Genomic DNA, 56,996 nt, shown 5'->3' with positions numbered 1-56,996 from the left:
TCCCGCCACACGTTCGCCCGTGCGGAGGCCACGGCGGCCGCACGCGTGAGGGCCGCTCCGGACAGCGAGGGGTCGGACCACACCGCGGCCTCGGCCGCCAGCCGCTCCTCGCGCTCCCGCCAGCCGTCGAAGGCGTCCGGCGGCACCGGCAGGACGCTGCTCGACGCGATCACCAGGCGTCGTACACGCCCGGGCGCGGCCAGGGCGAGGCGCTGCGCGATCAGCCCTCCGTACGAGAAGCCGAGGACGTCCGTCCGCCCGATCCCCAGGGCGTCCAGCAGCCGCACGAGGTCGGCGGTGGCCGCGTCCGGCGTGTAGTGGCCGTCGGCGAGCCCGCGCGTGGAGCGCCCGCAGCCGCGCAGGTCCGGGAGGACGATCCGGCGGTGCCCGGCGAGCCGGTCCAGGGGCCGACGCAGGTACGTGTGGTCCCAGTCGGGTCCGCCGTGCACCACCAGCAGCGGCGGGCCGGACGGACGGCCGGCCCGGGCGACGAACAACTCCACCGCCGGGTCGTGTGAGACCGGCACCAGCATCTCCTCGAACACGGGGGCCAGTATGACGATCCGACAACGTCCCTAGGATGGCCGGGTGACGACGGACACCGCTACGCCGGACCGCACCGAAGACGCCGCCGGCGACCCCCGGGCGGCGACCGCCGCCGACTGGCCGCTGCGACTGCGCCGGTTCGGCCACAGCCCACGCCCCCGGACCGACACGCGCGAGCGGCTGGTCCCGCCCTTCCCCGAACCGGGCACCCGGATATGGCAGGCCCTGGGCCTGGGTCCGGCGCTGGCGCACCGCGCCGCACGGGCCATGGGCTGGCTCGGCCCCGTCCTGGTCGCCGTCCTCGCCGGCGTGCTGCGCTTCGTGAACCTCGGCAGCCCGCGCGCCATCGTCTTCGACGAGACGTTCTACGCCAAGGACGCCTGGTCCCTGCTCCGGCTCGGCTACGAGGGCACCTGGCCCGACCGCAAGGTCTCCGACCCGCAGATCCTGGGGGACCCCCAGGTCATCCCGCTCTCCGAGACCGGCCACTTCATGGCGCACCCGCCGATGGGCAAGTGGGTGATCGCCCTCGGCGAGTGGATGTTCGGCCTGAACCCGCTCGGCTGGCGCTTCATGGCGGCCGTGCTCGGCACGCTGTCGGTGCTGATGCTGTGCCGCATCGGCCGCCGGCTGTTCCGCTCCACGGCACTGGGCTGCCTCGCGGGCGGCCTGATGGCGGTGGACGGGCTGCACTTCGTGATGAGCCGGGTCGCCCTCCTCGACGTGGTCGTCATGTTCTTCGTGCTGGCGGCGTTCGGCTGCCTGCTGATCGACCGCGACCGCGCGCGGGCCCGGCTCGCGGCGGCCCTCCCGGTGGGCCCCGACGGCTTCGCCGGGCCCGACGCGGTCACCGGCGCCCGCGCGGGAACCGGCCCGCGTCCCTGGCGGCTCGCGGCCGGCGCGCTCCTGGGCCTGGCCTCCGCCGTCAAGTGGAACGGCCTGTACTACCTGGCGTTCTTCCTGCTGATGACCGTGCTCTGGGACGTCGGCGCCCGCCGTCTGGCCGGGGCCCGCCGCCCCCGCCGCGCGGTGCTCCGCCGCGACCTCGGCTGGTCCTTCCTGTCCCTCGTCCCGGTCGCCCTGGTCACGTACCTGGTGACCTGGAGCGGCTGGTTCCTCAGCGACGACGGCTACGGCCGGGACTGGGCCGACGGGCGCGGCGGCACGTGGTCGTGGATCCCGGCGCCGCTGCGCAGCCTGTGGCACTACGAGTACGGGGTCTACCAGTTCAACGTCGGCCTGGAGGACCCGCACCCGTACCAGTCCAACCCGTGGAGCTGGCTGGTGCTGGGCCGTCCGGTGTCCTTCTTCTACGAGTCCCCCAAGCCGGGGCAGGACGGCTGCGGCGCCGCCAGCTGCTCGCGGGAGATCCTCGCCCTCGGCACGCCGCTGCTGTGGTGGGCGGCCTGCTTCGCCCTCGTCTACCTGCTCTACCGCTGGGCGCTGCGCCGTGACTGGCGCGCCGGCGCCGTCCTGTGCGCGGTCGCCGCGGGCTACCTCCCGTGGTTCCACTACCAGAACCGCACCATCTTCTCCTTCTACGCCGTCGTCTTCCTCCCCTACCTCTGCCTGGCCCTCGCCATGGCGCTCGGCGCGCTCCTCGGCCGGCCCGGCGCCGACGAACGCCGACGCACCTACGGGGCGGTGGCCGGGGGCGTCCTCGTCCTGCTGATCGTCTGGAACTTCATCTACTTCTTCCCGATCTACACCGGGCGGACGATCCCGTACGACGACTGGCACGCCCGGATGTGGCTGAACACCTGGATCTGACCCGGCCGCCCGGGGCCGGGATACCATGCCCGCCCGTCCAGGCAGCCCCGTCCGGAGGTGTGCGATGGCACGTCCCGTCTTCCCCGAGGCCCCCGTCCCGCCCGGTGAACTGGACCGCGCGCTGCGGCCGTTCGGAACCTCGACGATGCTGCCCGGCGAGGCGTACACCTCGGCCGCCGTCCTCGACTGGGAGCGGCGGCACCTGTTCGCCGGCACCTGGTGCTGCCTCGGTCGCGCCGACGACCTGTTCACGGGGCCGGACGGGGCCGCCGTCACGCAGCGCGCCCTGGTCGTGGGCGACGTCCCGGTCCTGCTCACGCGCCCCGGGGACGACGGCGCCGTCCGCGCGTTCGCCAACACCTGCCGGCACCGCGCCCACGAACTCCTACCCGAGGGCGGCACGGGCACCCGGGAGATCGTCCCGTGCCCCTACCACGCCTGGGCGTACGGCCTGGACGGCGCGTTGCGCAGGGCGCCCGGCTTCCAGGACGTGCCCTCCTTCGAGCGCCGGGACCACGGGCTGGCCGAACTGCCCGCCGTCGAGTGGCACGGCTGGGTCATGGCCAACGCGACCGGCGACGCGGCCCCGTTCGCCGAGCACCTCGGCGGGATGGGCCCGCTGGTCGACCCGTACGCCCCCGGGGAGCTGAAGGCCGCCGAGCGGCACGCGTACACGGTCCGCGCGAACTGGAAGGTGATCGCCGAGAACTACCACGAGTGCTACCACTGCCCGCTGATCCACCCCGAGCTGTGCGCCGTGTCCCCGCCGACCAGCGGCGACAACTACGACCTCCCCGGCGCATGGGTGGGCGGCGCGATGGACCTGCGGGACGGCGCGGAGACGATGTCCCTGACCGGCCGTTCCCGGGGGACCTTCATCGACGGCACGGACCGGCGCCGCGTGCTGTACCTCGGCCTCTTCCCGAACCTGCTGCTCTCCCTGCACCCCGACTACGTGATGACCCATCTGCTCGTCCCGGAAGCCCCGGACCGCACCCGGGTCACCTGCACCTGGTACGTACCCGAGGGCGTGGCCGACGCCTCGTACGCCGTGGAGTTCTGGGACCGCACGAACCGCCAGGACTGGGCCGCCTGCGAGTCGGTGCAGCGCGGCCTGGCCTCCCCGCACTTCCGCCCCGGCCCCTTCGCCCCCAACGAGGACGCGGTCCACCGCTGGGTCACGATGGTCGGCCGCGCCTACCGCGGCACGCCCCCGTGGGAACCGCTCGACCCCGCCTAGTCGGCCGCCCGGGCGGGTCACTCCACGAAGCTGCCGCTCCGCGACCCCATGCGCGCGTCCCCGACCTCCAGCAGTACGTCGGAGATCGTGAAGTGCTTTTCGAGGGCCGTCCGCAGCGACTCCAGGGCGGCGCGGATCTCGGACAGCTGCTCGCGCGGCTCGCGCTCCCGCAGGTACCGGACGACGGATTCGTACGTCGACGGTCCCCATGGGGACGACGTGGCGAGCGCGGTGTCACGCCACCGGGGCGCGAACTCCTCCAGGTTGGCCATCATCCGGCGCTGCCCCTCCCTGCTGCCGGGATGACCGACGTCCATCGCCCTCGCGAGGTCCTCCTGCGTCGGGGCGAGCGGCAGGGCTCCGGAGCCCATGATGGCGAGGAGCACCTGCAGGGCGTTGAACTTGCCGCTGAGCAGCGGCTGGAGCCGGTTGTAGGCCTCGGGGTCGATGATCTGCAGCGCCACACCGTGGTCACCCATCAGGCCGGAGATCCGCGCGAGGTTCACGATCTGCCTCTGCACACCCCGGGCGACCCAGTCCCCCGCGCCGAGCGCGTACGCGTCGTCACCGTGCTCGAGGTGCCGGCCCATTCGCTCCGCGTAGCCCTCAAGGTTCCTGACGATGCCTTCCGCCTCCAGCATCGCCTCGTTGAGCCGCACGTAGAGGATGAACAGCTCCGCGCCGAGTTTGCGGCGCCGCTTCTCCTCGCGGATCGCCCTCAGTCCCGGCAGCCCTTGCACGAGTGCCTCGACCAGGGTTCGTACCAATTCGACCATGGCTTTCCTTCGCGATCCGATCGAACGGTGTCGGGAACCGGCAGGGCCCGGACTCTAACAGCCGCCACTCGCGTGCGGGGGCCCCGCGCCCGGCGCGCCAGTCCCGCTCCGGACGCCCCGGGCCGCATACGCTGCGAGGACGTGCGACCCGGCGTCCCCGGCTACGCGTACGCACGGGGAAAGGGTGTGGCATGACGTCCCCAGGCGTGCACCTCCGGGAGATCACCGACGACAACCGCGAGGCCGTCCGCGCCCTCCGCGTCCGGCACAAGCAGAAGCAGTTCGTGGCGTCCGTGTCCCTGTCGCTGAAGCAGGCGGCGAAGATGCCGGACGCCAACCCCTGGTACCGCGCCGTGTACCGCGGCGACGAGCCGGTCGGCTTTGTGATGCTGTCGTGGAAACCGCCGGCCGGCCCCTACCAGGGACGCCACTTCATCTGGCGCCTCCTCATCGACAAGCGCCACCAAGGGCACGGCATCGGCCGGGAGGTGCTCACCCAGATCGCCGACCTGGTCCGCGCGGACGGCGCCACCGAGCTGCTGACCAGCTACGAGCCCGGCGACGGCGAACCGTGGCCCTTCTACCGCAAGTTCGGCTTCGAGCCGACCGGTGAGATCGACGACGGCGAGATCGTCCTGCGGCTCGCCCTCCCTCCCGGCTGAGCGCCGCGCGGGCGCGTGAACGCATCGGTCACCCGTCGAAACGCCGCCACGGGATGTCGAGCAGTCCGAGCGGGTGCAGTGCGCCGCGGTGCTGGGCGCCGACCCAGACGTCGAGCTTTCCTTCGTCCCCGCTGGGGCTGACCGGGGCGACGAGACCAGGGCCGACCAGGAAGTCCGTCGGCGCGTCGGCGGGCGACAGGAACGGCCGCAGTGGCACGCGCACCAGCCGGCTTTCGAGCACGGGAAGCAGATGCCGGGGAAGGTCGTCACACCAAGCCTGATAAACGGCGCCGAGCGCGGCCTCCGCAAGGGAGAACTGCAGGAGGAATCCGCTCAGCCGTTCCTGCTCGGGCACAGGGTGGCTGTCCTCGAACCACACAATGGGATCGGTGTCGGTGGCGCCCGGCTCCCAGGGGATCGACCAGTCCCAGCAGCCCTGGCACTCGACACCGAAGACGAGGCGATCCGCGGTGCTGTCCGTCCGTAGTTCGTCGAGCGGCCTGATCCGGCTGTGCCTGCCGAGGACGGCAGGGCGCTGCGCGGCCAGACGGTAGAAGTCGGCCAGTGCCCCCGGGATCGAACCGGGCACGTCGGTGACCGCCCCCCGCGGGGCGGTCACCGGGTACCAGCCGGTCAGAAAGGACTCAAGGGCCCGGCCGGGCGCCGTCCGCACGTCGCCGAGCCAGTCCACGCCGGGGAGAGGGGGCGGTGCGACCGGCGGCCGGACCCGGTCGAGGACGTCCCGGCTCAGGGGCGGACTGATCTGGAACCGGCAGTGGACGAGCACGTCGTCACCGTCCGCCTCACACATCGATGCCCTCAGGAGGCCGAGGTGGAGACAGCCGCCGTCGAGCCGGACGAAGAGGTGCACGAGCGGCTCCGGTGGCCTCCCGGCAGTGGTGAACGGCAGCGGCCCCATGAGCCGTGACGCGACGGGGGCCGGTGCGGGGCCGACCAGCCGGAACTCCCGGTCGTTCCACACCCCGCTGACGTCCGGGTCGTCCCCGGGGTCCGCGACGATCACCACCGACAGGGGTCCGACCACGACGGTCCCCCCGGGCACGCGGAACACGTCACCACCCGGCCCTGCAAGACCGAGGGCCGCGTCCTCGTCGACATGTGTCAGGGGGGTCGGCGTCACCCCGGAAGGATATTCGGGCGACGACCGCCACCAGGCTCACGGCGCTGGTCCGCTGCCGGCGGTTCCCGCACCTCAATGCTGGTGACCACACCGTCTGTTGGTGACGTGTGCCGAGGCAGTGGGCGCCGGTTCAGCCTGGCCGTTACGGTCCTGGCCGTGCCTGATACGCTCCCGGACTTCGCTTGAGCCCGTCTCCCCACTCGGTGCCGGTCCCCCACGAGCGCGCGGTACAGCACCGGCGAGATCCCTCAGTCCCGGAACCATCACTGACCGGCGGCGGCGCAGGTTGACCCCGTCATGCCCTGAATGACCGTCGTTGACAGACCCGGCCCGGCCTTGGCCGGGCACTGCAGGCACCCTGGAGGCCAGCACGTGATGCGCTCTACCGCCGCTGTCAAGCGGGCGGCCTTCCTCACGATACTCGTGTCCGAATTCCTGAATCTGCTGGGTGCGGGAATGGCGTCGATCGCCGTCACACTCACCGTCACGACGAAGACCGGCGAGGCCGCCACGCTCGCGGTCCTTCTGGCAGTGCGCACGTTCACGAGCGTCTTCTTCGCCCCGTTCGCGGGTGTCATCGTCGATCGCTTCCATCAACGGCACGTTCTGCTCGGGTCCAACGCAGTGCTGGCCGCGACGGTGGCCGCGCTGTTCTTCATCGTGCGCGACGACCAGATCGACTTCGTCCTGATCGGCGTCGTCTTCGTCGTGCAGGCCCTCGCCGACAGCGTGGCGCAGTCGCTCATCGTCAGTGTGGTGAGGCACCTGGCGAGCGATGTCGACCTGGTTCGGTCCAACTCGCTCGTCTACCTGGTGCAGAGCGTTCCGCAGATCCTGGCACCGGCGATCGGCGCATGGACCTACGCGGTCTCCGGGCCGGACATCGTGCTGGGAACCAGTCTCACCGGGCTGCTGCTGTCCTTCTCCCTGATGGCGGTGCCGGCCCGGAGGTTGCCTGTGGTCGAACGGGGGCCGCGGCAGTCTCCGTTCGCGCATGTCGCGGCCGGTTTCCGGTTCATCTGGGCGCATCGCGGCCTGCGCCGGCTGCAGCTGTCCTACAGCGCCCTGAACTTCTTCAACGGCCTTTCGGCGGCCGGGCTGGTGGCCTATGTGACCCGACACGCCGGGAGTGTCGGCTGGGGGTCGTACTCCGCGTTCGGCGGAGCGGGGTTGGTCTCCGGCGCCCTGTACATGACGCTGCGCAAACGGCCGCATCGCGCCGATGTCCTCCTGCCCGTCGCACAGGCCACCGCCGCCGTGGCCGGCCGCATCCTGCTCGTCGTACCGGGTGCCCACTGGCTCTGGTACCTGGGGAGTTTCGGCCGCAACGCGGGGCTGCAGCTCACCGGCGGCCCGATGACCGCGATCTGGCAGCGCCAGTCACCCGGCGACGCGCTCGGCGTCGTCAGCGGCTGCCGTCGCCTGATATCCCAGGGCGCCTACCCGGTCGCGGTGATCATCGGTGGACTTTCCTACGACTGGTGGACCACAGCGGTCGATTCCGACGGCATGTTCTTCACCGTCCTGGGGGTCGCGGAACTCGCGGCGATCTCGCTGTGGCTCTTCGGCCCCGTACGGGCGGTGTTCGTCGCCGAGAACACGCACGTCGGCGAGCAGCCGATGGGGAAGACCGGCGCCAAGGTCGCCTAGGGCGAGGCGATCTGACGCATACGAGGCACAGGTCCCTCAACGCGCGAGCGCCCTCCCGTGGGAGGGCGCTCATCACGTCGGCCAAGGCCGCCGCCGGTTCACGGCCCGGAGGACGCGGTCGACCGCGGGCGGGTGCGCGCCTCGCTGCTCCGCATCAGGTGGGTGTGCGTGCGGAGGGTGAAGCTCGGATCATGGTGACCGAGTTGCTCGTTCAGCGCCTTGCTGCTCTCCCCCGCATCCAGGAGCACGGAGGCATGGAAGTGCCGAAGGGCGTGCACGCCGTTCTCGCGTCCGAGGGCGATGCAGGCCGAGACGATCACTGGGGTCTACAAGAACACCACCCGCGGCATCGTCGCCTTGGTCTTCCGCTGCAAGCCCTCCGGCGGCACCGAAGGCTCCTCCGACGAGCCCACAGCCGTCGACTGGCTCACGCCCGAGGAGGTCTCGGCGCGCATGTCCGAGGTCTTCGCGGTTCGGCTCCTGGACGCCCTGGACAGTGCCGGCCCGCATGTCCGTAGTCACGACGGCAAGCGCCTTACCGCGGTCCAATGAATATCGATCGCAGCCGGAGGATGAGCCGAGAGCCCCGGCGACCTGAAGGACCTCTGAAAAGGTCGCCCGAACTGCGATGAGTTCCAGCACGCTCTCGGGTCTTCAGGTACATCCACCTTCTGCACGCGAATTTGGAGGCACCTTGAAGCTCTTGCTTACGTCAGGCGGCGTCACGAACCCAAGCATCCACACGGCGCTCGTAAAACTTCTCGGCAAGCCGATCGCCGAGTGCCACGCCCTCTGCATCCCGACAGCACAATGGGGTCACCCGATGTGCGGGCCGACATCGGTGCGGGGCCTCCTAGCCGCCCAGCCCACGTGGCAATACCTGACCGGCCTCGGCTGGGCGTCACTCGGCGTCCTCGAACTCACCGCACTGCCCAGCATCGGCGCAGAACGATGGGTCCCCTGGATCCGGGAGGCCGACGTGCTCCTGGTCGACGGCGGCGACGCGACGTACCTGTGCCACTGGATGCGGGAGTCCGGGCTGACCGATCTGCTGCCTTCGCTGCCCGACACGGTCTGGGTGGGAGTGAGTGCCGGAAGCATGGTGATGACGCCCCGGATCGGAGCGTACTTCGTCGAGTGGCCGTCCGCGCCGGACGACCGCACTCTGGGAGTCGTCGACTTCTCAATCTTCCCGCACCTGGACGCTTTCCCAACGAACACCCTGGCTGACGCGGAGCGGTGGGCCGCCGACATCGGCGTCCCGGCCTACGCCATCGACGAACAGACGGCCATCAAGGTCGTCGACGGCTCCGTCGAGGTGGTCTCCGAAGGGCAATGGACGAAATTCGGGTCATAGACGCCCGACAGTCGTGACGTCGCGTCGTTCCGCGAGACCCCATAACGTGCCGCGACCTCGACCACCGGGGCGCCCGCGGTCACCTCCATGACCGCGTGATACCGCTGCTCGACCACGCTCAACTCCACCAGCACGGCCCCGGGATGATCACGCATCACACACCGACCCACCAAGGGCCGACTCACCGGACCGAGCTTGATTCCCCACCCAGGACCCACACCGCCAGGCCCGACCTAGGGATGCAGCACTGCCCGCGGGGCCGTACGCAGGTTCCGCCACGGACCCAAACGACGCTTTGATCCAAAGGCAGGTGCGCGACGGCTGGGAGCTCCGCCGGACCCTGCGGGCCGTGGATGGTGGGAGCGTGGATGGCTGGGGTGATCGACTCCGCAACTTTAGCCAGCCACTTTGGGGCGAGCCCCCAAAAGCGGCTCCCGGCCAAAGTCGCTCCGTCAATCACGTGACCATGATCACGTGTCGTGCCTCAAGGGTGCCAGAACGAGCGGGGAACGGCGGGGAACCACAGTGACAGGCAGTAGGGCCTAACGAGAACGGCCCCCAACCAGACTTGCCGGTCAGGGGCGGATCCCACTTACGTGGCGGCGCCAGGTCCAGTCGTGTGGCCTGCGGTGATCCCGTCGGGTCATCCGCCGCTCGTCCCACCGGTACCAACCGTGCGGGGCTACATGGCGCGGGCGGTAGCCCGGGCCCAGGCCGCCACATCGCAGGCAGCCCGGACTTCTCCCCGTGAGTCCTCAACTGAACTTGTTCAGTTCATCCATGTGCGGCCCGTGGACCGGCGATATCCCAAGAACGGGACCGCGAGGTGGCCACACGCAGCACCGCCCACAAGGGCCTGTATGACGGGTCGCGTCACCGGCCCCGCACCCGACAGCGCTGTCACCCGAATGGCGCAACATGACGTGCCACCCACTTGGGTGAAGATCAAGCTGACTAGTGTCCGAACCGAGGCAATGCGTGAAAGGGGAACCACATGCGCATTCGACGAATCCTCGCCGCCGTCATCGCCACGGCAGCCCTCACCGGACTCGGCCTCACCGGCGCCGCCACCGCCACCGCTGCAACCGCCGCCACCACCGCCAGCCCCACCCCAGGTGAGTGCGAGCAGGGCGGCGGAACGGTCGATTGGGCGACCAACACCTGCAAGGGCGGTACGTACGACGGGCAGATGGTCGACTAGACCCCACTATGCGCCCCGCAGCCACGCGCTGCGGGGCGCTCCCGCGCGAGCGTGGCCGGGAGAGTCGCAGGGACCGTGCCGACCCGTCGGGCATGGCGGCCCGGATCGAACTCCTGAAGCGGGGCTCATGCACGAGCGCCCTCCCGGGCCGTCCTCGGGCCGTGGAAGGGCGCTCAGCGATGACCAACGATGGCCAACGTCGACAACTGCCGACAGCTCAGCAGCAGATCAGGACGTTGATCGACAGGACGGCCGCGGGTCACGGCCGCCGGCGGTCAGTTGTGGCTGTGCAGGATCTCGTTCAGCCCGCCCCACGAGCCCGTGCGCTGGAGGACCTCGACCGCGCCGGTGATGGAGTTGCGGCGGAAGAGGAGGTTGTTGGCGCCGGAGAGCTCCTTGGCCTTGACGATGGTCTCGTCGGGGAGGGAGACCCGGGTGCCCGCCGTGACGTAGAGGCCGGCCTCGACGACGCAGTCGTCGCCCAGGGAGATGCCGATGCCGGCCTCGGCGCCGAGGAGGCAGCGCTCGCCGATGGAGACGACGGTCTTGCCGCCGCCGGAGAGGGTGCCCATGATCGAGGCGCCGCCGCCGATGTCGGAGCCGTCGCCGACGATGACGCCCTGGCTGATGCGGCCCTCGACCATGGAGGTGCCCAGCGTGCCGGCGTTGAAGTTGCAGAAGCCCTCGTGCATCACGGTGGTGCCGGACGCGAGGTGCGCGCCGAGGCGGACGCGGTCGGCGTCGGCGATGCGGACGCCGGCGGGGACGACGTAGTCCGTCATGCGCGGGAACTTGTCCACGCCGTAGACCGCCAGGTGCAGCCCCTCGGCGCGGGCGGCGAGGCGGGCGCGCTCGATGTCGCCGACGGGGACGGGCCCGATGGAGGTCCAGACGACGTTGGCCAGGAGGCCGAAGATGCCGTCCAGGTTCTGGCCGTTGGGCTTCACCAGGCGGTGGCTCAGCAGGTGCAGCCGCAGGTAGGCGTCGTGCGCGTCGAGCGGCTTGTCGTCGGTCGAGGCGATGACGGTGCGTACGGCGACGACCTCGACGCCGCGGCGCGGGTCCGGCCCCAGGGCCTTGGGCGCGGCGTCTCCCAGCAGCTCGGCGGCCTGCTCGGCGGAGAGCCGTTCGGTCCCGGCGGGGCCGGGCGCCGCCACGAGCTCGGGCGCGGGGAACCAGGTGTCGAGGACGGTGCCGTCGGCGGCGATCGTGGCGAGGCCTGCGGCAACGGCACCGGTGGCGCGAGAGGTGGCGGTCGTTTCAGTCATGTGTCGAACGCTAGTCGTTGCGTCCCGCACTTGCCCAACCGGCCCGAAATCCGGAACGCCGGCGCCCGCCCGCCTCGGCCCCGGCGGATCCGGCGTCCCGCGCACCCGCGTCGACGCTCCCGGAGCCGCGCCACCACCGTGCGGCGGCCGCCAGCAGCACCGCCCCGCTGAGCGCGGCCAGCACCGCGCAGACCGGCCACAGCGCGCCGGGCGCGGCGTCGTACAGGGCGCCGCCGAGGGGCGGGGCGAGGACGGTGCCGCTGACGGAGGCCCCGGCGTACAGGGACTGGAAGCGGCCCTGCAGGTGGTCGGGGGCGCTGTCTGCCACGTAGGCGGTGGCGGTGGTCTTGTAGAGGATCTCCCCCGCCGTGAGGAGCAGCATCATCGTGACCGCGGCGGCGATGTACGGGCCGCCGGCCAGGGCGGCGTAGCCGGCGCCGACGAGGACGAGCCCGGTGCCGATGATCGGCAGCGGCGGGCGGCGGCGCAGGGCGACGGTGGCCGGGATCTCCAGGCAGAGGATGACGCCTCCGTTGACGGCGATCAGCAGGCCGTACGCGGCGGTGCCGATGCCGTGGTCGGCGAGCCAGACGGGCAGGGTGGAGTACTGCTGCCGGTAGACGGTGTCGGTGACCAGGACCGTCGCCAGCAGCACCACGACGGCGGGCCGGGCGCGCAGCGCCGCCCACAACCCGTCGGCGCCGGCGGCGCGGACGGCACGGGCGGCCCGGCGGGCGCCCTGGGCGGGCAGCGCGCGGGCGGCGTAGCCGGCGAAGAGTAGCGTGCCGAGGCCGTCGGCGACGAAGAGCCAGGTGTACGAGGTGCGGGCGGCCAGGAGCGCGCCGAGCGGCGGCCCCACGGTGAAGCCCGCGTTGGAGGCGAAGCGCAGCACGGCGAAGCCCTGGCGGCGCGCGCCCTCGGGGACGGAGACGGCGACGAGCGCGGAGTTGGCGGCCCGCACGGTGCCGGCCGCGTACTGCGCGAGCAGCAGGACGGGCAGCAGCGCGGCGGTGGGCAGGGCGGGCAGCAGGACGAGTCCGGCCCCGGAGATGACGGACCCGGCGAGCAGCACGCGGCGGTGCCCGAGGTGGTCGCCGAACCAGCCACCGGTGAAGTTGCCGGCGACCAGGCCCACCCCGCCCGTGCCGGCGATCAGCCCGGCCTCCGGAACGGGCAGGCCCCGTACCGAGGTCAGCCAGACGAAGAGGTAGACGAACGTGAAGCTCACGACCGCGTTCGTGAAGACCCCGGCGGCCAGCAACCAGACGACCCTGGGCACCTCGCGCATGCCCGCACCCCCTCCTCCGCCCAGCGAGTTCCTTTTGGAAACTCACTCCCGGCTGGCAGGATAGCGGCATGGCCCGCCGCACAGAACTCGGTGACGCGAATTGCTCCATCGCCCAGGCCCTCGACGTGGTCGGCGACTGGTGGACGCTGCTGATCGTGCGGGACGCCGCCCGCGGCGTGGACCGCTTCGACGACCTGCAGCGCGAACTCGGCGTGTCCCGCAAGGTGCTGGCCGAACGGCTGCGCCTGCTGGTCGACGCGGACGTGCTGACCCGTGAGCCGTACCAGGACCGCCCCGTGCGCTACGCCTACCGGCTCACCCCGCGCGGGCGGGCGCTGCTGCCGGTGCTGATCGCCCTCCAGGACTGGGGCGACCAGTGGGTGCTGGGCGACGGGACGACAACCGGCACCGCACCGGACGGCTCACGGGAGGCGGAGCGTGTGCACGCGCTGACGGGGACCCGCGTGCCCGCGCTGCTGCTCCCCGCGGGCCCGGACGGCGAGCTCCGCGACCCGGTCGCCGCGGACCGCCCGTTCACGGTCCTCTACTGCTTCCCCGGCGCCTACGCGCGGCCCGCGTCCTACCCCCCGGGCTGGGGCGACATCCCGGGTGCGGCGGGTTGCACGCTGGAGTCCTGCACCTACCGGGACCGTCAGGCGGAGTTCACCGCGGCCGGCGCGGCCGTGCACGGGGTGAGCGCCCAGCGCCCGGACGAGCAGGCGGAGTTCGCCGAGCGGGAGCGGTTGCGCTTCCCGCTGCTGTCGGACGCGGAGCTGACCCTGTCCGCGGCGCTGCGGCTGCCGACCTTCCGCGCGGGCGGCGCGGTGCGGCTGAAGCGGCTGACGCTGGTGGTCGGCGCGGACCGGGTGGTCCGGCGGGTGTTCTACCCGGTCACGGACATCACGGCGAGCGTGGTGGCGGCCCTCGAGGCGGTCAGGACTGCGTCGCGGCCTTGACCGCGTCCGGTTCGGCGGCCGCGTCCCGTACGCCCGGCAGCCGCCGGGCGCCGAGCACGGCCGCGCCGGCGACGACGCCGAGCACCGCGCACAGCGGCCACAGCGCGCCCGGCGCGTGCTCGTAGAGCACGCCGCCGAGCGGGGCGGCCAGCACCACGCCGCTGATGGACGCGCCGGCGTACATGCTCTGGAAGCGGCCCTGCAGGTGGTCGGGGGCGTTGTCGGCGACGTAGGCGGTGGACGGCGACTTGTAGAGGATGTCGCCCACGGTCAGCAGGATCATCATCGCGACGGCGGACGCGACGTACCAGCCGCCGGTGGTCAGCGCGGCGAAGCCGAGCCCGACCAGGATCACGCCGAGGCCGATGATCGGCAGCGGGGCACGCCGGCGCAGGGCGATGGTGACCGGGAGTTCGAGGAGGATCACCAGGGCGCCGTTGATGGCGATGAGCGCGCCGTAGACGCCCGTGCCGATGCCGTGGTCCTTCAGGTACACGGGCAGGGTGGAGTACTGCTGGCGGTAGATGGTGTCGGCGACCAGGATCGCGACGAGCAGCACCAGGACGGCGGGCCGGGCGCGCAGCGCGGCCCACAGGCCGGGCGCGTCGGGCGAGGCCTCGCCCTTGGGCCGGTGGTTGCCGTTCGCCGGCAGGATGAAATGCGCGTAGACACCGAAGAAGAGCATGCCGAGGCCGTCGGCCACGAACAGCCAGTCGTACGAGATCGTCGTGGCGATCAGCGCACCGAGCGGCGGGCCCACGGTGACGCCGAGGTTCGCCATGAAGCGCAGCAGGGCGAAGCCCTGACGGCGGGAGCCCTCCGGCACGGAGAAGGCGATGAGCGCCGAGTTGGAGGCCCGGGTGATGCCGGTGGCGTACTGGGCGACCGGGAAGACCACCGCGAGGGCGGCGGTCGGCGTCAGCGGCAGGGCCGCCAGGCCGAGACCGGACACGACCATGCCGGTGATCAGGGTGCGGCGGTGCCCGAAGCGGTCGCCGAACCAGCCGCCGGTGAAGTTGCCGGCGACCATGCCGACGCCGCCCACACCGGCGATGAGTCCTGCCTGGGAGGTGCTGAGCCCACGCGGTCCGGTCAGGTAGACGAAGAGGTAGACGAAGGTGAAGCTCACCGCCGCCACGAAGAACATGCCGCTGGCCAGGAGCCACACCACCCTCGGTATGTCCTTCATCGCCTGTTTCATACTGCCCTCCGATCGACGCTCTACAAGAATCGATCACGTGAAGGCGTGAATGCGGCGCGTGAGGATGCCGGATCAGGTCGCGGCCGGTATAGGTCAGCGAACCCGGTCACATGTGCCGATGATCCGGGCGAAGACCTCGCGGGCCTCCTCCCGGTCGATGTCGCGGCCGGTCAGCAGTGCCTGCAGGCACATCCCGTCGGTGAGGGCGGCCAGCGCGCGGGCGGTGACCGGGTCGGTCCACCGGGTGAGGAGCGCGGCCATGTGGTCCACCCACTCCGCGGCGACCGGGCGTACGGCATCGTGGCGGAGCGCGGCGAGGTAGAGCTCGTACTCCAGCTGCGCACGCGGGCGGTCCCGGGAGACCGTCTCCTCGACGAACCGGGCCAGTTCCGCGGCGAGGCCGGCGCCGGGCGAGCCGAGCAGGGCGCGCTCCCCGACCTCCCGGAAGAAGGCCTCGTTGCACTGCCGCAGCGCGGCCACCAGCAGGTCGTCGAGGGTGGCGAAGTGGTACGTGGTCGAGCCGAGCGGGACGTCCGCCGCCGCGGCGACGGCCCGGTGGCTCAGCCCGGCGATGCCGCGCTCGCCGACGACGCGGATCGCGGCGTCGATGATGCGCTGCCGCCGCTCCGGGTCGTACCGGCGGGCCATCAGTGGGCGCCGCCGAGGTTGAGGACGACCACCCCGGCGATGACCAGGGCGATCCCCGTCAGCTTGGCGGCGGTGGCCGCCTCGCCGAGGAAGACCATGCCGATGGCGGCGATCGCGGCCGTGCCGACTCCGGCCCATATCGCGTAGGCGGTGCCCACGGACATCGACTTGAGCGTCTGCGCGAGCAGCGCGAAGGCGATCAGGTAGCCGGCGGTGGTGCCGAGGGAGGGCCACAGCCTGGTGAAGCCGTCGCTGTACTTCATGGACGTCGTACCGAGCACTTCCGCGAGGATCGCCCCGCCCAGCAATGCGTATGCCATGCGTACAAGCGTACACATCGATGTGTACGCTTGTACGCATGGCGGGCCCCTCAGGACCGGCGCGGCCACCACCGCTTCCGGGCGGTGTCCGGCGCCGGCGCCAGGCCCAGCGAACCCGTCAGGAAGAACTCCCCGTCCACCCAGTGCCCCGGGGCCGGGGTGTCCGTCAACTCCTCGCCGGCCACGGCGACATCGACCTCGTGGCCGCCGATGGTGCGCACCCGCAGCCGGTGGAAGCGGCCGCCCCCGGCCTCGCCTTCGTGGACCTCGGCGAGCAGGACCTCCCCGGCGAACGCCGCGTGCGCCGAGGGCACCCAGTCCTCGCCCGCCCCCTCCGGCGCGAACAGGCCGAAGGGAATGAGGTAGTCGGGCGCGAAACCGATCTCGCCCTCCTCCTGCGCGGCGTCGTACGCCTGCCTGCCCCCGGTGTGGAGGGTGAGCCGCTCCGCGAGCGCGGCGAGGCGCAGTTCGCCCTCGGGGGCCTTGCCGCCCCGGGAACGCAGCACGGCGCGGTCCTCCAGCTCCACCGCGAGCGGGCACAGCATCGCCCCGCCGGGCCGGTCCAGCAGTTCGAGCCGGGCGGTCTCCTCGTCCACCAGCGCCACGCGGGCCACCGGCACCGGCTCCCCGGCGGGCGCCAGGCAGGGCAGCACCTGGGCGATCGCGCGCCCCTGCGTCTCGATGACGACCCGGGCGCCACCGGCGCCCGTCCACACGTGCCGGCTCAGCTCACCCTCGACCTGCTGCGTGTCCGCGCGTTCCAGGAGCCCGACGACGAGTGAACGGAAGGAGTCCCGGTCGGTCACGCCGAGTCCGATGGCGGCGAAATGGCTGCTCATGCGCGGAAGACTCGCCGACCCGGGGGAACCCGCGCAAACGAAAATACGACCGCGGGACGCCGCTCCTCCCCGGAGCGGCGTCCCGCGGTCGTGGTCCCGTGCGGGTCAGACGTTGAAGCCGAGCGCGCGCAGCTGCTCGCGGCCCTCGTCGGTGATCTTGTCGGGGCCCCACGGCGGCATCCAGACCCAGTTGATCTTCAGGTCGTTGACGATGCCGTCGGTGGCCGACTTCGCCTGGTCCTCGATGACGTCGGTCAGCGGGCAGGCCGCCGACGTGAGCGTCATGTCGAGGGTCGCGACGTTGCTGTCGTCGATGTGGATGCCGTAGATCAGGCCGAGGTTGACGACGTCGATGCCCAGTTCGGGGTCGACGACGTCGTAGAGGGCCTCACGGATCTCCTCCTCGCTCGCCGGCTTCGTCGTCGTCACTTCTGCGTTCTCGCTCATGCGGACTCCCTGACCGCGCCATCGCCCAGTGCCTGGGCGGTGGCGTCCTTCCACGCCATCCAGCTCAGCAGCGCGCACTTGACGCGCGCCGGGTACTTCGAGACGCCCGCGAACGCGACGGCGTCCTCCAGCACGTCCTCCATCGCGTCGTCGGGCTCCAGCTTGCCCCTGGACTGCATCAGCTCCAGGAAGACCTCCTGGACCTTCACGGCCTCGTCGACCTGGCGGCCGACGAGCAGTTCGTTGAGCACGGAGGCACTGGCCTGGCTGATGGAACAGCCCTGGCCCTCGTAGCTGATGTCCCGGATGGACGTGCCGTCGAGCTTGACGCGCAGGGTGATCTCGTCACCGCACGTCGGGTTGACGTGGTGCACCTCGACGTCACCGTCGCGCAGGCCGCGGCCGTGCGGGTTCTTGTAGTGGTCCAGGATGACTTCCTGGTACATCGAATCCAGCTTCACAGGCTTCGCCGTCCGTCCCTCAGCCGAAGAAGTTCCGTACGTGCTCCAGGCCCTCGACCAAGGCGTCGACCTCGGCCGGCGTGGAGTACAGATAGAACGACGCTCGTGTGGTCGCGGGAATTCCGTACCGCAGGCAGACCGGCCGCGCGCAGTGGTGGCCGACGCGCACGGCGATGCCCTGCTCGTCCAGGACCTGGCCCACGTCGTGCGGGTGGATGTCGCCCAGCGTGAAGGAGATCGCGGAGCCGCGGCCCTCGGGGGTGTCCGGGCCGATGATCTTCAGCTCGGGCACCTCCTTCAGCCGCTTCAGCGCGTACTCGGTGATCGCGTGCTCGTGCGCGGCGATCTTGTCCATGCCGATGGCGCTCAGGTAGTCCACGGCCGCGCCGAGGCCGACGGCCTGGGCGATCGGGGGCGTACCCGCCTCGAACTTGTGCGGCGCGGGCGCGTACGTCGACTCGTGCATGGAGACGGTCTCGATCATCTCGCCGCCGCCCAGGAACGGCGGGAGGTCCTCCAGCAGCTCCTGGCGGCCCCACAGCACGCCGATGCCGGTCGGGCCGAGCATCTTGTGGCCGGTGAAGGCCACGAAGTCGGCCTGCAGCGCCTGCACGTCCAGCACCATGTGCGGCGCGGCCTGCGAGGCGTCGATCAGCACCAGGGCCCCGACCTCCTGCGCACGGCGCACGATGGCCTCGACCGGGTTGACCGTGCCCAGGATGTTGGAGACGAGCGTGAAGGAGACGATCTTCGTCTTCTCGGTGATGACCTGCTCGATGTCGCTCAGGTCGAGCCGCCCGTCGTCGGTCAGGCCGAACCACTTCAGCTTCGCGCCGGTGCGCTGCGAGAGCAGCTGCCACGGGACGATGTTGGAGTGGTGCTCCATCTCCGTGATGACGATCTCGGTGTCGCTGTCCACGCGGTAGGGCTCGTCGGCCCAGCCCAGCATGTTGGCGACCAGGTTCAGCGACTCCGAGGCGTTCTTGGTGAATATCACCTCGTCGCGGCTCGGGGCGTTGACGAACGCGGCGATCTTGTCACGGGCGCCCTCGTACAGCGCCGTGGCCTCCTCGGCGAGCGTGTGCACACCGCGGTGGACGTTGGCGTTGTAGCGCTCGTAGTACTCGCTGAGGGCGTCGATGACCTGGCGCGGCTTCTGCGAGGTCGCCGCGTTGTCCAGGTAGACGAGTTTCTTCCCGTCGTGGACCAGCCGGTCCAGCACCGGGAAGTCCTTGCGGATCGCCTCGGTGTCCAGCAGGCCCGGCAGCTGCAATGTCATGCGGACGCGCCTCCCTTCACATAGGCCTCGTAGCCCTCGGCCTCCAGCTTGTCCGCCAGCTCCGGGCCGCCGGACTCGGCGATCCGGCCCGCGGCGAAGACGTGGACGTAGTCGGGCTTGATGTAACGCAGGATGCGCGTGTAGTGGGTGATCAGCAGGGTGCCGACCTCACCGCTCTCGCGCACCCGGTTGACGCCCTCGGAGACGATGCGCAGCGCGTCGACGTCCAGGCCGGAGTCGGTCTCGTCGAGGATCGCGATCCTCGGCTTGAGCAGTTCGAGCTGGAGGATCTCGTGGCGCTTCTTCTCACCGCCGGAGAAGCCCTCGTTGACGTTGCGCTCGGCGAAGGAGGGATCCATGTGCAGGCGCTCCATGGCCTCCTTGACCTCCTTCACCCAGGTGCGCAGCTTCGGGGCCTCGCCGCGGATGGCGGTGGCCGAGGTGCGCAGGAAGTTGGAGACGGAGACGCCGGGGACCTCGACCGGGTACTGCATGGCCAGGAAGACGCCCGCACGGGCCCGCTCGTCGACGGACATGGCCAGCACGTCCTCGCCGTCCAGGGTCACCGTGCCACCGGTGATGGTGTACTTCGGGTGCCCGGCGAGCGAGTAGGCCAGGGTCGACTTGCCGGAGCCGTTCGGGCCCATGATGGCGTGGGTCTCGCCCTGCTTCACGGTCAGGTCGACACCGCGGAGGATCTCCCGCGGACCGCCCTCGGCCTCGACGGAGACGTGCAGGTCGTGGATCTCAAGCGTTGCCATGGGTGTCTCAGGACTCCTGGGTGACGGAGACGAGCACATCGTCCCCTTGGATCTGAACGGGGTATACGGGGACGGGCCGCGTCGCGGGCAGCCCGGACGGCTTGCCGGTCCGCAGGTCGAAGGAGGAGCCGTGCAGCCAGCACTCGATCTGGCAGTCCTCCACCTCGCCCTCGGACAGTGAGACGTTCGCGTGCGAGCAGATGTCGTTGATCGCGAACACCTCGCCCTCGGTGAGCACGACCGACACCGGCACGCCGCCGAGCTCGACACGCTTGGGCGTGTCCTCCTCGAGCTCGCTCAGCGCGCAGGCGCGGACGAAACCTTCGGCGGCGGTCATACGACGGACGCCTCCAGTTCCGCGTCGATCTTCTCCAGCAGGCGCTCCTGCAGGTCGGCGACGCCGATCTGCTGGATCAGCTCGGCGAAGAAGCCGCGGACGACCAGCCGGCGGGCCTCGTCGGCCGGGATGCCGCGGGCCATCAGGTAGAACAGCTGCTCGTCCTCGAAGCGGCCGGTCGCCGAGGCGTGGCCGGCGCCGACGATCTCGCCGGTCTCGATCTCCAGGTTCGGCACCGAGTCGACCCGGGCGCCGTCGGTGAGCACCAGGTTGCGGTTGAGCTCGTAGGTGTCGGTCCCCTCGGCCTCGGCGCGGATGAGCACGTCGCCGATCCACACCGCGTGCGCGTCCCGGCCCTGCAGCGCGCCCTTGTACGCCACGTTGGACCGGCAGTGCGGGGTGTCATGGTCGATGAAGAGGCGGTGCTCCTGGTGCTGGCCCTCGTCGGTGAAGTACAGGCCGTAGAGCTCGGCCTCGCCGCCCGGGGCGCCGTAGACGACCCGCGGGTGCAGCCGCACGACGTCGCCGCCGAAGGTGACCACGACGGACTTGAAGGTCGCGTCGCGGCCGACCAGCGCGGTGTGCTGGGCCACGTGCACGGCGGTGTCGTCCCAGTCCTGGATCGACACGACGGTCAGCTTGGCGCCGTCACCGATCAGGTACTCGACGTTGGCCGCGACGACGGCGTCACCGGTGTGGTCGATGACCACGACCGCCTCGGCGAAGGCGCCGACCTCGACGACCTGGTGGCCGAAGGCGACCCCGCCCTGGCCGTGCACCGAGATCCGCACCGGCTCGGCGAGCACCGCGTCCTTGGGGACGGAGATGACCGACGCCTTCTCGAAGGAGCTGTAGGCCTGGGCGGCGACCCGGTCCACCGGCTTGCCCGCCTTGCCGACCCGGGCGTCGTCCCGGCCGACGGTCTCGACGGTGACGCCCGCGGGGGCGCTCACCTCGACCTTGACGCCGCCACCGGTCGCGACGGCGGTGCCGTCGTGCAGACCGCGCAGCCGCTCCAGCGGGGTGAAGCGCCACTCCTCCTCGCGGCCGTTCGGCACGGGGAAGTCGGCCACGTCGTAGGACGCGGGCGCGCTGACCCGGGCGTCCCGGGGCTGGCCGACCTGGATGGCGCCTTCGGTGGTGGCACCGGCGGCCGGGATGGTTTCAGCCATGGCTGTCTTACTGCCTCTTTCTGCCTATTTGTGCTCGCTCGCCTCCGGGCGCTCGAATCCGCTTCCGACGTTCCTCGACACTGCGCTCGTTCCTCGCTTGGTCTCGTCACTGTCGGAAGCGGCGCGCCCTTTGGCTCGCTCACGGCCCTGCAGGGGCATCGGTTCGTGGTGGACGGAGCAGCCGGGCGTCAGCCGACCGCGCCCTCCATCTGCAGCTCGATCAGCCGGTTGAGCTCCAGCGCGTACTCCATCGGCAGCTCGCGCGCGATCGGCTCCACGAAGCCGCGGACGATGGTGGCCATCGCCTCGGTCTCCTCCAGGCCGCGGCTCATGAGGTAGAAGAGCTGGTCCTCGCTGACCTTGGAGACGGTCGCCTCGTGGCCCATCGACACGTCGTCCTCGCGGACGTCCACGTACGGGTAGGTGTCCGAGCGGGAGATCGTGTCCACCAGCAGCGCGTCGCACAGCACGTTCGACTTGGAGCCGGCGGCGCCCTCGCCGATCTCGATCAGACCGCGGTAGGAGGTGCGGCCACCGCCGCGGGCCACCGACTTGGAGACGATCGAGGAGGAGGTGTTCGGCGCCATGTGCACCATCTTGGCGCCGGCGTCCTGGTGCTGGCCCTCGCCCGCGAAGGCGATCGACAGCGTCTCGCCCTTGGCGTGCTCGCCCATCAGGTAGACGGCCGGGTACTTCATGGTCACCTTGGAGCCGATGTTGCCGTCGACCCACTCCATGGTCGCGCCCTCGTACGCCACGGCACGCTTGGTGACCAGGTTGTACACGTTGTTCGACCAGTTCTGGATCGTCGTGTAGCGGCAGCGGCCGCCCTTCTTCACGATGATCTCGACCACGGCGCTGTGCAGGGAGTCCGACTTGTAGATCGGCGCCGTGCAGCCCTCGACGTAGTGGACGTAGGCGTCCTCGTCGACGATGATCAGCGTCCGCTCGAACTGGCCCATGTTCTCGGTGTTGATCCGGAAGTAGGCCTGCAGCGGGATCTCGACGTGCACGCCCTTCGGCACGTAGATGAAGGAGCCGCCGGACCACACCGCGGTGTTCAGGGAGGCGAACTTGTTGTCACCCGCCGGGATGACCGTGCCGAAGTACTCCTGGAACAGCTCCGGGTGCTCCTTCAGCGCCGTGTCGGTGTCCAGGAAGATGACGCCCTGCTCCTCCAGGTCCTCGCGGATCTGGTGGTAGACGACCTCCGACTCGTACTGCGCGGCCACACCCGCGACCAGCCGCTGCTTCTCCGCCTCGGGGATGCCCAGCCTGTCGTAGGTGTTCTTGATGTCCTCGGGCAGGTCCTCCCAGGACTCCGCCTGCTTCTCCGTGGACCGCACGAAGTACTTGATGTTGTCGAAGTCGATGCCGGACAGGTCCGAGCCCCAGGTGGGCATGGGCTTCTTCCCGAAGAGCTTCAGGCCCTTGAGACGCAGCTTGAGCATCCACTCGGGCTCGTTCTTCTTCGAGGAGATGTCGCGGACGACGTCCTCGCTCAGGCCTCGACGGGCGGCGGCACCGGCCACGTCCGAGTCGGCCCAGCCGTACTCGTAGTTGCCCAGACCCTCGAGTTCAGGGTGAGCCGTCTCCAGGGGGGCAGTCATGCGGGGTTCCTCCCGGCGTTGCTTGCGGTGTTGGTCGGTGCGGTGGATCCGGCCGGCGACGCGGTCTTCGGCACGAAGGTGGTGCAGACACCGTCCCCGTGGGCGATGGTCGCCAGCCGTTGTACATGGGTGCCGAGCAGGCGGGAGAAGACCTCGGCCTCCGCCTCGCACAGCTGCGGGAACTGCTCGGCGATGTGGGCCACCGGGCAGTGGTGCTGACAGAGCTGCTCCCCGGCGGAGGCGGGCGCGCCGCGCGTGGTGGCAGCGTACCCGTCCTGGCTGAGGGCCTCGGCGAGCGCCTGCGTGCGCTCCTCGGGGTCGGCCGCCTCGACGACCGCCCGGTAGCGTTCGGCCTGCGCGGCGACCCGGGCACGGGCGAAGGCGGACACCGCGGCGTCGCCGTCCTCCCCGCCTCCGGCGGACTCGGCGATCCAGCGCAGGGCGTCGGCGGCGAGCTGGTCGTAGGCCTGGTCGAAGGCGTCGCGGCCGCAGTCGGTCAGCGCGAACACCTTGGCGGGGCGGCCGCGGCCGCGGTTCCCGTAGACCCGCTTCTCACGCGGCTCGACCATGCCCTCGGCGAAGAGCGCATCCAGGTGGCGGCGTACGGCCGCCTGGGTGAGCCCGAGCCGTTCCGCCAGGTCGGCGGCGGTCGACGGCCCGTGGACCAGGACGGACCTGGCGACCCGGTTGCGGGTGCTCCGCTCCCCGGTCGTCTGCTCCTCCTGAGCCTCGGACACGTTTTTCACAAGACCAGTGTTGCGTAATTCATCTCGCAGAGGCAAGCGGCGGCCCTCCGGGCGGATGTCTGCTGCGTCACTTAGGGAAACCTAACCTGACCTGCGGAAACGATCTTCCCCCGGTGCCCGGGGCCCGGCCCCCGCGCACCCGCCGCGACCGGCGGCGGCGGCATCGGGCGCCGCCCTCCCGGCGGAGCGCGCCCCGGAGGTTCGTAGACTTCCCGTCATGCGAATGGACCCCGCGGTCGAGGTGACCGGACTGGTCAAGCGATACGGCCCCAAGACCGCGGTGGACGGGCTCGACCTGACCGTCGCCCGGGGCACCGTGTCCGCCGTGCTCGGACCCAACGGAGCCGGGAAGACCACCACCGTCGAGACCTGCGAGGGATACCGCCGTCCCGACGGGGGCGAGGTCCGCGTGCTGGGGCTCGACCCGGTACGGGAGGCCGCCGCGCTGCGGCCCCGGATCGGCGTGATGCTGCAGTCCGGCGGCGTGTACGCCGGTGCCCGCGCCGAGGAGATGCTGCGGCACACCGCCAAGCTGCACGCCCACCCCCTCGACCCCGCGCTGCTGATCGAACGGCTCGGCCTGGAGTCCTGCGGCCGAACCCCGTACCGCCGGCTCTCCGGCGGCCAGCAGCAGCGTCTGGCGCTCGCGATGGCCGTCGTGGGCCGCCCGGAGCTGGTGTTCCTGGACGAGCCGACGGCCGGACTGGACCCGCAGGCCCGCCGCGCCACCTGGGAACTGGTCCGCGAGCTGCGTGCCGACGGCGTCACCGTCGTCCTGACCACGCACTTCATGGACGAGGCCGAGCAGCTCGCGGACGACGTCGCGATCGTCGACAAGGGCCGCGTGATAGCGAGCGGCACCCCCGAGGAACTGTGCCGCGGCGGCGCGGAGAACACCCTGCGCTTCAGCGGCCGCCCGGGGCTGGACCTCGCCTCGCTGCTCAAGGCACTGCCCGCCGACTCCGCCGCCGTGGAGCTCACCCCGGGCAGCTACCGCATCGAGGGCAAGGTCGATCCGCAGATGCTGGCCACCGTCACCTCCTGGTGCGCCCAGCACGGCGTGATGCCCGACCGCCTCGCGGTCGAGCGGCGCACCCTGGAGGACGTCTTCCTGGAGCTCACCGGCAAGGAGCTGCGTTCGTGACCGCCACCGGCACCTTCACCCCCGACCCCGGCGCGGCCCCGCTGCCCCGGATGATCGGCGCGCAGACGGCACTGGAGACCCGGATGCTGCTGCGCAACGGCGAGCAGCTGCTGCTGACCGTCGTCATCCCCACGCTGCTGCTGGTGCTCTTCAGCGCCGTCGACATCGTCGACACCGGCGCCGGCAAGGCCGTCGACTTCCTGGCCCCCGGCATCCTCGCGCTGGCCGTGATGTCCACCGCCTTCACCGGCCAGGCCATCGCCACCGGCTTCGAGCGGCGCTACGGCGTGCTGAAGCGGCTCGGCGCGTCACCGCTGCCGCGCTGGGCGCTGATGACCGCCAAGACCGGCTCCGTGCTGGTCACCGAGATCCTGCAGGTCGTCCTGCTCACCATGATCGCGTTCGCCCTGGGCTGGTCGCCGCACGGCAACCCGCTCTCGGTGCTCCTGCTGCTCGCCCTGGGCACGGCGGCCTTCTCCGGCCTCGGCCTGCTGATGGCCGGCACACTCCGCGCCGAGGCCACGCTCGCCGCCGCGAACCTGGTCTTCCTGCTGCTGCTCGTCGGCGGCGGGGTGATCGTGCCGCTCGACAGGTTCCCCGGAGCTGCCCGCTCCGTCCTGGAACTGCTGCCGGTCTCGGCCCTGTCGGACGGCCTGCGCGACGTCCTCCAGCACGGCGCGGGCGTGCCCTGGGGCGACCTCGGGATCCTCGCCGTGTGGGCGGTGCTGGGACTCGGCGCGGCGGCGCGCTGGTTCAGGTGGGAATGACGCGGTCCCCGTAGCGGGCGAAGCCGGCGTCCTTCCGCTGGTCGACGCCGCTCATGTCCCCCGTGCCCTCCCCTGGGCGTCCCCCTCGTGAAGGAATGCACAAGGAGGCCCCTACGATGGTGGCCGTGCCGAATCTCAGCCAAGCAGGCCAAGCCGTGCGAAACCCCCTGGCCTTCATCGCCCAGCGCTGGACCCCGTCCCCCGGGACGGTCCGGCGGGCCGCGCTGGCCGCGCTCGTGATGAGCGTCGTCATCGTGGTGACCGGCGGCGCCGTCCGGCTGACCGGTTCGGGTCTCGGCTGCCCGACCTGGCCCAAGTGCACCGACGACAGCCTCACCGCGACCGGCGCCATGGGCCTGCACGGGGCGATCGAGTTCGCCAACCGCATGCTGACCTACGTGCTGTGCGCGGCCGTCGGCTGGGCGATCATCGCCGCGCGGGCCGCGGAGCCGTGGCGGCGCGGACTGACCCGGCTGGGCTGGGCCCAGTTCTGGGTCGTCATGGGCAACGCCGTACTCGGCGGCATCACCGTCCTGACCGGTCTCAACCCGTACACCGTCGCCGCGCACTTCCTGCTCTCCAGCGCGCTGATCGCCGTCGCGCTGCTGATGTGGCAGCGGACCGACGAGGGCGACGCGGGACCGCGCCCCCTGGTCGGCAAGCCGGTCCGGCAGCTGGCGTGGGTGCTGGTCGCCGCTTCCGCGGCGCTGATCGCGGTCGGCACGCTCGTGACGGGGGCGGGGCCGCACGCGGGCGACAGCAGTGACGTGCCGCGCGTCCCGGTGAAGTGGGAGACCATCTCGCAGCTCCACGCCGACCTGGCGTGGGTGGTGTGCGGGCTGACGATCGCGCTGTGGTTCGTGCTGCGTGCCGTCGACGCCCCCGGGGGGCCGCGGGCCCGGGTGCGGGACCTGCTGGTCGTGCTGCTGGCGCAGGGCGTCATCGGCTACGTCCAGTACTTCACGAAGCTGCCCGAGGTGCTGGTGGCCCTCCACATGCTCGGGTCGACGCTGGTGTGGATCGCGGTGCTGCGGGTGCTGCTCTCGATGCGCGAGCGGCCGGAGACCGAGCCCGGCGAGGCGCCGGTGGCCGAGGCCGTCGCGGCCGCCCCCGAGCCCGCGCCGGCCGCCTAGCCGCCACCGGCCCGGTCAGCCGAGCCGGTACAGCCGTCGCGCGTTGTCCGCGGCCACCATGGCCGCGACGCGCCGGGCGTCGGCCGCCGACCAGGCACCGTCCGCGACCCAGCCGCCCAGCACGTCGCGCACCGCGCCGCGGAAGGCCTTGGCGCCGGTCACGTACAGCTCGGGCAGCCCGTAGGCGTCCGTGGAGAACAGCAGCTTCCCGAACGGCGCCAGCTCCAGGAACTCCGCGAGGACCGCGCCCGCCCGTGCCCCCACATGGGTGAGGGCGAGACCGACGTCCGCGTGCACGTGGGGGAAGACGTTCGCCAGGTAGGCCGCCTGACGGTGGTACGGGTAGCAGTGCAGCAGCACCAGGTCGGTCCCCGTGCCCGCGGTCGCCCGGGCGAAGTCCGTCAGCAGCGCCGGATCGGCGTGGTCGAGCCGCAGGTCCGGGTCGCCGAAGCCGGTGTGCAGTTGCAGCGGCAGCCCGGTCGCGACGGCGGTCCACAGCAGGTGCCGCAGCAGGACGGGGTGGTCGAGCCGGACACGGCCGGCGCGGCGCGCGTCCAGCCACGCCCCGGCGGCGTGCCGGACCTCACCGGGCGCCGGGGGCTCCGGGGCGAGGCCCAGTCCGTGGCGGTAGGCGGCGATCGACTTGAAGCCGGCGGCGGTGCGCGCGGCGGCGTGGACGGCCTCGGCGATGCCCTCGACCAGGGCCCCGGCCGAGTCGCGGGTCCCGGCGACGTCCTCGGCGAGCCGCTCCAGCCGCACGATCTCCCGCTGCGCTCCCCCACCCGCCGCGGCCAGCTCCGCGGGCGTCGTCAGGTCGCCCGGCAGTCCGGTGTCGACCACGTACGTGCCGATGCCGCTGCCGTGCAACAGCCGGCGCGTGGAATCGTGCGCCCCGAGTTCACGCCGCCGGGCGAGGTAGCTCGCCGGCGGGCAGTGCGGCTCCAGGCCGAGCAGCGGCGGGCACCAGCGGCGGACGGCGAATCCGGTCTGGGTGTCCAAGTAGGTGGTGCCGGGCGCCGCGGGCGCGTCGGACTCGGTGAGGTACCCCTCGAAGGCCGCGATGCCGAGGTCGCCGCGGACGACGCCGTGGCAGTGGTGGTCGACCAGCGGCGGCAGCTCGATCACCACCGCCACCGGGTGGCCTCCGCGAGCTCGGCGGGACCGTACTCGGCCAGTGCCTCGGACTCGGCGCGCCGCACCGCGACCACCGCGCCGAACAGCGCCTCCCCCAGCGCCTCCTTCAGCGTCCCGCTGCGCACCAGGTGCGAGACGGCCTCGCTGAGCGAGGTCGGCAGCCGTTTCTGGTCGCCGCGCTCGCCGGGATCGCCGCTGACCGGAGGGGGCAGCGTTCCCGCGCCGTCGCGCAGGCCGGCCAGGCCCGCCGCGATGACGGAGCCGACCAGGAGATAGGGGTTGGCCGCCGCGTCGAACGGCTTGAGCTCGGCGTGGCCGCCGTCGGGGTCGTCGGACTCGCCCGGCACCAGGCGCAGCCCCGCCTCGCGGTTCTCCACGCCCCAGCAGCGGTGCACGCCGGCCCAGTGGGAGGGGACGAGCCGCAGGTAGCTGGCCGGGGACGGGGCGCCGATGGCGCAGAGGGCGGGCAGGGCGTCGAGCACGGCCGCCAGGAAGGTGTTCGCGGCGGGCGCCAGGCCGTACGGGGCGCTGGGGTCGCGGTGCAGGTTGTGCCCGTGCTCGCGCAGGCTCAGGTGCAGGTGGCAGCCGTTGCCGACCTGCCCGGCGACGACGACCGGGGCGAAGGAGGCGCGCAGGCCGTGGGCGGCGCTGACCGCGCGTACGGTCTCGCGGACGAGGACGACCTCGTCGGCGGCGCGCACCGGGTCGGCGGGCGCGGTGGAGACCTCGAACTGGCCGGGCGCGTACTCGGGGTGCACCTGCAGCACCTCGATGCGCTGCGCGGCGAGCGCGTCGTGCAGATCGAGCAGGTAGTCCGAGAGTTCGGTCACCCGCGTCAGGCCGTAGGCCGGGCCGCGGGACGCCCAGTCGCCGCTGCCGTCGTCCTTGACCACGACCCATTCGGTCTCGAAGCCCATCCGCAGCTCCAGACCGCGCTCGGCGGCCCGCTCCGTCATGCGCCGGGCGAACAGCCGCTGGCAGGCGGGATGCGGGCGGCCGTCCTGGTCGTAGCGGTCGGCCGGGGCCCAGGCCCAGCCGGGCCGGGCGGCCAGCACGGTGAGGCGGTCCAGGTCGGGGAAGAGACGCAGGTCGCCGTCGGGGCCGGCGATGTACGGCGAGGAGGTGATGGCGTCGTCGGAGGTGAAGACGTCGAAGACCGGCGACATGCCCACCCCGCGGTGCGCGGCGTGCGGCAGCCGGGCGGTCGGCACGGTCTTGGCCCTGCTGATGCCCGCGTTGTCGACCCAGCTGACGACGACGGCGCGCACGCCCTCCGCGGACAGCCGCGCCGCCTCCCGGCGGGCCGTCAGCCGCCGCTCGTCCCGTTCCTCGGTCTCCACCGACGCCTCCTCGTACCGGCCCGTCCGTCGACCGGACCACTCACATGGTCCTTAACGGGCGGGCCCGGCGTCAGGTGTTGGCGCGTCCGCCGATCTGGATCCCGGCCATCCGCGACCACTCGTAGCGGCCGGTGCGCACCTTGGCCGCGAGGTCGCCGTCGAAGGACTCGTGCACCGTGATCCCGGAGCGCTCGACGGCGCTGCGGGCGATGTCGTACGTGGGCGCAACCAGGTCGCCCCACTCGCCGTTCTCACCGACGAGCACGATGCGGGTGCCGACCTCGCCGATGTACGCGATCTGGCCCTCGGCGCCGCCGCCGTGGCTCTTGGCGAACGCGGTGATCTGCTTCGCCAGGCGGGCGGCGCGGCGCTCGGCACGGGCCGCGGCCCGGCGGTCCGCGGCCTGGGTGACTGCTTCCTGGGTCTCTGCCATGAAAGGAATGCTACCCGCCGGTAATCAGCGCAGGAAGGGGTCCACGGCGACGGCGACGAACAGCAGCGTCGCGTAGGTGATCGACCAGTGGAACAGCCGCATCTCCTTCAGCTTGGCGCCGACCACACCGGCCTTCGCCCGCCCGTACAGGGCATGCGCCTCGACCAGCCAGAAGGCGCCCAGCAGCACGGCGGCGGCCGCGTAGAACCAGCTCGCCGCGCCGAGCGGCCACCACAGGGTGAGCGAGACCAGCACCATCACCCAGCTGTAGATGACGATCTGCCGGCCCACCACGACGTTGCCCGCCACCACCGGCAGCATGGGCACGCCGACGCGCGCGTAGTCGTCCTTCACCTTCATCGACAGCGGCCAGTAGTGCGGCGGCGTCCAGAAGAAGAGGACGAGGAAGAGGACGAACGGCGCCCAGGCCAGCTCGTTCCGCACCGCCGACCAGCCGATGAGCACCTGCATGCAGCCGGCGATGCCGCCCCAGACGATGTTCTGGGCGGTGCGGCGCTTGAGGCCGAGGGTGTAGACGAAGACGTAGTAGAGGATGGCCGTGAGGGACAGCGCCGCCGACAGGGGGTTGACGAGCACCCAGAACCAGGCGGTGGAAACCACCGAAAGTGTGACGCCGAAGACCAGGCACTCCCATGGCGCGACCATGCCGGTGACCAGCGGGCGCTGCTCCGTACGATGCATGAGCGCGTCGATGTCACGGTCGATGTACATGTTGAGGGCGTTCGCGCCGCCCGCCGACATGTAGCCGCCGATCATGGTCGCCGCGACCAGCCAGAGGTCGGGCACACCGCCCGCCGCAAGGAACATCACCGGAACCGTCGTGATGAGCAGCAACTCGATGATGCGCGGCTTGGTCAGCGCCACGAACGCCATCACACGGGCACCGAACGGCCGGTGGCGGTGGCTCGATCCGATGGCTCCGGCGGGCCGGGATTCGACGGCCGTCACGAACACCCCTGAGGAAAAGTCCAGCAAGCGGCTCCGCTTGCGCGTACCACGCCACTTTAGACGTAGCGGATACTCCACCCGCGCTCGGGGGTGGCACGTGTTGGCCTCCATAGCGCAAGAGAGGCGCAACCTGAAGGTGTTCTGTGTTCAACAGGCGAAGAAACGCTGACCGGGGCACGCTGGTGACACCACCGGTGCCGGGGAGGGAATGTGGCTGCCCGGGGATCGGTTGCGGCAGGCGTCGGGCCCACACTCGAATAGGTGCACGTACGTGCAGGGGTAGGCTCGGCAACGCCCGGTGTGCACTTCGTCACCGGCGTAATACATGTGGAGAGGAGCCCTCTCAGGTGAGCACCGAGCCGACCACCACCGAGCTGGAGTGGACCGAGCTTGACAGGCGTGCGGTTGACACCGCCCGGGTTCTGGCGATGGATGCCGTGCAGAAGGTCGGCAACGGCCATCCGGGTACGGCGATGAGCCTCGCCCCCGCGGCCTACCTGCTGTTCCAGAAGCTGATGCGGCACGACCCCTCGGACGCCGGGTGGACCGGTCGCGACCGCTTCGTCCTCTCGCCGGGACACACGTCCCTGACGCTGTACACGCAGCTCTTCCTTTCGGGGTACGGCCTGGAGCTGGAGGACCTCAAGGCCTTCCGCACCTGGGGCTCGCGCACCCCCGGCCACCCCGAGCACGGTCACACGACGGGTGTGGAGACCACCACCGGCCCGCTGGGCCAGGGTGTCGCCAACGCGGTGGGCATGGCGATGGCCGCCCGCTACGAGCGCGGCCTGTTCGACCCGGACGCGGCGCCGGGCGAGTCGGTCTTCGACCACACCATCTGGGCGATCGTCTCCGACGGCGACCTGGAGGAGGGCATCTCCGCCGAGGCGTCCTCGCTGGCCGGGCACCAGAAGCTGGGCAACCTCGTCGCCCTCTACGACGACAACCACATCTCGATCGAGGGCGACACCGCGACCGCCTTCTCCGAGGACGTGCTGAAGCGCTACGAGGCCTACGGCTGGCACGTGCAGCGCATCGAGCAGGACCCCTCGGGCGACTTCGACGTCCAGGCCCTGTACGCCGCCTTCGCGAAGGCCAAGGCCGTCACCGACCGCCCCTCGATCATCGCGGCCCGCACGATCATCGCCTGGCCCGCCCCGAACGCGCAGAACACCGAGGCCGCCCACGGCTCGGCGCTGGGCGACACCGAGGTCGCGGCCACCAAGAAGGTGCTGGGCTTCGACCCCGAGCAGGACTTCGAGGTCGTCCCCGAGGTGCTGGCGCACGCCCGCAAGGTCGCCGACCGCGGCCGCGAGGCCCACGCGGAGTGGGCCAAGCGGTTCGAGGAGTGGCGCTCCGCCAACCCGGAGCGGGCCAGGACCTTCGACCGCATCCACGCCGGCGAGCTCCCGGCCGGCTGGGAGGCCGTCGTCCCGGAGTTCCCCGCGGGCAAGGACGTCGCCACCCGCAAGGCCTCCGGTGAGGTGCTGAAGGCGCTGGGCGGCGTGATCCCCGAGCTGTGGGGCGGCTCCGCCGACCTGGCGGGCTCGAACCTCACCACCATCGACGCCTCGTCGTCCTTCCTCCCCGCCGACAACCCGCTGCCGGAGGCGAGCCCGTACGGCCGCACCGTGCACTTCGGCATCCGCGAGCACGCCATGGGCTCGACCATGAACGGCATCGCGCTGCACGGCAACACCCGTGTCTACGGCGGCACCTTCCTGGTGTTCTCGGACTACATGCGCCCGGCGGTCCGTCTGGCGGCGCTGATGAAGCTGCCGGCCACCTACGTGTGGACGCACGACTCCATCGGCCTGGGCGAGGACGGCCCGACCCACCAGCCGATCGAGCACCTGGCAGCGCTGCGCGCCATCCCCGGCCTCAACGTCGTCCGTCCGGCCGACGCCAACGAGACGGCGATCGCCTGGGCTGAGATCATGCGCCGCCACACCGCCCACCCCGCCCCGCACGGCCTGGCCCTCACCCGGCAGAACGTGCCGACCTACCCGGCCAACGAGGACACCGTCAAGGGCGGCTACGTGCTGTTCGACGCCGAGGGCGGCCAGCCGCAGGTCGTCCTGATCGCGACCGGCTCCGAGGTGCAGCTGGCCGTCGAGGCCCGCGAGCAGCTGCAGGCCGACGGCATCCCGGCGCGCGTGGTCTCCATGCCGTCCGTGGAGTGGTTCGAGGAGCAGGACCAGGCGTACCGCGACAGCGTCATCCCGCCGAACGTCCGGGCGAGGGTCGCCGTCGAGGCCGGTATCGGGCTGACCTGGCACCGCTTCGTCGGCGACGCGGGCCGGATTGTGTCCCTGGAGCACTTCGGGGCAAGCGCCGACTACAAGGTCCTCTACCGCGAGTTCGGTCTGACCGCGGAGGCCGTGGCCGCCGCCGCACGCGATTCCATCGCCGCCGCCGCACGCTGACGCACAGACGCATACGACGTACCGAGGAGATGCAGAACCCATGACAGACGCACTCAAGCGCCTCTCCGACGAGGGCGTGGCGATCTGGCTCGACGACCTGTCCCGTAAGCGGATCACCTCCGGCAACCTGGCCGAGCTCATGGACCAGAGCCACGTGGTCGGCGTCACCACCAACCCGTCGATCTTCCAGAAGGCGATCGCCGGCGGGGACGGCTACGAGCAGCAGCTCACCGACCTCGCCGCCCGGAAGCTGACGGTGGACGAGGCCCTGCGCATGATCACCACCGCTGACGTGCGCGACGCCGCCGACGTGCTGCGCCCGCTGTACGACGCCAGCGGCGGCCAGGACGGCCGGGTGTCCATCGAGGTCGACCCGCGTCTGGCGCACAACACCGCCGCCACCATCGCCGAGGCCAAGCAGCTCGCCTGGCTGGTGGACCGGCCCAACACCCTGATCAAGATCCCGGCCACCAAGGCGGGCCTGCCGGCCATCACCGAGGTGATCGGCCGGGGCATCAGCGTCAACGTCACGCTGATCTTCTCCCTGGAGCGCTACCGCGAGGTCATGGACGCCTACCTGGCGGGCCTGGAGAAGGCCCGGGCCGCGGGCCTGGACCTCTCCCTGATCCGCTCGGTGGCCTCCTTCTTCGTCTCGCGCGTGGACAGCGAGATCGACAAGCGCCTGGAGAAGCTGGGCAGCGACGAGGCCAAGTCCCTCAAGGGCAAGGCCGCCGTCGCCAACGCCAGGCTCGCCTACCAGGCGTACGAGGAGGTCTTCTCCTCCGACCGCTGGCAGGCGCTGGAGCACGAGGGCGCGCACAAGCAGCGTCCGCTGTGGGCCTCCACCGGTGTGAAGGACCCGTCCTACCCGGACACCCTGTACGTGACCGAGCTGGTCGCCCCGGGCATCGTCAACACCATGCCCGAGGCCACGCTCGACGCGGTGGCCGACCACGGTGAGGTCACCGGGGACACCATCCGCGGCACGTACGAGCAGTCCCAGGGCGAGCTGGACGCGATCGCCGCGCTCGGCATCTCGTACGACGACGTCGTCCAGCTGCTGGAGGACGAGGGCGTCGAGAAGTTCGCGGCATCCTGGAACGAGCTGCTGGGCTCGACCGAGGCCGAGCTCAAGCGCCTGGCGCCGAAGGAGGCGTAAGCACGTTGAGCAGCGCCAACCCGCTGCGTGACGCATCGGACCGACGGCTCCCGCGCATCGCGGGACCGTCGGGCCTGGTGATCTTCGGCGTCACGGGCGATTTGTCACGCAAAAAGCTGATGCCTGCCGTGTACGACCTCGCCAACCGCGGGCTGCTGCCGCCGGGCTTCTCGCTCGTCGGCTTCGCGCGCCGCGACTGGGCGGACGAGGACTTCGCGCAGGTCGTCCACGACTCCGTCAAGGAGCACGCGCGCACCCCCTTCCGCGAGGAGGTCTGGCAGCAGCTCTCCGAGGGGATGCGGTTCGTCCCCGGCGACTTCGGCGACGACCAGGCCTTCGAGAAGCTGCGCGCCACGGTCGACGAGCTGGACAAGGCCCGCGGTACGGGCGGCAACTTCGCCTTCTACCTCTCGGTGCCGCCCAAGTTCTTCCCGAGCGTGGTCCAGCAGCTGAAGAAGCACGGGCTGTCCGATCCTCCCGAGGGCTCCTGGCGACGCGCCGTCATCGAGAAGCCCTTCGGCCATGACCTGGCCAGCGCCCAGGAGCTCAACCAGGTCGTCCACCAGGTCTTCCGCTCCCAGGACGTCTTCCGGATCGACCACTACCTGGGCAAGGAGACCGTCCAGAACATCCTGGCGCTGCGCTTCGCCAACACGATGTTCGAGCCGCTGTGGAACCGCTCCTACGTCGACCACGTGCAGATCACGATGGCCGAGGACATCGGCATCGGCGGTCGCGCGGGCTACTACGACGGGATCGGCGCCGCGCGCGACGTCATCCAGAACCACCTGCTCCAACTGCTCGCGCTGACCGCCATGGAGGAGCCCGCCTCCTTTGAGGCCAAGTCGCTGGTGCAGGAGAAGCTCAAGGTGCTGCAGGCGGTCAAGCTGCCGGCGGACCTCGGCAGGCACACCGTGCGCGGGCAGTACGCGCACGGCTGGCAGGGCGGGGAGGAGGTGCTCGGGTACCTGGAGGAGGACGGCATCGACGCCAAGTCCAAGACCGACACCTACGCCGCCATCAAGCTGGCCATCGACAACCGCCGCTGGGCGGGCGTCCCCTTCTACCTGCGCGCCGGCAAGCGCCTGGGCCGCCGCGTCACCGAGATCGCGGTCGTCTTCCAGCGCGCCCCGCACTCCCCGTTCGACAACACCGCGACCGAGGAGCTCGGGCAGAACGCCCTGGTCATCCGGGTCCAGCCGGACGAGGGCGTGACGATCAGGTTCGGCTCGAAGGTGCCGGGCACCTCGATGGAGATCCGGGACGTGACGATGGACTTCGCCTACGGCGAGTCCTTCACCGAGTCCAGCCCGGAGGCCTACGAACGGCTGATCCTGGACGTCCTGCTCGGCGACGCCAACCTCTTCCCCCGGCACCAGGAGGTCGAGGAGTCCTGGCGGATCCTCGACCCGATCGAGGAGTACTGGGACCGGCACGGCAAGCCCGAGCAGTACACCGCGGGCACCTGGGGTCCGAAGGGGGCGGACGAGATGCTCGCACGAGACGGCAGGAGCTGGCGCCGGCCATGAACATCGACCTGACCGAGACGACCTCAAGCAAGATCAATTCGGCGCTGATCAAGGCGCGCCGGGCCATCGGCAGTCCGGCCGTCGGCATGGTGCTGACCCTGGTCATCGTCACCGACGAGGGCAACCACTACGACGCCCTCAAGGCCGCCTCCGACGCCTCGCGCGAGCACCCCTCGCGCATCCTGGTCGTCATCAAGCGCCCCGGCCGCTCCCCCCGGGACCGGCGCAGCGCCCGCCTCGACGCCGAGGTACGCGTCGGCGGCGAGTCCGGCACCGGCGAGACCGTCCTGCTCCGCCTCCACGGCGAACTCGCCGACCACGCCGAGAGCGTCGTGCTGCCGCTGCTGCTGCCCGACGCCCCCGTCGTCGTCTGGTGGCCCGAGGACGCCCCGGCGAACCCCGCCGAGGACCTGCTGGGCCAGCTCGCGGCGCGCCGGATCACCGACGCGGCGGCCACCGAGGACCCGGTCGCCGCACTGGGACTGCGCGCCGAGACGTACACCCCCGGCGACACCGACCTCGCCTGGACCCGGATCACCCCGTGGCGCAGCGTGCTGGCCGCGGCCCTGGACCAGAAGGAGGCAGCGGTCAAGGGCGCCGTCGTCGAGGGCGAGGCGTACAACCCGAGCACGGAGCTGCTCGGGCTGTGGCTCGCCCGGCGGCTCGGTGTGCCCGTCAGGCGGAAGGTCTCCGACGGCCCCGGCATCACCGCCGTACGGCTGGCGACCGCGGACGGCGAGATCTGCCTGGACCGGCCGACCGGCGCCCTGGCCGAGCTCGCCATCCCCGGCCAGCCGGACCGGCACGTGGCGCTGCAGCGGCGGGCGACCTCGGACCTGATCGCCGAGGAGCTGCGCCGGCTCGACCCCGACGAGGCGTACGCGGCCGCGGTCAAGTTCGGCGTGGACCGGCTGGGGCGCGCCGAGGACGCCGCCGAGCCGGCCGCCGCGGGGGCGGGACCGGCCCAGAACGGCGGTTCGGACAAGGCGGCCGTCACGTGACCGCACCCCAGGTGGTGGTCCACCGGGACAAGGAACTGATGGCGCAGGCCGCGGCGGCCCGGCTGATCACGAAGATCGTGGACGCCCAGGCCGCCCGCGGCTCCGCCTCGGTGGTGCTCACCGGCGGACGCAACGGCAACGCCCTGCTCGCCGCCCTGGCCGCCTCGCCGGCCAGGGACGCGGTGGACTGGACGCGGCTGGATCTGTGGTGGGGCGACGAGCGGTTCCTGCCCTCGGGCGATCCGGAGCGCAACGAGACCCAGGCCCGTGAGGCGCTGCTCGACGCGGTTCCCGTCGACCCGGCGCGGGTGCATCCCATGCCGCCCTCGGACGGGCCGCTCGGCAACGACGCGGACGCCGCGGCCGAGGCCTACGCGCAGGAACTGGCGGCGGCGGCCGGTCCCGAGGACCACGGGCCGGTGCCCTCCTTCGACGTGCTGATGCTCGGCGTGGGGCCGGACACGCACGTGGCCTCGCTGTTCCCCGGGCATCCCGGGGTCCGCGAGACCGAGCGCACGGTCGTGGGCGTGCACGGCTCCCCCAAGCCGCCGCCGACCCGGATCTCGCTCACCCTGCCCGCCATCCGTGCCGCCCGCGAGGTGTGGCTGCTGGCGGCGGGCGAGGACAAGGCGGGCGCCGTGGCCATCGCCCTGTCCGGGCCCGGTGAGATCCAGGCCCCGGCGGCGGGTGCCCACGGGCGGGCCCGCACGCTGTGGCTGCTGGACCGCACGGCCGCCGCGAAGCTGCCCCCGCAGCTGTACCCGCCGTCCTCTCCGTGAGGCGGTGACCGGCACGGGACGCGACGCAAGACGCCGGGCGGGCTCCTCGGAGCCCGCCCGGCGTCCTTTTACCGCGTCCGCGGCGTCTCAGCGGCCGCGCAGCGACCGGTAGGTGGCCACGAGGGCCTTGGAGGACGCGTCAAGACCGGGCACCTCGGCGCCCTCGGTCAGGGCGGGCTCCACGCGCTTGGCGAGGACCTTGCCCAGCTCGACGCCCCACTGGTCGAAGGAGTCGATGTTCCAGACCGCGCCCTGCACGAAGACCTTGTGCTCGTAGAGCGCCACCAGCTGCCCCAGCACCGAGGGGGTCAGCTCCTTGGCGAGGACGGTCGTCGTCGGGTGGTTGCCGCGGAAGGTGCGGTGCGGGACCTGCGCCTCCGGGACGCCCTCGGCACGGACCTCCTCGCTGGTCTTGCCGAAGGCCAGCGCCTGCGTCTGGGCGAAGAAGTTGGCCATCAGCAGGTCGTGCTGGGCGGCGAAGGCCGGCTCCAGCTCGTCGACCGGGTTGGCGAAGCCGATGAAGTCCGCGGGGATGAACTTCGTGCCCTGGTGCAGCAGCTGGTAGTAGGCGTGCTGCCCGTTGGTGCCGGGCGTGCCCCACACGACCGGGCCGGTCTGCCAGTCGACGGGCCGTCCCTCCCGGTCCACGTACTTGCCGTTGGACTCCATGTCGAGCTGCTGCAGGTAGGCCGTGAACTTCGACAGGTAGTGGCTGTACGGCAGGACCGCGTGCGCCTGCGCGTCGAAGAACTGCCCGTACCAGACGCCCAGCAGACCCATCAGCAGCGGCGCGTTGGCCTCCGGAGGGGCGGTGCGGAAGTGCTCGTCGACGAGGTGGAAGCCGGCCAGCATCTCCCGGAACTGCTCCTCGCCGATGGCGATCATCAGCGAGAGCCCGATGGCGGACGGGTACGAGTAGCGCCCGCCGACCCAGTCCCAGAACTCGAACATGTTGTCGGTGTCGATGCCGAACTTGGAGACCTCCGCCGCGTTCGTGGACACCGCCACGAAGTGGAAGCGCACCGCGTCCTGGTCGCCGCCGAGCCCGTCGAGCAGCCACTCGCGCGCCGAGGTGGCGTTGGTGATGGTCTCGATGGTGGTGAACGTCTTGGACGCGACGATGAACAGCGTCTCGGCGGGGTCCAGGCCGTGCAGCGCCTCGTGGAGGTCGGCGCCGTCCACGTTGGAGACGAACCGGAAGGTGAGCCCGCGGTCGGTGAACGCGCGCAGCACCTCGTAGGCCATCGCCGGTCCCAGGTCGGAGCCGCCGATGCCGATGTTCACCACGTTCTTGATGCGGCGTCCGGTCGAGCCCACCCACTTGCCCGTGCGGACGGAGTTGGCGAAGCTCCCCATCCGGGTGAGCACGTGGTGGACCCCGGGCACCACGTTGACGCCGTCGACCGTGATCTCGGCCGACTGCGGGGCGCGCAGCGCCGTGTGCAGCACGGCACGGTCCTCGGTGACGTTGATCTTCTCGCCGCGGAACATGGCGTCCCGCAGTGCGGCGACACCGGTGGCCGCCGCGAGGTCGCGCAGCAGACGCAGCGTCTCGTCGGTCACCAGGTGCTTGGAGTAGTCCAGATGGAGATCGCCGACCTGCACGGTGTAGCGCCGGGCGCGGTCCGGGTCGGCGGCGAACAGCTCCCGCAGGTGGGTCGCGCCCAGCTCCTCGTGGTGCTCGGCGAGCGCGTGCCACTCGGGCCGCTGGTCGAGACGGGTTCGGCCCTGCGTGTTGGTATCGGACATCAGTCCACTTCTCCTCGTCCTCCTGCTGCAGGTCCAAACTAGTTGATTACCTGCACGCCGTTGTTTCACGTCCGCCGTCTGGCGTGGTGACGATCGGACGAAGAACAGGCAACGCGCAGCCCAGCACGGCGGCCGCGAGCAGCAGCGGGGCGTTCGGTCCGAGGATCTGCGCCGCGGCGCCGCCCAGCAGGGCGCCGAGCGGAGCCCCCGCCACTCCCAGGGTGCGCATGGCCGCGCTCACCCTGCCCAGCAACTTCTCGGGCGTGCGCTGCTGCATCAGGGTGGTCTCATTGACGTTCCACACCATGCCGAGGGCTCCGAAGACGGCCAGGGCGGCCGCGGTCACCGGCAGGGAGCGCACGGTGCCGGCCACGACCAGGCAGCCGGCCTGGAGGGCCAGGCCCGGCGCCAGGCTCCTGACGCGGCCGCCCAGCAGCGCGGAGAGCCGCCCCGCGGCCGCTCCCCCGGCCACGCTGCCCGCCCCGTAGGCGACCAGCACGAGGGCGTATCCCGTGTGCCCCGCGTGGAGCCAGCCGGTGACCTGGAGGACGAGGGTCGCCACCAGGGCGCCGATGCCCACGTTGACCACGGTGTTGGCCGTGCACAGCGCCCTGAGCACGCGGTCCCGCCACAGCACCCGTATGCCCTCGGCGATGTCCTGCCGCATCGTGCGTCCCGCGGCCCGCGCCGCCCGTTCGGGTGCGGGCAGCCGCAGCGAGGCCACCAACCCGGCCGCGACCGCGTAGGTGAGGGCGTCCACCCCGAACGGCAGCGCGGCCGTGAGGCCGAACAGCACCGGCACCAGCGGCGCGGCGAGGAAGGTCGCGGCCATGGTCTGACCGGTCATCAGGCGGGCGTTGGCGCGGCCCAGGGACCGGGAGGGGACGACCGCCGGCAGCAGGGAGGTCGCCGCGTTGTCGAAGAGGGTCTGCAGTGTGGCCAGCGCGAACGCCAGCACGAGCAGCAACGCGATGCCCGCCCGGTCCAGCCACACCGCGAGCGCGAAGACGGCCGTGAGCGCGCCCCGCACTGCGTCCACCGCCCACATGGCGCGCCGTTGGTCCACCCGGTCGGCCACCGCCCCGCCGAGCAGCCCGAAGACGAGCCAGGGCACGAAGCCGGCGGCGGTGACGAGCGAGACCAGCAGCGGCGAGTCGGTCAGGCCCACGGCGAGCAGCGGCAGCGCCGCCGCCCGCAGCCCGTCACCGAACCGCGAGATCGCCGCTGCCGTCCACAGCCGCCCGAACCCGCCCCGCCACTGCGGCGTGCGCTCCCGGCCCTGCGCGATGCCGACGCTCATGGATCCCCCCGCTCACCGGTCTTCGACCTTCGTCACAGACCGTAGCGGGGGCCACTGACAACGCAGCGTCCGCGCAGGTCAGAACCCTCCGCGGTGCAGTCTCTCCCCGTAGTGGCGCTCCAGGACGAGGTTGCGCTCGAAGCCGCCGGGGACGTTGGCCGAGACGTACACCGGTGCCTGGTGGCCCTCGGCGGTCATCAGGCCGACGGCCTCGGCGACGGTCATCTGGACGAGCATGGCCGAGGTGATCGTGGAGATCCCGCACAGCGAGCCGCCGTCGGGCAGCGGGAGCAGGGCGTCGCCGGTCGGCGCGCCGTTGTCCAGGACGACGTCGGCGACGTCGGCCAGGCGCTTGCCGCCGGCGTGCAGTGCCGGGACGGAACGGGTGTGCCGCAGCGAGGTGAGGGCGATCAGCGGGTGGCCGGCGTCCTTCACGTGCAGGGCGAAGTCGACGATCGAGTTGTTGACGCCGGAGTTGGAGATGACGACGAAGACGTCCCGCGGATGCGGGGCGGCCAGTTCGTACAGGCGCTTGCCGAGCCCCGGCGATCGCTCCAGCAACGGGTCGGAGAGCACCGAGAGGTCCTCGCCGCCCCGGAGCACCAGGTCCGACAGCCCGATGCGGTTGGTGGGGATGAGCCCACCGGCACGTCCGGCGATCTCCAGCGCCGTGGCCTGCGAGTGGCCGGTCCCGAAGGCCTGGACGATGCCGTCCGCGGCGACGCAGTCGGCGATCAGCCGGGCGGCGGCGGCCACGGAGTCCTTGTTGCCGGCGACCACGCGGTCGATGACCGTCCTCGCCTCCTCGGCGAAGCGTGCGGCGGTGGTCGTCACGTCGTCGGCCATGGCCGATTCCCCCTGAGTCCAGTGATCCGGCGGATGCTCCTCCGAAACGATGGACGAGAGGTCTAGTCCACGTCAATCCCTCCGCGGACACCTCCTGTCGGCGCCACCCGAACCGTCCGGTTCGCTCCCGCTCAGTCCCCGCTCACCCGCAGCCGGGCCAACGCCAGCGCGCCCGCGCCACCGTCGCGCACCGGCTGGACGTCCAGATCCATCTCCTCGGCACGGGCCACCACCCGGCCGAGCAACGGCCCCGTCGGGCCCAGCAGCCCGCCGGTGACGACCAGGGGTTCGCCCGGGCGCGGGTCGAGCGCGGCGACGGTGGCGGCGAGTTCGTCGGCGGCGTCGTCCAGCAGGGAACCGGCGACCTCGTCGCCGTCCCGGTCGGCGGTGACGGCGAGCGGGCTCAACCGGGCCAGCCTGACCGGGGGTTCGGCGTACACCAACGGCACCAGACGGTTGCGCAGCACGTGGCACTCATGGCCGCCGGGACGCTCCTGGGCGAGGTACGGGCCTCCGGGGGAACCCATGTAGTGGGAGAGCACGCCCTCGACGAGGATCGTCCACGGCCCGCGCCCGTCCAGCGCGCGCAGGGCGGCCCGCATGACCTCGCGGCCCAGCCAGAATCCGCTGCCCTCGTCGCCGATCAACCAGCCGTTGCCGTCCGCGACGAGGGTCTGCTGGCGCTTCTCGATCCGCGCGGCGACGGCTCCCGTCCCGGCGACCAGGGCCAGACCGTCCGCCGGCGTGCCCGGCGCGGAGGCGAAGGCGACCTCGATGTCGCCGCAGACCGTCACCTCGGGCGTGCCGACGCCGTGGCTGTCGAGCGCCGCCCGCAGACAGGAGGTGGCCAGTTCGTGCCCCGTCTCGGGGCCGGTGCCGAGCGCCGCGCCGGCGAAGCCGCCCACGACGGACGTGACCTCGCCTCTGCGGTCCTCCGGGACCGCGCCGCGGATGGCGTCCGCGAGGTGCTGCGTCAGCGCCACACGTTCGACGGTCATCGCGTTGCCGGGCCCGCCCTCGCCCTCGCCGAGCACCACGCCTTCGCGCGCCGCCTCCGCCAGGTAGGCGCGCGTCCGGGTTCCGCCCGCATCGATGCCGATCACCAGAGACACGACACGGAGTATACGTTTTGGTTACGCACAGTCGAAGGGACGCGACGGGCCCGGCCGCGAAAGAAGGGTCTTCCTCGCGGGCCGGGCCCGTGGAGTTTCAGCCGGTGCGGCTCAGATCTCGCCGCGCAGCTTGGCGAGCGCCTCGGCGAGGATCGCCTCGCCGTCGGCCGCGCTGCGCCGCTCCCGCACGTACGCCAGATGCGTCTTGTACGGTTCGGTGCGCGGCGGCGCCGGGGGGTTCTCCTCGTCCTGTCCGGCCGGGAAGCCGCAGCGAGGGCAGTCCCAGGTCTCCGGGATCTGCGCGTCGCTCGCGAAACTCGGCCGGGTCTCGTGCCCGTTGGAGCACCAGAAGGAGATGCGCAGGCGCGGCGCGGACTCGCCCCGCTCGGCCTCTCCCATCGGCCCCGCCCCGACCCGACTGCCACGGATCGCGTTGCCACTTGCCACGGTCGTAACTCCCTGCGTGATGGTGCTGCGAGGTCGCCCAGTTTACGGAGACCGGTCCACCCCCCGCGCCTGCGGGGAAAGGGCACCGTATCCCATGACGCGCTCCCATGATAAGTCGCGCCGACGACGAAGCGTCACTTCTCCCCGGAAGCCGGGGACTCGGTCACTTCTGGAACTTCAGCAGAAGCCCGAGAGCGACAATGCACGCAAACCACAGCAGACCGATGACAACCGTGATCCGGTCGAGGTTGCGCTCGGCCACCGAGGAACCGCCGACGGACGACTGCATGCCGCCGCCGAACATGTCGGACAGACCGCCACCCTTGCCCTTGTGCATCAGCACGAGCAGCAACAGCAGCAGGCTGAAGATGATGAGGGCGATGGAGAACCCGATGACCACAGCTGGACCAACTCTCTCGGTGACCTAGGACGACGCGGGGGCCGGGCCGCTGCCTGCTATGCAGCGCTCCGACCCCCGACAGAGTACTTCGGGCAGGGCCCGACAGCCTACTGCCGCGAAACTTACTGGTCGCGGAAGCGGATGATCTTGACGAACTCCTCCGGGTCCAGCGCCGCGCCGCCGACCAGGGCGCCGTCCACGTCCGGCTGCGCCATGATCGCCGCGATGTTGCCGGCCTTGACCGAACCGCCGTACTGGATGCGGATTGCGTCGGCCACCTCCTGGCCGTACAGCTCGGCCAGACGGCCGCGGATCGCCCCGCAGACTTCCTGGGCGTCCTCGGGGGTGGCGACCTCGCCGGTGCCGATGGCCCACACCGGCTCGTACGCCACGACCAGGGTCGCGGCCTGCTCGGCCGGGATGTCCTTCAGGGCGCCGTCGACCTGGGCGAGGGTGTACGCCACCTGCTCACCGGCCTTGCGGACGTCCAGGCCCTCGCCGACGCAGACGATCGGCGTCAGCTCGTGCCGGAACGCCGCCTTGACCTTGGCGTTCACCTGCTCGTCGGTCTCGTGGTGGTACTGGCGGCGCTCCGAGTGGCCGATGACCACGTACGAGCACTTCAGCTTGGCCAGCATCGAGCCGGAGATCTCACCGGTGTAGGCACCGGAGTCGTGCGCCGACAGGTCCTGGGCGCCGTACTTGATCTTCAGCTTGTCGGCCTCGATCAGGGTCTGCACCCCCCGGAGGTCGGTGAAGGGCGGCAGCACGACGGCCTCGACGGCGTCGAAGTCCTTGTCGTTGAGCGCGAAGGCGAGCTTCTGGACGTGGTGGATGGCCTCGAGGTGGTTGAGGTTCATCTTCCAGTTGCCCGCCATGATCGGCGTGCGCGAGGTCATCGGGTCAGTCCTCCAGTGCGGCGAGGCCGGGGAGCGTCTTGCCCTCGAGGTACTCGAGGCTCGCGCCACCACCGGTCGAGATGTGGCCGAAAGCGTTCTCGTCGAAGCCCAGGATACGGACGGCCGCGGCCGAGTCGCCGCCGCCGACCACGGTGAACGCGGGGCTGTCGATCAGCGCCTGGGCGATCGCGCGGGTGCCCTCGGCGTAGTCGGGGTGCTCGAAGACGCCCATCGGGCCGTTCCAGAAGACGGTTGCCGCGTCGGCGAGCTTCGAGGCGAAGACCTTGCGGGACTCCGGACCGATGTCCAGGCCCTGCAGGTCGGCGGGGATGGCGTCGACGCCGACGACCGCCGGGTTGGTGTCGACCGGGTCCTTCAGATCCGGGAAGGACGGGGCGGCGACGACGTCCACGGGCAGCACGAACTCCACGCCCTTGGCCTTCGCGCGCTCCAGGTACTCCTTGACCGCGGGGATCTGGTCCTCCTGCAGCAGGCTCTTGCCCACCTCGTGGCCCTGGGCCTTGAGGAACGTGTAGACCATGCCGCCGCCGATCAGGATCCGGTCGGCACGCTCCAGCAGGTGGTCGATGACCCCCAGCTTGTCGGAGACCTTGGCGCCGCCGAGCACCACCGCGTACGGACGGGACACGTCCTCGGTGAGCTTCTTCAGCACGGTGACCTCGGTGGCGATCAGCAGGCCCGCGGCATGCGGCAGCCGGGCCGGGAGGTCGTACACGGAGGCGTGCTTGCGGTGCACCGCGCCGAAGCCGTCACCGACGTACAGCTCGGCCAGCTCGGCCAGCTGCCCGGCGAAGGCGCCGCGCTCGGCGTCGTCCTTGCTGGTCTCGCCCGGGTTGAAGCGCAGGTTCTCCAGCAGCGCCACCGAGCCGTCGGTGAGGGCGTCCACCGTCCCGCGGGCGCTCTCGCCGACCGTGTCGGTCGCGAACGCCACCTGCGTGCCGAGGAGTTCGCCCAGGCGCGCCGCGACGGGGGCGAGCGAGAACTGCGGGTCGGGCGCGCCCTTGGGGCGGCCCAGGTGGGAGGCGACGATCACCTTGGCGCCGGCCTCGGCCAGCTTGGCGATGGTCGGTACGACGGCGCGGATGCGGCCGTCGTCGGTGATGGTGGTGCCGGACAGCGGCACGTTGAGGTCGGCGCGCACGAACACACGCTTGCCGCCGACCCCCTCGTCGACGAGTTCGTCGATCGTCTTCATGGTGGAGGCTCCCCTGCCTTGGTCCTGACTGGTCGGATCGCTCCGACCGCCACGTCATGGGACAGGGCCCGGACGACGGCACGTCGTCCGGACCCTGTCCTCATCGCATGGCGGGCGGTCGAGCGGGTGTCAGAGCTGGCCGCCGACGAAGACGGTCAGGTCGACGAGGCGGTTGGAGTAGCCCCACTCGTTGTCGTACCAGCCGATGACCTTGACCTGCTTGCCCTGCGCCATCGTCAGCGAGGAGTCGAAGGTGCAGGAGGCCGGCCAGTTGACGATGTCCGACGAGACGATCGGGTCCTCGGTGTACTCCAGGATGCCCTTGAGCTGGCCCTCGGCGGCCTTCTGGAAGGCGGCGTTGACCTCGTCCTTGGTGACCTCGCGCTCGAGCTCGATGACCAGGTCGGTCACGGAGCCGGTCGGGACCGGGACGCGCATGGCGATGCCGTCCAGCTTGCCCTTCAGCTGCGGGAGCACCAGGGCGGTGGCCTTCGCGGCACCCGTCGAGGTCGGGATGATGTTCTCCGCGGCGGCACGGGCGCGACGCAGGTCCTTGTGCGGGAAGTCCAGGATGCGCTGGTCGTTGGTGTACGCGTGCACGGTGGTCATCAGGCCCTTGACGATGCCGAAGTTCTCGTCGAGGACCTTGGCCATCGGCGCCACACAGTTGGTGGTGCAGGACGCGTTGGAGATGATGTTGTGCTTCGCCGGGTCGTACTTCTCGTTGTTGACGCCCATCACGATGGTGATGTCCTCGTCGGAGGCGGGCGCCGAGATGATGACCTTCTTGGCGCCGCCGTCGAGGTGCTTCTTGGCGTCGGCGGCCTTGGTGAAGATGCCGGTGGACTCGATCACGATGTCGACGCCGAGCTCGCCCCACGGGATGTCGGCGGGGTTGCGCTCGGACAGCACCTTGATGGTGTGGCCGTCGACGGTGATGGAGTCGGCGGTGTGCGTGACCTCGGCCTTCAGGCGGCCCAGGATCGTGTCGTACTTGAGCAGGTGGGCGGTGGTGGCCGTGTCACCCAGGTCGTTGACAGCCACGATCTCGATGTCCGCACCCTGGTCCAGGGCGGCACGGAAGAAGTTTCGACCGATGCGACCAAAGCCGTTGATGCCTACGCGGATCGTCACGAACCGATCTCCTCGCTGGTGTGCCGGAGGCCATTTCGCTCCGGCTGCGACGTATTGGGATGTCCCCGACCAAGGACGACCCTACCTCCCCGGGCACCCGGCGGTGACATCGGCGCCACGGGTGCCCGCCGTACGGAACGGTAACCGGACGGGGCGGGCGGGCCGCGGCGGGTTCAGCCCACCATCTCCTCGGTCAGGTTGGACTCGGTGCCCGGGATGCCGAGGTCCGAGGCGCGCTTGTCGGCCATCGCCAGCAGGCGCCGGATCCGGCCGGCCACCGCGTCCTTGGTGAGCGGCGGTTCGGCGAGCGAGCCCAGTTCCTCCAGCGAGGCCTGCTTGTGGTCCATGCGCAGCCGGCCGGCCGCCGCGAGGTGCTCGGGCACCTCCTCGCCGAGGATCTCCAGCGCCCGCTGCACACGCGCGCCCGCGGCCACCGCGGCACGGGCCGAGCGGCGCAGGTTCGCGTCGTCGAAGTTGGCGAGCCGGTTGGCGGTGGCGCGCACCTCGCGCCGCATCCGCCGCTCCTCCCACGCCAGCACCGACTCGTGCGCGCCGAGCCGCGTCAACAGCGCGCCGATGGCGTCACCGTCACGGACGACCACGCGGTCGACGTTCCGCACCTCGCGCGCCTTGGCGGCGATCTGCAGCCGGCGGGCGGCGCCGACCAGGGCGAGGGCCGCCTCGGGGCCGGGGCAGGTGACCTCCAGGGACGAGGAACGGCCCGGCTCGGTCAGCGAGCCGTGGGCCAGGAACGCCCCGCGCCAGGCGGCCTCGGCGTCGCAGGTGGCCCCGGAGACGACCTGCGGGGGCAGGCCCCGGATGGGACGGCCGCGGCCGTCGACGAGCCCGGTCTGGCGGGCCAGCTGGTCACCGCCGGCGACCACCCGCACCACGTACCGGCTGCCGCGGCGCAGCCCGCCGGGCGCCATGACCACCAGGTCGGAGGAGTGCCCGAAGATCTCCAGGACGTCCTTGCGCAGCCTGCGGGCGGCGATTCCGGTGTCCAGCTCCGCCTCGATCACGATGCGTCCGCTGACCAGGTGCAGTCCGCCCGCGAACCTCAGGATCGCCGAGACCTCCGCCTTGCGGCAGCAGGTCCGGGTGACGGGAAGCCGGGAGATCTCGTCCTTCACCGCTGCCGTCATCGCCATGGGCCGATCCTTCCATGCATACGAAAAATCCGGTCGAACGCGGCCGCCAGCAGTTCCGGATCGTGCCGCGGCCCGTCGGGGGCGGCGACCCGGGCCAGCTCCACCGTGCCCGACAACCGCTCGGCTGCCTGTATGAGGCTGTCGCGGTCGAGCACGGCGGCCTCGTCGGCCAGCACCACGTCGATGGTGAGTTTAGGGGCGTGTCGGGCCAAAACCTCCAAGTGACGCTGCGGAGAAAAGCCCTCGGTCTCACCCGGTTGCGGCGCGAGGTTGAGCGCGAGCACCTTGCGGGCCCTGGTCTCCATGAGCGCGGACACCAGATCGGGCACCAGCAGGTGGGGCATCACGGAGGAGAACCAGGATCCGGGGCCGAGCACCACCCAGTCCGCGTCGAGCACGGACTGCACCGCCTCGGGGACGGCCGGCGGGTCGTGCGGCACCAGTTGCACCTCCTGCACCTCACCGGGGGTGAGGGCGACGGTGGCCTGGCCGTGCACGGTCGTGACCTCGTCCGGCTCCGCCGGGTCGTGACCGCGCACCGTGGCCGTGAGCTCCAGCGGCACCGCGGACATGGGCAGCACCCTGCCGTGGGCGCCGAGCAGCCGGCCCACCCACTCCAGGGCCGCCACGGGGTCGCCGAGCTGCTCCCACAGCGCCACGATCAGCAGGTTGCCTACGGCGTGGCCGTGCAGCTCGCCCTGGCTGACGAAGCGGTGCTGGACGACCTGGGACCAGGTGCGGCCCCACTCGTCGTCGCCGCACAGCGCGGCCAGCGCCTTGCGCAGGTCGCCGGGCGGCAGCACCCCCATCTCCTGGCGCAGGCGGCCGCTGGAGCCGCCGTCGTCGGCGACCGTGACCACCGCGGTCAGGTCCTGGGTGATGCGGCGCAGGGCGGAGAGGGAGGCGGACAGTCCGTGCCCGCCTCCCAATGCCACGACCTTGGGCGTGGCCCCGCTGCGCGCTGCCGACCGGCGCAAGCGCCGCGTCGTCCTGATCACTCGCGCCCCATGTCCCGGTGGACGACCACCGTCTCCACTCCGTCGGCGGACAGTCGTGCGGCCAGGCGCTCGGACATGGCGACGCTGCGGTGCTTGCCACCGGTGCAGCCGACCGCGATGGTCACGTAGCGCTTGCCTTCGCGGCGGTAGCCGGCGTTGACGATGTGCAGCAACTCGGCGTAGCGGTCGAGGAACTCCTTGGCGCCGGGCTGGTTGAACACGTAGGTGGCGACCTCGTCGTTGAGTCCGGTGTACGGCCGCAGCTCCGGCACCCAGTGCGGGTTGGGCAGGAAGCGGCAGTCCGCGACCAGGTCGGCGTCGACGGGGAGGCCGTACTTGAAGCCGAAGGACATGACGGTGGCCCGCAGCTCCGGCTCCTCCTCGCCGGCGAACTGGGCGTCCATCTTGGCGCGCAGCTCGTGGACGTTGAGGCTGGAGGTGTCGATCACCAGGTCCGCGTCGCCGCGCAGCTCGCTCAGCAGCTCCCGCTCCTTGGCGATGCCGTCGACGATGCGCCCGTCGCCCTGCAGCGGGTGCGGGCGGCGCACCGACTCGAAGCGGCGCACCAGCGTCTCGTCGGAGGCCTCGAGGAAGAGCACCCGGCGCTTGACGCCCTTGGAGTCCAGGTCCGCGAGGGACTCGCGGAGGTTGTCGAAGAAGCGCCGGCCGCGGACGTCCACGACCACGGCGATCCGTGCCACGTTGCCCTGGGAGCGGGCGCCGAGGTCGACCATGGTGGGGATGAGGGCCGGCGGCAGGTTGTCCACGACGAACCAGCCGAGGTCCTCAAGACACTTGGCCGCGTGACTGCGCCCGGCACCCGACATGCCCGAGATGATCACGAGTTCGGGGATGGCCTCGGCCGCCTCTCCCGCTCCTCCGGTCGTCACCTGTGCTCCGCCTCCGTCGTTCGCGTTCATGAGCTGTGCCCCCGTTCCGTGGGGACGGTCACGGGACCGGCCGTCCCCTCTTCCTCAATGATCTCTCCTGTGGCGGTGTTCACCGCCGGTCCGGCCGGGGCGGCCCCGGCCAGCGCGGCGAGCACGGCCTCGGCGGTGCGCCGGCCGACCCCGGGGACCTCGCAGATCTGCTCGACCGTGGCCGCCCGCAGCCGCTTGAGCGAGCCGAAGTGCTTCAGCAGCGCCTGGCGGCGGCTCTCGCCCAGGCCCGGCACCGAGTCCAGGGCACCGGCCTTCATCGACTTGGAACGCTTGTTGCGCTGGTAGGCGATGGCGAAGCGGTGGGCCTCGTCGCGGACCCGCTGCAGCAGGTACAGGCCCTCGCTGGTGCGCGGGAGGATCACCGGGTCGTCCTCGCCGGGCAGCCAGACCTCCTCCAGGCGCTTGGCGAGGCCGCACACGGCCACGTCCTCCACGCCGAGCTCCTCCAGGGCCCGCCGGGCGGCGGCGACCTGGGGCTGCCCGCCGTCGACGACGACCAGCTGCGGCGGGTAGGCGAACTTGCGCGGCCTGCCCGTGTCGGGGTCGATGGGACCGCCGGCGACCTCGCCGCGGCCCTCCTCGCCACCGTCGCCGTCGCCGTCCCCGTCGACCCACTCGCCGGTCTTCTGCTTCTCCAGCAGGTAGCGGCGGAAGCGCCGGGAGACCACCTCGTGCATCGACCGGACGTCGTCCTGGCCGGCGAAGCTCTTGATCTGGAAGCGGCGGTACTCGCTCTTGCGGGCCAGTCCGTCCTCGAAGACCACCATCGAGGCGACGACGTCGTCGCCCTGGAGGTGGGAGATGTCGAAGCACTCGATGCGCAGCGGCGCCGAGTCCAGGTCCAGGGCCTGCGCGATCTCCTCCAGCGCGCGGGAGCGCGTGGTCAGGTCGGAGGCGCGCCTGGTCTTGTGCAGCACCAGCGCCTGCTGGGCGTTGCGCTGCACGGTGGCCATCAGGTCCTTCTTGTCGCCGCGCTGCGGTATCCGCAGGCTGACCTGGGAGCCGCGGCGCTCGGTGAGCCACTGCTGGACCGGCTCGTACGGCTCGGGCAGCGCGGGCACCAGCACCTCCTTGGGCACCCCCTCGCCCCGCTCCTCGCCGTACAGCTGCTGCAGGGCGTGCTCGACCAGCCCGGCGGTGCCGACCTCCTCGACCCGGTCGGTGACCCAGCCGCGTTGACCGCGCACCCGGCCGCCGCGGACGTGGAAGATCTGGACGGCGGCCTCCAGCTCGTCCTCGGCGACGGCGATCAGGTCGGCGTCGGTGGCGTCGGCGAGGACGACCGCGTTCTTCTCCAGGGCACGCTTGAGTGCCTCGATGTCGTCCCGGAGCCGGGCCGCCTTCTCGTACTCCATCGCGGCCGCCGCGTCCCTCATCTGCTGCTCCAGGCGGCGCAGGTAGGTGCCGGTGCGGCCGGCCATGAAGTCGCAGAACTCCTCGGCCAGTTCGCGGTGCTCCTCGGCGCTGACCCGGCCGACGCAGGGGGCCGAGCACTTGCCGATGTAACCCAGCAGGCAGGGGCGGCCGATCTGCGCGGAACGCTTGAACACCCCGGAGGAGCAGGTGCGCACGGGGAAGACCCGCAGCAGCAGGTCCACGGTCTCGCGGATCGCCCAGGCGTGCGCGTAGGGGCCGAAGTAGCGCACGCCCTTGCGCTTGGGGCCGCGCATCACCTGGACGCGGGGGAACTCCTCGTTCAGGGTGACGGCGAGCGAGGGATAGCTCTTGTCGTCCCGGTACTTCACGTTGAAGCGCGGGTCGAACTCCTTGATCCAGGAGTACTCCAGCTGCAGCGCCTCGACCTCGGTGGTCACCACCGTCCATTCCACGGAGGCGGCGGTGGTGACCATCGTGCGGGTGCGCTGGTGCAGGTTCGCGATGTCCTGGAAGTACGAGGAGAGCCGCTGGCGCAGGCTCTTCGCCTTCCCGACGTAGATCACCCGGCCGTGCTGGTCCCGGAACTTGTACACCCCGGGGGAGTCCGGAATCTGTCCCGGCTTGGGGCGGTAGCTGGAGGGATCGGCCATGCCCCCACCCTACTGATTGACGGTGACATTCCCGCCGTCTCAGGCCCCGGTCACGGCGACGAGCTTGCCCTCCTTGACCTGGACGTCGACCTTGGTCAGCGGCTTGGTCGCCGGGCCGTTGCGGACGGCGCCGGTGGCGGCGTCGAAGACGCTGCCGTGGCAGGGGCAGGACAGGGCGGTGCCCTCGACCTTGTCGCAGGTGCAGCCCTGGTGGGTGCACACGGCGCTGAACGCCTGGTAGCTGCCCTGCGTGGGCTGCGCGACGACTATCTTGGCCTCGCGGTAGAGCTTGGCGCCGCCGACCGGGACCTCGGTGGCCGCGCCCAGCTCGACGGGGCCGTCGGAGACCGCGGTGCCGGAGCCGCCGCAGGCGGTGAGGCCGACCCCGGCGACGCCCACGAGGGCCGCGCCCTTCAGGACGGTACGGCGGCAGGGGGGCAGGTCGGTGATGTCGGCCATGAGGGACTCCGCTTCGGCACGTAAGGAAAAGAGCTTGAAAGCTGCACCTTACGTGCCGAAACTCTGAGCCGGCTGTCAGGCCTTCGCCGCCGCCCGCTTCCGCGGGGCAGCCCGCTTCTTGGCCGGGGCCGGCGGGGCGTCGGAGATCCGCTCGGCGCCCAGGATGTCCCTGAGGAACTTGCCGGTGTGGCTCGCGCCCACCCCCGCGACCTGCTCGGGGGTGCCCTCGGCGATCACCAGACCGCCGCCGCTGCCGCCCTCGGGGCCCATGTCGATCACCCAGTCGGCCGTCTTGATCACATCGAGGTTGTGCTCGATGACGACCACGGTGTTGCCCTTCTCGACCAGCCCGGAGAGCACCTTGATCAGCTTGCTGATGTCCTCGAAGTGCAGACCCGTGGTCGGCTCGTCCAGCACGTAGACCGTGCGACCGGTGGAGCGCTTCTGCAGCTCGGAGGCGAGCTTCACGCGCTGCGCCTCACCACCGGACAGGGTCGTCGCGGACTGGCCCAGCCGGACGTAGCCCAGCCCGACCTCGGTGAGGGTGCGAAGGTGACGCGCGATCGTCGGGACGGCCTCGAAGAAGTCCAGCGCCTCGGAGATCGGCATGTCCAGGACCTCGGCGATGGACTTGCCCTTGTAGTGGACCTCCAGGGTCTCCCGGTTGTACCGGGCACCGTGGCAGACCTCGCACGGCACGTAGACGTCCGGGAGGAAGTTCATCTCGATCTTGATGGTGCCGTCGCCGGAGCAGTTCTCGCAGCGGCCGCCCTTGACGTTGAAGGAGAAGCGGCCCGGCAGGTAGCCGCGCACCTTCGCCTCCATCGTCTCCGCGAAGAGCCTGCGGACGTGGTCGAAGACACCGGTGTACGTGGCCGGGTTGGACCGCGGGGTGCGGCCGATCGGCGACTGGTCGACATGGACCACCTTGTCGACCAGGTCGTCCCCGTCGACCCGGGTGTGCCGGCCCGGGACGCCCCGGGCGCCGTTCAGCTCACGGGCCAGGTGGGTGTAGAGGATGTCGTTGACCAGGGTGGACTTCCCGGAGCCGGAGACCCCGGTGACCGCCGTGAAGACACCGAGCGGGAAGGACACGTCGATGTCCCGCAGGTTGTTCTCCCGGGCGCCGTGCACGGTCAGCCGGCGCTCCCCGTCGACCGGGCGGCGCATCTCCGGGATCGGGATCCGGCGCTTGCCCGCCAGGTACTGGCCGGTCAGCGACTCCTTGTTGCGCAGCAGCTCCTTGAGCGAACCGCTGTGCACCACATTGCCGCCGTGCTCACCCGCACCCGGGCCGATGTCCACCACCCAGTCGGAGGTCTTGATGGTGTCCTCGTCGTGCTCCACCACGATCAGGGTGTTGCCGAGGTCGCGCAGGCGCACCAGGGTCTCGATGAGCCGGTGGTTGTCGCGCTGGTGGAGTCCGATGGACGGCTCGTCCAGCACGTAGAGCACGCCCACCAGGCCCGAGCCGATCTGCGTGGCCAGCCGGATGCGCTGGGCCTCGCCGCCGGAGAGGGTGCCGGCCGCGCGGTTGAGCGAGAGGTAGTCCAGGCCGACGTCGACCAGGAAGCGCAGCCGCTCGTTGACCTCCTTGAGCACCCGCTCGGCGATGGTCTTCTCGCGCGCGCTCAGCTTCATGCCGCGCAGGAACTCCGCGCAGTCGCTGATGGACATCGCGGCGACCTCGGCGATGGACCTCCCCTGAACGGTGACCGCCAGCACGATCGGCTTGAGGCGGGTCCCCTCACAGGTGGGGCAGGGCACCTCGCGCATGTACCCCTCGAAGCGCTCGCGGCTGGAGTCGCTCTCGGACTCCGCGTGCCGGCGCCGGACGAAGGGGATCGCGCCCTCGAAGGAGGTGGTGTAGGAACGCTCGCGCCCGTAACGGTTGCGGTAGCGCACCGCGATCTGCGTCTTGTGGCCGTTGAGCAGGGCCTTCTTCGCGCGTTGCGGCAACCCCGCCCAGGGGATGTCGGTGCGGAAGCCCAGCTCGTCGGCGAGCGCGCCGATCAGGCGCTGGAAGTAGTCCCGGGTGTGGCCGAGCGACCAGGGGGCGATGGCGCCCTCGTCGAGGGACTTGTCCTCGTCGGGGACGATGAGCTCCGGGTCGACCTCCATGCGGGTGCCGATGCCGGTGCACTCGGGGCAGGCGCCGAAGGGCGAGTTGAAGGAGAAGGAGCGCGGCTCCAGCTCCTCGAAGGACAGGTCGTCGTACGGGCAGTAGAGGTGCTCGGAGAACATCCGCTCGCGCTGCGGGTCGTCCTCGGGGAGGTCGACGAAGTCCAGGATCACCATGCCGCCGGAGAGGCCCAGGGCGGTCTCGACCGAGTCGGTCAGCCGGCGCTTGGCGCTCTCCTTGACGGTGAGGCGGTCGACGACCACCTCGATGGTGTGCTTCTCCTGCTTCTTCAGCTTCGGCGGGTCGGTCAGCTGGACGGTCGCGCCGTCCACCCGGGCCCGGCTGTAGCCCTTGGTCTGCAGGTCGGCGAAGAGGTCGGCGAACTCGCCCTTGCGCTCGCGCACCAGCGGCGAGAGCACCTGGAACCGGGAACCCTCCTCCAGCTCCAGCACCCGGTCCACGATCGCCTGGGGCGACTGCCGGGAGATGGGCCGGCCGCACTCGGGGCAGTGCGGCTTGCCGATGCGGGCGAAGAGCAGACGGAGGTAGTCGTAGACCTCGGTGATCGTGCCGACCGTCGAGCGCGGGTTGCGCGAGGTGGACTTCTGGTCGATCGAGACCGCGGGCGACAGGCCCTCGATGAAGTCGACGTCCGGCTTGTCCATCTGGCCCAGGAACTGCCGTGCGTAGGAGGAGAGCGACTCCACGTAACGACGCTGGCCCTCGGCGAAGATCGTGTCGAACGCCAGGGAGGACTTGCCCGACCCGGAGAGGCCGGTGAACACGATGAGCGAGTCCCGTGGCAGGTCGAGCGAGACGTTCTTCAGATTGTGCTCGCGAGCGCCACGGACGGTGAGACGATCGGCCACGCCAGTGCGCACCTTTCAAAAGACAGACAAGGGGACAGCACCCCCAGACAGCCTAAACGGGGCGCCAACGAGTTTTCTTCCGGTTGTGGTGACAGCGAGCCTATAGCACGCACATTCGATTTCCGGCATCGGTGCGGCAGCTTCACCCGAATGAGTGTCCCGCGCTAGCGTCTCCGTGGAGACGTCGACCGGTCCGACCAGGAGGCTCCGTGTCTGTCCAACGACCCGACCCCGACCACGATGCGGCCGAGCTCCGAGAGGCCACCGAACGACTGATCGAGACCGTGGCCGCCATGCCCCCGGCGTGCGTCGCCGAGCCCTCGCGGCTGCCGGGCTGGACCCGCGGCCACGTGCTGGCCCACCTGGCGCGCAACGCCGACTCCCTGGTGAACCTGATGATCTGGGCGCGCACCGGCGAGGAGACCCCGCAGTACGAGAGCACCGACGGCCGCAACAAGGACATCGAGGAGGGGGCCGGCCGCACGCTCGCGGAGCACGTCGACGACCTGCGCGTCTCCGCGGACCGGCTGGCCCTGGCCATCGAGGAGCTCCCGCCCCAGAACTGGGCCGCGCAGGTCGTCATGCGCTCCGGCCGGGTGGTCGCCGCGGCCGAGATCCCGTACATCCGGCTCATGGAGATCTACTTCCACCACGTCGACCTCGGCCTGGAGTACACCTGCGCGCACCTCCCCGGGGACTTCGCAGCCCGGGAGCTCGGCGCCATCATCGACGACCTGTCCGGCCACGAGGGCGTCGCCGCCGTCCGCATCCACGACACCGACAGCGGCGAGAAGTGGGTGATCGGCGCCGCCGACGAGCCCGAACTCACCGTCGGCGGGCCGCGGCACGCCCTGCTCGCCTGGGTCAGCGGCCGCTCCGACGGCGAGGGCCTGACCGCCCGGCCCGACGTACCCCTGCCGGTGCTGCCGCCACTAGGCTGACGCCATGACGTACAGCGGCGAGGTCACGGTCGGGGGCGCGCCCGACGTGCACGAACTCAAAGACCTCATCATCACCAAGGTCGCGGTCGGCCCCATGGACAACAACGCGTACGTGCTGCGCTGCCGCGCCACCGACGAGCAGCTGCTCGTCGACGCGGCGAACGACGCGCACACGCTCGTGGAGGTCGTCGGCAACGACGGTCTCGCGTCCGTCGTCACCACGCACCGGCACGCCGACCACTGGCAGGCGCTGCAGGCCGTGGTCGACGCGACCGGCGCCCGTACCTACGCGGGCCGCCACGACGCCGAGGGGATCCCCGTCCCCACCGACGTGCCGGTCGAGGACGGCGACCGGATCCGGGTCGGCCGGGTCGAGCTCACCGCCCGGCACCTGGTGGGCCACACGCCCGGCAGCATCGTCCTGATCTACGACGACCCCCACGGGCACCCGCACATCTTCACCGGGGACTGCCTCTTCCCCGGCGGCGTGGGCAACACGCACAACAACCCGGACCACTTCACGAGCCTGTTCGAGGGGGTCAAGGCCAAGCTCTTCGACCGGCTCCCGGACGAGACCTGGGTCTACCCCGGCCACGGCAAGGACACCACGCTCGGCGACGAGCGCCCCCACCTCGACGAATGGCGCGAACGGGGCTGGTAGCGGGCCCCGTGGTGGCGCCCCCTGCGGCGCCGCCACCCCCGCGCACGTGGGTCGTTGGACCCACGTGCGCACCTCCCCCTCCCCCTCCATGGCCCGGATCGCCGCCGCGTCGGCGGCCGGGACCGCGATCGAGTTCTACGACTTCTTCGCCTACGGCACCGCGGCCGCCCTCGTCCTCGGACCGCTGTTCTTCCCCGACGCCTCGGCCCTCGCCGGCACCCTCGCCGCCTTCGG

Annotated in this window: 54 protein-coding genes and 2 pseudogenes (2 of these 56 running past the window's edge); 19 read left to right on the top strand and 37 right to left on the bottom strand. The window is 71.4% G+C overall.

What is annotated here, in order from left to right; translation table 11 throughout:
* Window positions 1-545 carry the 5' portion of an alpha/beta hydrolase gene (locus tag OG937_32125; protein WUD76013.1) on the bottom strand. Its footprint begins 316 nt before the window's first position, so 545 of the gene's 861 nt are visible here — the first part of the coding sequence; its start codon is at window positions 543-545; its stop codon lies off the left edge, out of view.
* A gap of 43 nt (window positions 546-588) precedes the next feature.
* Here OG937_32125 and OG937_32120 point away from each other — a divergent pair, with 43 nt between their 5' ends.
* Together OG937_32120 and OG937_32115 are read left to right on the top strand one after the other, a co-directional pair.
* Entirely contained in the window at window positions 589-2,316 is a 1,728-nt protein-coding gene (locus OG937_32120) for a phospholipid carrier-dependent glycosyltransferase (protein ID WUD76012.1), read from the top strand.
* Between the two features lie 64 nt (window positions 2,317-2,380).
* Window positions 2,381-3,556: an aromatic ring-hydroxylating dioxygenase subunit alpha gene (locus OG937_32115; GenBank protein ID WUD76011.1), complete on the top strand. Its 1,176-nt coding sequence runs from the start codon at window positions 2,381-2,383 to the stop codon at window positions 3,554-3,556.
* 17 nt (window positions 3,557-3,573) lie between these two features.
* Here OG937_32115 and OG937_32110 read toward each other — a convergent pair whose 3' ends face one another.
* Window positions 3,574-4,332, bottom strand: a complete 759-nt coding sequence (locus OG937_32110) for a hypothetical protein (GenBank protein ID WUD76010.1) — start codon at window positions 4,330-4,332, stop codon at window positions 3,574-3,576.
* A gap of 191 nt (window positions 4,333-4,523) precedes the next feature.
* Between OG937_32110 and OG937_32105 the strand changes: the two genes are divergently transcribed.
* Window positions 4,524-4,994 (top strand): GNAT family N-acetyltransferase, encoded by a 471-nt coding sequence (locus OG937_32105; GenBank protein WUD76009.1) that lies wholly within the window; start codon window positions 4,524-4,526, stop codon window positions 4,992-4,994.
* A gap of 28 nt (window positions 4,995-5,022) precedes the next feature.
* Here OG937_32105 and OG937_32100 read toward each other — a convergent pair whose 3' ends face one another.
* Window positions 5,023-6,135 (bottom strand): hypothetical protein, encoded by a 1,113-nt coding sequence (locus tag OG937_32100; protein WUD76008.1) that lies wholly within the window; start codon window positions 6,133-6,135, stop codon window positions 5,023-5,025.
* 375 nt (window positions 6,136-6,510) lie between these two features.
* On the opposite strand from OG937_32100, the gene OG937_32095 reads away from it, so the two are divergent.
* Window positions 6,511-7,785: an MFS transporter gene (locus OG937_32095; GenBank protein WUD76007.1), complete on the top strand. Its 1,275-nt coding sequence runs from the start codon at window positions 6,511-6,513 to the stop codon at window positions 7,783-7,785.
* A 98-nt stretch (window positions 7,786-7,883) separates the two neighbouring features.
* Here OG937_32095 and OG937_32090 read toward each other — a convergent pair.
* Window positions 7,884-8,078, bottom strand: a pseudogene (locus tag OG937_32090) (hypothetical protein).
* A 7-nt stretch (window positions 8,079-8,085) separates the two neighbouring features.
* Between OG937_32090 and OG937_32085 the strand changes: the two are divergent.
* The 3 genes and pseudogenes from OG937_32085 (at window position 8,086) to OG937_32075 (ending at window position 10,343) form a co-directional block, all read left to right on the top strand.
* Window positions 8,086-8,337 (top strand): annotated as a pseudogene (locus OG937_32085) (NUDIX hydrolase).
* 142 nt (window positions 8,338-8,479) lie between these two features.
* Entirely contained in the window at window positions 8,480-9,142 is a 663-nt protein-coding gene (locus OG937_32080) for a Type 1 glutamine amidotransferase-like domain-containing protein (protein WUD76006.1), read from the top strand.
* A 994-nt stretch (window positions 9,143-10,136) separates the two neighbouring features.
* Window positions 10,137-10,343, top strand: coding sequence for a hypothetical protein (locus tag OG937_32075; GenBank protein ID WUD76005.1), 207 nt, complete (start codon window positions 10,137-10,139; stop codon window positions 10,341-10,343).
* A 275-nt stretch (window positions 10,344-10,618) separates the two neighbouring features.
* Here the strand turns inward: OG937_32075 and dapD are convergent, their stop codons facing one another.
* Together dapD and OG937_32065 are read right to left on the bottom strand one after the other, a co-directional pair.
* Window positions 10,619-11,611, bottom strand: coding sequence for a 2,3,4,5-tetrahydropyridine-2,6-dicarboxylate N-succinyltransferase (gene dapD / locus OG937_32070; protein WUD76004.1), 993 nt, complete (start codon window positions 11,609-11,611; stop codon window positions 10,619-10,621).
* Window positions 11,612-11,621: 10 nt separating this feature from the next.
* Complete coding sequence (locus tag OG937_32065; GenBank protein WUD76003.1) at window positions 11,622-12,899, bottom strand: MFS transporter; 1,278 nt, start codon at window positions 12,897-12,899, stop codon at window positions 11,622-11,624.
* A gap of 68 nt (window positions 12,900-12,967) precedes the next feature.
* On the opposite strand from OG937_32065, the gene OG937_32060 reads away from it, so the two are divergent.
* Window positions 12,968-13,855 carry a winged helix-turn-helix transcriptional regulator gene (locus OG937_32060; GenBank protein ID WUD76002.1) on the top strand — a complete coding sequence of 296 codons (888 nt, stop codon included), beginning with the start codon at window positions 12,968-12,970 and terminating at the stop codon, window positions 13,853-13,855.
* On the opposite strand, the gene OG937_32055 is transcribed toward OG937_32060, so the two are convergent.
* The 12 genes from OG937_32055 to OG937_32000 all read right to left on the bottom strand — a co-directional run bounded on the left by OG937_32055 (window position 13,833) and on the right by OG937_32000 (window position 23,676).
* Window positions 13,833-15,044, bottom strand: coding sequence for an MFS transporter (locus tag OG937_32055; protein WUD76001.1), 1,212 nt, complete (start codon window positions 15,042-15,044; stop codon window positions 13,833-13,835). The genes OG937_32060 and OG937_32055 overlap by 23 nt on opposite strands.
* 105 nt (window positions 15,045-15,149) lie before the next feature.
* Window positions 15,150-15,704, bottom strand: a complete 555-nt coding sequence (locus tag OG937_32050) for a TetR family transcriptional regulator (GenBank protein WUD76000.1) — start codon at window positions 15,702-15,704, stop codon at window positions 15,150-15,152.
* Window positions 15,704-16,024 (bottom strand): multidrug efflux SMR transporter, encoded by a 321-nt coding sequence (locus OG937_32045; protein WUD75999.1) that lies wholly within the window; start codon window positions 16,022-16,024, stop codon window positions 15,704-15,706. The genes OG937_32050 and OG937_32045 overlap by 1 nt, the downstream gene beginning before the upstream one ends.
* 50 nt (window positions 16,025-16,074) lie before the next feature.
* A complete protein-coding gene (locus OG937_32040; GenBank protein WUD75998.1) occupies window positions 16,075-16,863 on the bottom strand; it encodes a hypothetical protein in 789 nt (262 codons plus the stop codon).
* 105 nt (window positions 16,864-16,968) lie between these two features.
* Window positions 16,969-17,310, bottom strand: a complete 342-nt coding sequence (locus OG937_32035; protein ID WUD75997.1) for a metal-sulfur cluster assembly factor — start codon at window positions 17,308-17,310, stop codon at window positions 16,969-16,971.
* Entirely contained in the window at window positions 17,307-17,771 is a 465-nt protein-coding gene (locus OG937_32030) for an SUF system NifU family Fe-S cluster assembly protein (GenBank protein WUD75996.1), read from the bottom strand. The genes OG937_32035 and OG937_32030 overlap by 4 nt, the downstream gene beginning before the upstream one ends.
* A 19-nt stretch (window positions 17,772-17,790) precedes the next feature.
* Window positions 17,791-19,050, bottom strand: a complete 1,260-nt coding sequence (locus OG937_32025) for a cysteine desulfurase (protein ID WUD75995.1) — start codon at window positions 19,048-19,050, stop codon at window positions 17,791-17,793.
* Window positions 19,047-19,811, bottom strand: a complete 765-nt coding sequence (sufC, locus tag OG937_32020) for a Fe-S cluster assembly ATPase SufC (protein ID WUD75994.1) — start codon at window positions 19,809-19,811, stop codon at window positions 19,047-19,049. Before sufC ends, OG937_32025 begins: the two co-directional genes overlap by 4 nt.
* A gap of 7 nt (window positions 19,812-19,818) precedes the next feature.
* The gene (locus OG937_32015; GenBank protein ID WUD75993.1) at window positions 19,819-20,148 is read right to left on the bottom strand and encodes a non-heme iron oxygenase ferredoxin subunit; all 330 of its coding nucleotides are present in this window, start codon (window positions 20,146-20,148) and stop codon (window positions 19,819-19,821) included.
* The gene (sufD, locus tag OG937_32010) at window positions 20,145-21,320 is read right to left on the bottom strand and encodes a Fe-S cluster assembly protein SufD (protein WUD75992.1); all 1,176 of its coding nucleotides are present in this window, start codon (window positions 21,318-21,320) and stop codon (window positions 20,145-20,147) included. The genes OG937_32015 and sufD overlap by 4 nt, the downstream gene beginning before the upstream one ends.
* Before the next feature lie 188 nt (window positions 21,321-21,508).
* Window positions 21,509-22,930, bottom strand: a complete 1,422-nt coding sequence (gene sufB, locus OG937_32005) for a Fe-S cluster assembly protein SufB (GenBank protein ID WUD75991.1) — start codon at window positions 22,928-22,930, stop codon at window positions 21,509-21,511.
* Window positions 22,927-23,676, bottom strand: coding sequence for a transcriptional regulator (locus OG937_32000; protein ID WUD75990.1), 750 nt, complete (start codon window positions 23,674-23,676; stop codon window positions 22,927-22,929). The genes sufB and OG937_32000 overlap by 4 nt, the downstream gene beginning before the upstream one ends.
* Before the next feature lie 217 nt (window positions 23,677-23,893).
* On the opposite strand from OG937_32000, the gene OG937_31995 reads away from it, so the two are divergent.
* From OG937_31995 to OG937_31985, 3 genes are all read left to right on the top strand, one after another.
* On the top strand, window positions 23,894-24,820 hold the full coding sequence (locus tag OG937_31995) for an ABC transporter ATP-binding protein (protein WUD75989.1): 927 nt from the start codon (window positions 23,894-23,896) through the stop codon (window positions 24,818-24,820).
* A 50-nt stretch (window positions 24,821-24,870) separates the two neighbouring features.
* Window positions 24,871-25,587: an ABC transporter permease gene (locus OG937_31990; GenBank protein WUD78957.1), complete on the top strand. Its 717-nt coding sequence runs from the start codon at window positions 24,871-24,873 to the stop codon at window positions 25,585-25,587.
* Window positions 25,588-25,703: 116 nt separating this feature from the next.
* Window positions 25,704-26,720: a COX15/CtaA family protein gene (locus OG937_31985; protein WUD75988.1), complete on the top strand. Its 1,017-nt coding sequence runs from the start codon at window positions 25,704-25,706 to the stop codon at window positions 26,718-26,720.
* 15 nt (window positions 26,721-26,735) lie between these two features.
* Here the strand turns inward: OG937_31985 and OG937_31980 are convergent, their stop codons facing one another.
* The 4 genes from OG937_31980 to OG937_31965 form a co-directional block, all read right to left on the bottom strand.
* Window positions 26,736-27,845, bottom strand: coding sequence for an amidohydrolase family protein (locus OG937_31980; protein WUD78956.1), 1,110 nt, complete (start codon window positions 27,843-27,845; stop codon window positions 26,736-26,738).
* The gene (locus tag OG937_31975) at window positions 27,842-29,194 is read right to left on the bottom strand and encodes a glutamine synthetase family protein (protein WUD75987.1); all 1,353 of its coding nucleotides are present in this window, start codon (window positions 29,192-29,194) and stop codon (window positions 27,842-27,844) included. Before OG937_31975 ends, OG937_31980 begins: the two co-directional genes overlap by 4 nt.
* 70 nt (window positions 29,195-29,264) lie before the next feature.
* Window positions 29,265-29,627 carry a hypothetical protein gene (locus OG937_31970; GenBank protein ID WUD75986.1) on the bottom strand — a complete coding sequence of 121 codons (363 nt, stop codon included), beginning with the start codon at window positions 29,625-29,627 and terminating at the stop codon, window positions 29,265-29,267.
* Window positions 29,628-29,651: 24 nt separating this feature from the next.
* Window positions 29,652-30,596 (bottom strand): heme o synthase, encoded by a 945-nt coding sequence (locus OG937_31965; GenBank protein ID WUD75985.1) that lies wholly within the window; start codon window positions 30,594-30,596, stop codon window positions 29,652-29,654.
* Window positions 30,597-30,943: 347 nt separating this feature from the next.
* On the opposite strand from OG937_31965, the gene tkt reads away from it, so the two are divergent.
* Genes tkt through pgl form a run of 5 tightly spaced genes read left to right on the top strand, consistent with a single transcriptional unit; the run spans window position 30,944 to window position 37,490 of the window.
* On the top strand, window positions 30,944-33,022 hold the full coding sequence (tkt, locus tag OG937_31960; protein ID WUD75984.1) for a transketolase: 2,079 nt from the start codon (window positions 30,944-30,946) through the stop codon (window positions 33,020-33,022).
* A 40-nt stretch (window positions 33,023-33,062) separates the two neighbouring features.
* Complete coding sequence (gene tal / locus OG937_31955) at window positions 33,063-34,181, top strand: transaldolase (protein WUD75983.1); 1,119 nt, start codon at window positions 33,063-33,065, stop codon at window positions 34,179-34,181.
* A 5-nt stretch (window positions 34,182-34,186) separates the two neighbouring features.
* Window positions 34,187-35,710 (top strand): glucose-6-phosphate dehydrogenase, encoded by a 1,524-nt coding sequence (zwf, locus tag OG937_31950; GenBank protein ID WUD75982.1) that lies wholly within the window; start codon window positions 34,187-34,189, stop codon window positions 35,708-35,710.
* Window positions 35,707-36,711, top strand: a complete 1,005-nt coding sequence (opcA, locus tag OG937_31945; GenBank protein WUD75981.1) for a glucose-6-phosphate dehydrogenase assembly protein OpcA — start codon at window positions 35,707-35,709, stop codon at window positions 36,709-36,711. Before zwf ends, opcA begins: the two co-directional genes overlap by 4 nt.
* Window positions 36,708-37,490, top strand: a complete 783-nt coding sequence (pgl, locus tag OG937_31940) for a 6-phosphogluconolactonase (protein WUD75980.1) — start codon at window positions 36,708-36,710, stop codon at window positions 37,488-37,490. The genes opcA and pgl overlap by 4 nt, the downstream gene beginning before the upstream one ends.
* Before the next feature lie 87 nt (window positions 37,491-37,577).
* Here pgl and pgi read toward each other — a convergent pair whose 3' ends face one another.
* The 15 genes from pgi to uvrA all read right to left on the bottom strand — a co-directional run bounded on the left by pgi (window position 37,578) and on the right by uvrA (window position 55,160).
* Window positions 37,578-39,239 carry a glucose-6-phosphate isomerase gene (gene pgi, locus OG937_31935; GenBank protein ID WUD75979.1) on the bottom strand — a complete coding sequence of 554 codons (1,662 nt, stop codon included), beginning with the start codon at window positions 39,237-39,239 and terminating at the stop codon, window positions 37,578-37,580.
* A gap of 46 nt (window positions 39,240-39,285) precedes the next feature.
* Window positions 39,286-40,539, bottom strand: a complete 1,254-nt coding sequence (locus OG937_31930) for an MFS transporter (GenBank protein ID WUD75978.1) — start codon at window positions 40,537-40,539, stop codon at window positions 39,286-39,288.
* Between the two features lie 78 nt (window positions 40,540-40,617).
* Entirely contained in the window at window positions 40,618-41,385 is a 768-nt protein-coding gene (locus OG937_31925; protein ID WUD75977.1) for an SIS domain-containing protein, read from the bottom strand.
* Between the two features lie 131 nt (window positions 41,386-41,516).
* Entirely contained in the window at window positions 41,517-42,497 is a 981-nt protein-coding gene (locus tag OG937_31920; GenBank protein WUD75976.1) for an ATPase, read from the bottom strand.
* A 111-nt stretch (window positions 42,498-42,608) separates the two neighbouring features.
* Window positions 42,609-42,944, bottom strand: a complete 336-nt coding sequence (locus tag OG937_31915; protein WUD75975.1) for an RNA polymerase-binding protein RbpA — start codon at window positions 42,942-42,944, stop codon at window positions 42,609-42,611.
* A gap of 163 nt (window positions 42,945-43,107) precedes the next feature.
* Window positions 43,108-43,344: a preprotein translocase subunit SecG gene (gene secG, locus OG937_31910; GenBank protein ID WUD75974.1), complete on the bottom strand. Its 237-nt coding sequence runs from the start codon at window positions 43,342-43,344 to the stop codon at window positions 43,108-43,110.
* Between the two features lie 122 nt (window positions 43,345-43,466).
* On the bottom strand, window positions 43,467-44,243 hold the full coding sequence (gene tpiA / locus OG937_31905; protein WUD75973.1) for a triose-phosphate isomerase: 777 nt from the start codon (window positions 44,241-44,243) through the stop codon (window positions 43,467-43,469).
* A gap of 4 nt (window positions 44,244-44,247) precedes the next feature.
* A complete protein-coding gene (locus tag OG937_31900) occupies window positions 44,248-45,459 on the bottom strand; it encodes a phosphoglycerate kinase (protein ID WUD75972.1) in 1,212 nt (403 codons plus the stop codon).
* Window positions 45,460-45,588: 129 nt separating this feature from the next.
* A complete protein-coding gene (gene gap / locus OG937_31895) occupies window positions 45,589-46,593 on the bottom strand; it encodes a type I glyceraldehyde-3-phosphate dehydrogenase (GenBank protein WUD75971.1) in 1,005 nt (334 codons plus the stop codon).
* A 173-nt stretch (window positions 46,594-46,766) separates the two neighbouring features.
* Window positions 46,767-47,744, bottom strand: a complete 978-nt coding sequence (gene whiA / locus OG937_31890; protein WUD75970.1) for a DNA-binding protein WhiA — start codon at window positions 47,742-47,744, stop codon at window positions 46,767-46,769.
* On the bottom strand, window positions 47,735-48,721 hold the full coding sequence (gene yvcK / locus OG937_31885) for a uridine diphosphate-N-acetylglucosamine-binding protein YvcK (GenBank protein ID WUD75969.1): 987 nt from the start codon (window positions 48,719-48,721) through the stop codon (window positions 47,735-47,737). Before yvcK ends, whiA begins: the two co-directional genes overlap by 10 nt.
* A 17-nt stretch (window positions 48,722-48,738) precedes the next feature.
* Entirely contained in the window at window positions 48,739-49,662 is a 924-nt protein-coding gene (gene rapZ / locus OG937_31880; GenBank protein ID WUD75968.1) for an RNase adapter RapZ, read from the bottom strand.
* Window positions 49,659-51,710, bottom strand: coding sequence for an excinuclease ABC subunit UvrC (gene uvrC / locus OG937_31875; protein ID WUD75967.1), 2,052 nt, complete (start codon window positions 51,708-51,710; stop codon window positions 49,659-49,661). The genes rapZ and uvrC overlap by 4 nt, the downstream gene beginning before the upstream one ends.
* Before the next feature lie 39 nt (window positions 51,711-51,749).
* Window positions 51,750-52,169, bottom strand: coding sequence for a Rieske (2Fe-2S) protein (locus OG937_31870; GenBank protein WUD75966.1), 420 nt, complete (start codon window positions 52,167-52,169; stop codon window positions 51,750-51,752).
* Between the two features lie 75 nt (window positions 52,170-52,244).
* Entirely contained in the window at window positions 52,245-55,160 is a 2,916-nt protein-coding gene (gene uvrA / locus OG937_31865; protein WUD75965.1) for an excinuclease ABC subunit UvrA, read from the bottom strand.
* Window positions 55,161-55,369: 209 nt separating this feature from the next.
* Between uvrA and OG937_31860 the strand changes: the two genes are divergently transcribed.
* The 3 genes from OG937_31860 to OG937_31850 all read left to right on the top strand — a co-directional run.
* The gene (locus OG937_31860; protein WUD75964.1) at window positions 55,370-56,101 is read left to right on the top strand and encodes a maleylpyruvate isomerase family mycothiol-dependent enzyme; all 732 of its coding nucleotides are present in this window, start codon (window positions 55,370-55,372) and stop codon (window positions 56,099-56,101) included.
* Window positions 56,102-56,105: 4 nt separating this feature from the next.
* Window positions 56,106-56,762, top strand: coding sequence for an MBL fold metallo-hydrolase (locus tag OG937_31855; GenBank protein ID WUD75963.1), 657 nt, complete (start codon window positions 56,106-56,108; stop codon window positions 56,760-56,762).
* 88 nt (window positions 56,763-56,850) lie between these two features.
* Window positions 56,851-56,996: the 5' portion of an MFS transporter gene (locus OG937_31850; protein WUD78955.1), read on the top strand. It continues 1,159 nt past the right edge of the window; only the first 146 of its 1,305 coding nucleotides appear in the window; it begins with the start codon at window positions 56,851-56,853; its stop codon lies beyond the right edge, outside the window.

It is taken from the genome of Streptomyces sp. NBC_00510, assembly GCA_036013505.1.
Classification (GTDB): Bacteria; Actinomycetota; Actinomycetes; order Streptomycetales; family Streptomycetaceae; genus Actinacidiphila.
This window is presented reverse-complemented; position numbering and strand designations above follow the sequence as displayed.

What these genes read in the sequence shown, in the direction of transcription:
- OG937_31985 (WUD75988.1), top strand. Translation starts at nt 25,704, where the DNA reads ATGGTGGCCGTGCCGAATCTCAGCCAAGCAGGCCAAGCCGTGCGAAAC.
- OG937_32025 (WUD75995.1), bottom strand. Translation starts at nt 19,050, where the DNA reads ATGACATTGCAGCTGCCGGGCCTGCTGGACACCGAGGCGATCCGCAAG.
- dapD (WUD76004.1), bottom strand. Translation starts at nt 11,611, where the DNA reads ATGACTGAAACGACCGCCACCTCTCGCGCCACCGGTGCCGTTGCCGCA.
- OG937_32105 (WUD76009.1), top strand. Translation starts at nt 4,524, where the DNA reads ATGACGTCCCCAGGCGTGCACCTCCGGGAGATCACCGACGACAACCGC.
- OG937_31870 (WUD75966.1), bottom strand. Translation starts at nt 52,169, where the DNA reads ATGGCCGACATCACCGACCTGCCCCCCTGCCGCCGTACCGTCCTGAAG.
- OG937_32040 (WUD75998.1), bottom strand. Translation starts at nt 16,863, where the DNA reads ATGAGCAGCCATTTCGCCGCCATCGGACTCGGCGTGACCGACCGGGAC.
- OG937_32015 (WUD75993.1), bottom strand. Translation starts at nt 20,148, where the DNA reads ATGACCGCCGCCGAAGGTTTCGTCCGCGCCTGCGCGCTGAGCGAGCTC.
- tal (WUD75983.1), top strand. Translation starts at nt 33,063, where the DNA reads ATGACAGACGCACTCAAGCGCCTCTCCGACGAGGGCGTGGCGATCTGG.
- sufC (WUD75994.1), bottom strand. Translation starts at nt 19,811, where the DNA reads ATGGCAACGCTTGAGATCCACGACCTGCACGTCTCCGTCGAGGCCGAG.
- OG937_32045 (WUD75999.1), bottom strand. Translation starts at nt 16,024, where the DNA reads ATGGCATACGCATTGCTGGGCGGGGCGATCCTCGCGGAAGTGCTCGGT.
- OG937_31930 (WUD75978.1), bottom strand. Translation starts at nt 40,539, where the DNA reads ATGAGCGTCGGCATCGCGCAGGGCCGGGAGCGCACGCCGCAGTGGCGG.
- OG937_32075 (WUD76005.1), top strand. Translation starts at nt 10,137, where the DNA reads ATGCGCATTCGACGAATCCTCGCCGCCGTCATCGCCACGGCAGCCCTC.
- OG937_32115 (WUD76011.1), top strand. Translation starts at nt 2,381, where the DNA reads ATGGCACGTCCCGTCTTCCCCGAGGCCCCCGTCCCGCCCGGTGAACTG.
- tpiA (WUD75973.1), bottom strand. Translation starts at nt 44,243, where the DNA reads ATGACCTCGCGCACGCCGATCATGGCGGGCAACTGGAAGATGAACCTC.
- OG937_32065 (WUD76003.1), bottom strand. Translation starts at nt 12,899, where the DNA reads ATGCGCGAGGTGCCCAGGGTCGTCTGGTTGCTGGCCGCCGGGGTCTTC.
- OG937_32035 (WUD75997.1), bottom strand. Translation starts at nt 17,310, where the DNA reads ATGAGCGAGAACGCAGAAGTGACGACGACGAAGCCGGCGAGCGAGGAG.
- OG937_31925 (WUD75977.1), bottom strand. Translation starts at nt 41,385, where the DNA reads ATGGCCGACGACGTGACGACCACCGCCGCACGCTTCGCCGAGGAGGCG.
- OG937_31855 (WUD75963.1), top strand. Translation starts at nt 56,106, where the DNA reads ATGACGTACAGCGGCGAGGTCACGGTCGGGGGCGCGCCCGACGTGCAC.
- OG937_32055 (WUD76001.1), bottom strand. Translation starts at nt 15,044, where the DNA reads ATGAAGGACATACCGAGGGTGGTGTGGCTCCTGGCCAGCGGCATGTTC.
- uvrC (WUD75967.1), bottom strand. Translation starts at nt 51,710, where the DNA reads ATGGCCGATCCCTCCAGCTACCGCCCCAAGCCGGGACAGATTCCGGAC.
- whiA (WUD75970.1), bottom strand. Translation starts at nt 47,744, where the DNA reads ATGGCGATGACGGCAGCGGTGAAGGACGAGATCTCCCGGCTTCCCGTC.
- OG937_32050 (WUD76000.1), bottom strand. Translation starts at nt 15,704, where the DNA reads ATGGCCCGCCGGTACGACCCGGAGCGGCGGCAGCGCATCATCGACGCC.
- OG937_31995 (WUD75989.1), top strand. Translation starts at nt 23,894, where the DNA reads ATGCGAATGGACCCCGCGGTCGAGGTGACCGGACTGGTCAAGCGATAC.
- OG937_32110 (WUD76010.1), bottom strand. Translation starts at nt 4,332, where the DNA reads ATGGTCGAATTGGTACGAACCCTGGTCGAGGCACTCGTGCAAGGGCTG.
- sufB (WUD75991.1), bottom strand. Translation starts at nt 22,930, where the DNA reads ATGACTGCCCCCCTGGAGACGGCTCACCCTGAACTCGAGGGTCTGGGC.
- sufD (WUD75992.1), bottom strand. Translation starts at nt 21,320, where the DNA reads ATGGCTGAAACCATCCCGGCCGCCGGTGCCACCACCGAAGGCGCCATC.
- opcA (WUD75981.1), top strand. Translation starts at nt 35,707, where the DNA reads ATGAACATCGACCTGACCGAGACGACCTCAAGCAAGATCAATTCGGCG.
- OG937_32095 (WUD76007.1), top strand. Translation starts at nt 6,511, where the DNA reads ATGCGCTCTACCGCCGCTGTCAAGCGGGCGGCCTTCCTCACGATACTC.
- rapZ (WUD75968.1), bottom strand. Translation starts at nt 49,662, where the DNA reads ATGAACGCGAACGACGGAGGCGGAGCACAGGTGACGACCGGAGGAGCG.
- OG937_31990 (WUD78957.1), top strand. Translation starts at nt 24,871, where the DNA reads ATGATCGGCGCGCAGACGGCACTGGAGACCCGGATGCTGCTGCGCAAC.
- OG937_31900 (WUD75972.1), bottom strand. Translation starts at nt 45,459, where the DNA reads ATGAAGACGATCGACGAACTCGTCGACGAGGGGGTCGGCGGCAAGCGT.
- OG937_31970 (WUD75986.1), bottom strand. Translation starts at nt 29,627, where the DNA reads ATGGCAGAGACCCAGGAAGCAGTCACCCAGGCCGCGGACCGCCGGGCC.
- OG937_32060 (WUD76002.1), top strand. Translation starts at nt 12,968, where the DNA reads ATGGCCCGCCGCACAGAACTCGGTGACGCGAATTGCTCCATCGCCCAG.
- pgi (WUD75979.1), bottom strand. Translation starts at nt 39,239, where the DNA reads ATGTCCGATACCAACACGCAGGGCCGAACCCGTCTCGACCAGCGGCCC.